This is a genomic window from Acinetobacter sp. Gutcm_16 (genome assembly GCF_028649355.1).
Classification (GTDB): Bacteria; Pseudomonadota; Gammaproteobacteria; order Pseudomonadales; family Moraxellaceae; genus Acinetobacter; species Acinetobacter johnsonii.
The window spans coordinates 199,641-257,311 of record NZ_JAQSUV010000036.1 but is presented as its reverse complement, the minus strand read 5'-3'; the positions used below and the strand labels follow the sequence as shown (position 1 = coordinate 257,311).

Here is a 57,671-nt window from a genome sequence, read left to right as displayed (position 1 = left end):
AAGATAAAAATAATAATAGTCGTCAAATGAATGCATGATGGGTTCAAGCCTGTATTGATTTTTGACCGAAGGCAGTCTGCGATGGATGATCTGATACTGTATCATCACTAACGATTGCGCACGACAAAAAAGCGACCCGAGGATCGCTTTTACTGAGGTCTGATTATTTCTGCGCTGTATTTTTGCTATAGCTTTGAATCAGGTTTTTATAGTCTGGAATATGCGCTGCAAAGAGTGAACCGAGGCCTTCAATATCATTACGCCAGTCGCGGTGTAATTCGCAAGCTGCACCAAACCATGACATTAGCTGTGCGCCTGCCTGAGACATGCGATCCCATGCTGCATCACGGGTGATGGGGTTAAAGGTTCCCGATGCATCGGTAATCACAAAGACATCAAACTCTTCTTCCAGTGCCGACAGTGCAGGGAAGGCCACACAGACTTCAGTTACTACACCCGCAATAATCAATTGTTTTTTACCTGTGGCTTTCACGGCTTGAACAAAGTCTTCATTGTCCCATGCATTGATTTGCCCTGGGCGTGCAATATAGGGTGCATTGGGGAACATTTCGACCAATTCAGGGACTAAAGGACCGTTTGGACCATCTTCAAAACTGGTGGTCAGAATGGTGGGAAGATTAAAATATTTCGCGGCAGCAGCCAGTGCCAGCACATTGTTTTTAAATTTGTCTGGGTCAATGTCACGGACCAATGAAAGGAGACCCGCTTGGTGGTCAACCAAAAGAACCGCTGCATTATCTTTGTCTAAACGAATATAAGGTTTCGCCATTTTTCTGTCCTCGTTGTGATTATCAGTCGAGTCTCAAGGCAATTAGTAAGAAGGTTAGTGCCTTGAGCTTGAACATCATCATAGGTAGGAAAATGAGACAATAAAATAAGCCAAACGAGATGCTTAATCTTAAAAATAGGAAAATTTGAGCAAAAATATGCCATAAAAATAAAGAATGGCTTTGTTTTTAAATTGGTTTTTATGCAGGTGAGATGATTTTAACGAGATTGTCCTATTCGTGTGATTGTGTGTACTAGCACAGTGCTATAAGAGGGCTGAGGAAAGGGGTAGTATAGATTGCATATTCATCCTATCGATATAGGAGTTCCAAGATGAAAAAAGTAATCGGTGTTTATCGTAATCAAGACATGCATTGGGTGGGTGATGGTTTTCCTGTCAAAAACCTCTTTTCATATGACCGCTTAGGACAAGCGATTAGTCCGTTTCTACTTTTGGACTATGCTGCACCTTACAAATTTGATCCAACCACATCGCAACGTGGTGTGGGTTCACACCCGCATCGTGGTTTTGAAACAGTCACCATCGCCTATAGTGGTGAAGTGACGCACAAAGACTCTAGCGGCGGCGGTGGTACCATCAATACTGGCGATGTACAGTGGATGACTGCAGGTTCAGGTGTGGTACATGAAGAGTTTCATTCTCCAGCCTTTGCTGAGCATGGTGGTCTGTTTGAAATGGTGCAACTTTGGGTGAATTTGCCAGCCAAAGACAAAATGACCACACCACGTTATCAAGCCTTGACTGTGGCGGATATCCCACGTATTGAAATGGATGATAATGCTGGACATCTCCGCGTGATTGCGGGGGAGTTTGGTGGTCATCATGGCCCTGCTCAAACGTATAGCCCCGTCAATGTTTGGGATGGTGAGTTAAAAGCAGAGTACGAAACTTTTATTCATGTGCCCGTCACGCATAACACAATTGTGGTGGTACTCAGTGGTGAAGTGCTGATTAATGGCACGCAAAAAGTGGTGGATAGTTCCATTGTGATGTTTGCTCAAGATGGCGAAGCTGCAATTCAACTACAAGCGCTGCAAGACACTAAGTTCTTGGTGTTGACTGGTGAACCACTAAATGAGCCAATTCAAGGTTATGGTCCATTTGTCATGAATAGCAAAGCGGAAATTGTGCAAGCCTTTGATGATTTTAATCGTGGCAAGTTTGGTGAAATCCCTGTTGCTGTAGTGGACTAAAATCTTGTCGCTAAAAAGAAGAAATCCCTACTCGGTCAAGGGTAGGGATTTTTTAGGCGCTGTAGTCTTCTTGTTTTGCATAGTTGGTCATGAATTATTATGTGATGTGGTTATCGTTTTTATGCGGGGCATATCTTAGCGCCTTTTCGCTGGTTTGTAAAACAGATGTTATAAAAATAGTTAATTTATATACTTTGTTTTTAAACAATTTATATTTTTATTTAAAATAAAATGTATAAAAAACGTGTGCTTATTTGAGTGCTTTTTTAGTGTAATGAAATGTAATTTAAGCAGATATCTTCCTATCGGTGCGGCACATGAAAAAATGTGATTCTGGTATTTTTTAATAGCCCTATTTTTTCGACATTAGGTCATAATTTCAGTCAATATAAGTCAGACTGACGGATCATAATTTTGGATATTGCAGTTATTGGTAGCGGCATGGCCGGTCTTGCTACCGCAAGAATTCTAAAGGATGCTGGGCATAATATTACTATTTTCGAAGCACTGACTGGGCGAGGAATGGATAGCCACAGTACAGAGTTTGAAGGTGGTCTGATTGATGCTCCGTTACGTGTCATGAACCCACACTTATGGAAAAATACCTTAAGTCTTGCGACTTATTTAGGCATCAAAACGTATCCAGTACGCACCTACATGGCATGTAGTTGGTTGTTTGAAGACCGTACAGAAACATGGTTAACCACTACCCGTAGCCGCATTGGTAATTTTCCGATTATCAATAACCGCAAAGGCCTGCAGCAGTATGGATGGCGCTTGGTTAAAGGTATGTTGCAGCTTAAAACCGCGATTGCTAAATTCTTCAAATCTAAAGATCAAGACATTACCTTGGCTGAATTTATCAACCAGCATGACATTGAAGAAGTGTTTTGGCATGGCGCAGTCATGCCTGTGCTCTACACCATCTGTACCTGTAATCCAAAAACCATCGGCGAATGGCCAGCGAAACCGCTGTTGATCTTTTTACGTCAGTTGACGGATGGTGATGCTTTATTGCGTATACAAGGGGGAACACCTGCCTTGGTCGATAAATTGATTGAAAACATCAATATCCAAAGCGGATCTGCTATTAGCAAAGTCACTGAACAAGGTGACAAAGTTTTGGTTGAAAATAATAAGGGCGAACAACAACTGTTTGACCGTGTGGTGGTGGCAACGCCAACCACAAAAATTGAAGAGTTTTTAGATCCTGTTCAGTTTGCAGATGATATTGCGCTGTTAAAACAGTTCCGTTTTGAGCAAGGTCAACTGGTGATCCATACTGATCCTTCCGTGATGCCGCCTAAGCGTAAAGACTGGTCGGTGCTGAGCTATATGATGGACCGTAAGTTTACCCGTCAACAGTTCACGGTTTGGCTCAATTCAGTCGAACCAAGTCTGGTCGGTAAAAACGCTGTGTTCCAAACGTGGCAGCCTGTGACCGAGATTGACCCGAAAAAAGTGATTTCAACTGTAACTTTGACCCGTGCGGTGGTGGACTCGCAAACTGTGGCTTTGAATAAAGAGTTACAACAACGCCATAAAAGTGCTAACCGAAAAGTCTTCTTCTGTGGTTCATGGTCGTGCGATGGTCTGCCTATTTTAGAGTCTGCCGTAACTTCAGCAATGCATATTGCAGAAATTTTCGGTGCACCATTGCCGTTTGTTGGATTAAAACCTAAAGTTGAGGTTGCCCCACAACTCGGCTACTAAAGCATGAAATGGCTCCAAACCTTACAGCGACATCTGCCCAAACATAAATATGCAATTGATGCAAAACAATTGGGAGATCATGCTGTATTGGCTTGGAGCAATCTTGGCTATTGGGATGATGCAAGGTCATCCTATCCTGAGGCTTGCCAAACACTGGCAACGCATCTTGCTGATCGATTACAGCTAAAATCAAATGACCGTGTTTTAGACTTGGGCTGTGGGCAGGGCGCGAGTCTATTGCTGTGGCAGCAGCATTACCATGTTCAGCAACTTTGTGCGGTTGAGTTACAAGCCGAATGTGTCCAACGCATACAGCACACTTTAAATTCAAAGATACACATCATTCAAACGTCATTTTTAAATTTAAATTCAAAGCTATTTTCAGCACCTTTTGATGTGGTGTTTTGCCTCGATGCCGCTTATCACAGTGATTTAAATTCATTTCTAAGATCAACCCATTCTGTTTTAAATTCAAAAGGGCGCATCGGTTTTCACTATCTGATGTTGAGTGATGCATTTTTGAATTTAAATCGTTTTGAGAAGCTTCAACTGAAAATGCTGTTAAAGGCAGCCGATGTTCATTTGGAACATCTTCAGTTAGACGAGAATTTGCAGCATTCGATAGAAGCGCAAGGATATCAGCAGGTTGCTATTGAAGATTTATCAGATGCAGTTTTGGCGGGGTTTTCTCGTTATTATCATGTGCATTTAGTCCAACAGGCCGCTCAAAATTTGGATTATTTCAAAATTAAAATGACGGCTAAGCTCTGCCAAAAATTATTTGAACAGGGCATCGTGCGCTATGTTCAAATTACAGCAGTTAAAGACATTTAAAATGAAATAAAAAACCAAAGGGCCAGAAACAACAAAGCCTCACTAAAAAGCGAGGCTAAGTATAAAATGGTGCCGGCACACGGATTCGAACTGTGGACCTACTGATTACAAGTCAGTTGCTCTACCAACTGAGCTATGCCGGCAACGTGGTGAGAATAATAGCGGATTTTCTTGAAAACGCAAGCCAAAAAGTGAGCGATTGAAATGCACATGATTGTTTGTGCAAACTTCACCCACCAAAGGGTGGGTGAAAGCTAAGAATAAAATTCGGGGCTGTGATGAAACTGTTTTTAAATAGGGTTAAGCGAAAACATGGAACTTATTTGCTCCTTAAAATTTGATCGAGGTCTTGGGCACATTCTTCCAACGTAAAAGCCATGTCGAGTTGCATTTGAGGTTTGAGTTCATTGGCCAGCGTTCTCCATTGTTCAATCAGACGAATTGCTTTTTGAATTTTATGTTTGTTGACATCCTTTGCAAGGGTTGGGGTATAACCGCCTCGTTTAGCGTTTTTAATTTGTTTGACATAATTGGTGCTGTTATTCATTCTGACTCCCGAATAGCAGTTTTATTGGTCAATTTAGTGTTTCGCTAGTTATATACCGCAAATGAATTGTGCTTCATAAACATTGCATCTAGATGATCGTTGATGATTTATTTTAACCTCCCTTAGAATTTGTTTTAGCTCAAGTTTGAATCAGGTTCAAGCGTTTATTTTTGAATAAATATTTCACTTTGTGGTGCAAATTATCCTGTTTTGTGAAGAGTCGTTTTTATGAAGCAGACTTTGTGCCAAGTCTAAATAAGAATGTTCAGCATAAAAAAAGACCTTAATCTTTCGATTAAGGTCTTTAAAATTTTGGCTGAAAGAGGGAGTCATATTTTTGTATTAAGCATATGATAATTAATTAAAATAAAAAATTATATTTTTATTTTACCCCCATTTTTACCCCCAATTAGATCGAGGTGGCGGTGTTCTTTTAAGTTCATGGAACCATAGAACAATTATAAGGTTATTTCACATACATTTTTCAAAATGACATGTTAATAGTAGTCCACTAAATGATTCTCAGATGAACTGTGTCGTTATACTGATAGGTGTTTGTGTTAGTGAGTTACTACAAGCACACTGGGAAGAATTTGATCTGGAATGGCGTAAGTAGGATATTCCTGAGGAGCGTATGAAGAACCGATTGCCACATCGTGTGCCATTGACGGACATGATGATTGAGGAGCTGCAGGCTTTAAGACTTACTTACAATCAGGAACTGCTTTTTCCACATCGTTTGGATAACAAAGAACCTATGCGTAGTGAGTCTATTTTGGCGGTGATCAAGCGTTCAGGCAATGCAGGAAGAATGACCACACATGGTTTTAGATCTCTATTCAGTACAGTCGTAAACGAATCAAATTTATTTAATCCCGATGCCATTGAAAGGCAGCTTGCTCATGTGCCTCAAAATAGAATTCGCTCGGCATATAACCGAGCGCAATATTAGGATGAGCGGGTGAGGTTGATGGAGTGGTATGGGGAGCAGGTGAAAAGGTGGATTACTCAGTAATTAGCCTTTCCTTTTTCATTACACATTTCCTTTTTATACGCCTCATTAATTAGTTTCTCTAGAACTTCGGTTTCAGAAATGTTTTTGAAATGTGCTAATTTTTCTAAAAACTTTTTCGATTCTTTCTTTAATGGTAAATGATAACTTTTTTTAGGGTTATCTTTATTTTTCCTTCTAAAAACATTTTGCTGCCAAGCTTTTTTAAGTTTATTTAAATCATTAATATATTTTTCTTCATTATAAATATATAAATCATCAAAATATGCATAAATATATTCTTGATGTAATTCATGGGTATCAATATGAATTTTAGGAAAAACTGAATATCTAAAATTTTTATCAATATAATTTACAGACCATTCAGTAAAATCTTTATTATTAATATATTTTTCTAAATTCTTTCTTTCATTCTTAATCTCTCTATAGTCGGCTATATATTTATTTAATACTAAGTCTATCTCGTCTACTCCCCCTAGTTTTTCTTTATATATAAAAATAATTACTAAGAAAAAAATATATGGATTGTGAATTTGTTTATATGTCCTTGAACCGGTGATTAAGGATATTCTGTGTTCGCTTGAAAATCTGTTAACTAGAAACCAGCATAATCTATGGCTAGTTTTTAATGAGTTAAGATCAGTTTTTAATAAGTACTTCTCCTTTTTATTATTATATTTATCTATAATTAAATTAAGGCTCTCTTCTTCAAATGTTAATAGAGTATTTTTTATATATTCATATAGAAGTTCAAAAGAAGAATATTTGTTGAAAAAATCTAATAAGTAACGCTGCGGGTGATTATCCTCATTATCTAAATTCCAAGCAATCCATACATAATCACACTTATTAAAACCTCTTAAAAAATTATTAATTAAAAAATCTTTCTCATTATGGGAATTTATAGATCTTAGAGCCATTTTTTAAAAGATATCCGTAGTATTTCTTGTAGTATTTATACTAGTATTTAAGCAAGTGTTTTTCAATACTAAAGTTATGGCAGATTCCTATAAATCATAGCCTATACGCATTTTTTACTAGTTATTATTAGAGTTAAGCTTAACTCTAGCTTTTTTGAGACTAGAGCCTGCATGAATTTAAGCGTAGAGCAGGGAGGAAATGTTTTTCATGTGGGGAAGGGATGCTGTACTACAGGAGGAATTTGGACTCCCTAGAGCTTTGGTTATTAATCTAATCGTTTATTAGGTAACACTTTATTGTGAAGTAAATGTATATATATACTGAATTCCCTATACCTATGTAACTATCACACACATAGGTTTAAACATGAGAGATTCAATTAATCAGGAAAAACTTACACTTCATATTGAGAAATTTTTAAAACGTTTAAAAAAAGAACGAACAAAATGGGATGGATTCTATTCACAGCTTATAGATCTATTATTTGACTTTAATGATATTTATGATCCTGATGATGAATACACAGGTTATCTTAAATTCTTTGTAATTCTGAGATATGACTTACAGAGAATAGACTCTGGTTATTTTGAACTTATGGACGAGTTAAAGATAATTGGGTACAGAGAGATAAGAAAATGGTTTTTAGATTTATTTGAGCTTTTCAAGAAAGATTATGAAACCATTGAAAAACAGAAAGATGAAAATAAAGTTGAAGTTCAGGAATATTGTAGATCAATACTTAATAAATGCAGTCGAATATTAGTTGCTCGTGTAGACTTGGGTTATTTGCAAGAATATTCTAGTCGAATTAGAGTTGAAGATATTTATAAGGACTTAGATATACTGCTTAACCGTATTCAAAATAAAGATGGCATATTTAAACATGTGGTCGGGTATATATGGGGAGTGGAGCAAGGCGGTAAAAGTAAAGGTTTTCACTGTCACTTAGCAATCATTTATGATAATGCCTATCGTGATGGAAGCGCAGCATATTGGGGGGATGAAATTATTGAGTTATGGAAGGATATTACTAGAGGTTATGGTCAAGGCTATAATTGCTGGAACCGGGAACGTGTAGCGAAACTTAGAAGAGAGAATAAGCTGGGGATCGGTGTGATCTATCGTCGTGATTCAACCCAAGTGACAAATTTCATTGAGGCAATGCAATACATTGCTGATCATCACAAACGTACTCTTCAATACTTACGTGTAAAGCCAAAAGGACGAAGAGTATTTGGTAAAGGTCAGTTAAGAGTGCCGTATGATCGACGCTAAATGAAAATAATCTCAGATACAGCAGGTAAATAGCCACCGATTTTATAGATACCTTTTAGTTAGATATGGACTGTCACTACTCTCCTAGACAAATTTAGTCTATTCTTTTTGCATAGGAGAGAATATTGTGAGTGGGCAACGATATACTCCAGAATTTAAAGATGAAGTTGTTAAATTGATTAATGAACGTGGATATTCTGTCACTGATGTAGCATAGCGTTTAGGTGTATCACAGCACAGCATTTATAAATGGCTAAAGGCGGTACAACCTTTACGTAACAACTCTGATGAACATGAACTACGCGAAGCAAAGAAAGAAATCCTACGTCTTAAAAGTCAGCTTAAACAGACTGAAGAGGAACGGGATATCTTAAAGTGAAAGCACTGCTTTCACGCCGCTTTGCAAGCCTGCCCGAGTGAAGTATCAGTTTATCCTGGAATACAGCCATCAATTTAAGATTAAAACGATGTGTCGGGTCGTTAAGATCGCTCGTGCTGGTTACTATGCCTGGTTGCATGAACCTGAATCAGGCAGGACGATTGAAGATAAGCGGTTATTACAGCTCATCCATTCTTCTTATGAGGCCAGTTATGGCATCTATGGTTATCGTCGCAGTACGCTGGATCGTAAGCGTCCGCTGAGTTATTTATGGGAGGATTATCATCCAAGCAGATAAAATTATAAAGCACTGATTTAATTGCATATAACAGAAAGAATATGAAATCTGTTTTAATCTCCATATATGATGAATATCATTTAAAGCATCGTAAAAATAGAGACTTTATTCAGCTCATTAAAAGGGTAATATAATTTAGTCCTCAGTAAAGCGAGAAGCATTGAAGTGTACTTAGCTGGAATTTATGCATCTTTATATGCTTACTAATGATGTTATCAAAATAAGCTAAACATTCGAGTAATGGAATCCTTGGCTTAAATAGGTTTCGGGTTATTTTTAGCAAGTAAATGAAAAAGTAGTTAAATGTCATCTTATTTAAATATCTGCGGCGTATGGTTCAGCCATCTTTAGATGGGTTGATGCCATGCTCGGTTCTCTTGAAAAATTCCAATTAAAAACAATCAGCGTGGTATGTATAAGTTTCAGCGCTTTATTGCTTACCGCTTGTCAAACTACTACGATAACGCGAAATCAACAAGCCAATACAGAGCAACAGCTCCAACAAGAAAAAGTCCAACAACCGAAACGTGTGGTCTTTTTTTTGGGTGATGGTATGGGCATCACCACGCTTACCGCTTCACGTATTTATGCTGTTGGTGAAGATGGTCAGTTGGCGATTGATCGGCTGCCTGAGTCTGCTTTTGTTCGTACCTTTTCTGAAGATGCGCAAGTCACGGACAGCGCACCTTCGATGGGCGCGTACATGACCGGTGTGAAGATGAAAAACGAGGTGATCTCGATGCAGACAGGGACGATTGCGGTTGAACCTGACTCAGTAGGGAATAACCAGTGCGTTAGTAACCCACAAAACAAAAATAAGCAAAACACACAGACTTTACTTGAATTAGCCAAAGCAAAGGGCTGGGGGACAGGGGTTGTGACCACAACGCGGATCACGCATGCCACACCAGCATCGACTTATGCGCATATATGCCACCGTGATGCTGAAAATGACATTGCATCACAGTTGGTCCCGAGCTCAAAAGGCGATGATTATCAACGCTATAACCTCAAACTCAAAGATGGAGTCGATGTGGTTTTAGGTGGAGGTAAGCGTCAATTTTTGCCTAAAGATGCAGGTGGAGAACGTACTGATGGGCGCAATCTAATTACCGAGATGCAAAAGGCAGGCTACCGCGTGGTTTTTGATGAAAACCAACTGTCCCAAGTGCAACTGGCGAAAAATGAAAAATTATTGGGTTTATTTAATCACAGCCATTTAAATTACGACTTGGATCGCACCAAGAAAAACTTGGCAGAGCCGAGTCTCAAGCAAATGACGCTGTCTGCTTTAGACATCCTGACGCAAAATAAAAAAGGTTTTTTCCTGATGGTGGAGGGCGGGCGTATAGATCATGCGCTGCATGACACCAATGCCAAACGTGCTTTACAAGACACGATTGCCTTAAATGATGCTTTAGAAGCAACCATTCAAAAGCTTAAACAAAGTGATCCTGAACTTAAAAATACACTGATTGTAATCACAGCCGACCATGATCACACCTTGGTTTTAAATGGTTATGCCAAGCGTACAGGAAAATACGTCGAAGGTAAGGAAACCAGTGTGCTTGGATTGGTAAAAAACTATGATCAAGCGGGCTTTGCTCAAGATATTCATGGTCAACCTTATCCGATTATCGGTTTTGGTACGGGCAAAAAACGCCCCACTCAAAACCGTATGGATGACTTGGTACTGAACTTAAAAGACACTGATGTCTGTCATCCTGTACAAGGGCCAAAGGCACCACAAGGTGAAAAATATAGTTTCACCTATCCTTTGGCTGAAACGGGTTGGTGTACGGGCACTGCTGCGGATGATTTCCAACAAGAAGCTGTGATTCAAACGGGCTATAAAGATAAAGAAACGCATGGCGGTGCAGATGTGTTTTTAGGTGCGATTGGTCAGGGAGCCGATCAGTTCTCAGGTAGCCTTGAAAATATTGAGGTCAATCACCTCATTCGTAAGATCACAGGCTTATAGCAGAGGGATATCACATGAAACATACTTTAAAAACCATCCCATACATGATGCTTCTGCTTACAGCGTCGATTTCTTCAAGTGCTTTGTATGCTGTGGACACCACAGTTACACCGACGAAAAGCGTTATATTCTTTTTAGGCGATGGCATGGGACCAACCACAGTGACGGCAAGTCGTATTTATGCTGTGGGGGAAAATGGCAAACTGGCCATGGACAGCATGAAGCACGCAGCAAGGATTAAAACCTATTCTGAGGATGGTCAAACCACAGATAGCGCTCCCTCTATGGGCGCCTATATGACTGGGCAGAAAAATAAAAATGAAGTGATTGCCATGACAACAGGAACGGTTGCGGTCGAACCTGAAGAAGGAAAATTGCCGAATGGCAAAAGCTTAGCGAAAGCCATCAACCGTTGTCCAGAACAGGGCAGTAGTATGGTCGCAGGGATGCCTGCGTTAAGTATTTTAGAACTGGCAAAAAAGCAGGGTAAAGCGGTTGGCGTAGTGACGACGACCGAACTCACCCATGCCACACCTGCGGCAACCTATGCACATATCTGTCACCGTGATGCGCAATACGATATCGCGCTTCAAGCTGTTCCAAAAGGTAAAGCTTATAATCCAAACTTATTGGATGGTATTAATGTCCTTATGGGAGGCGGCTTAAATCATTGGACGCCTTATGATGCAGTCTCTAACCCCAAAGGGCGCTTGGATGGTCGTGATTTATTGGCAGAGTTTAAACAGCAGGGTTATCAAATCGTTTTAAGCCAAAGTGATTTGGCACAGACGGTCAATACTCAGAAAATTTTCGGCGTATTCTCCACACAGTCACATTTAAATTTTGATTTGGATCGACTCAAGAAGAATATAGAGACTGAACCGAGTCTGGCGGCGATGACCAGTAAAGCGATTGATGCACTGCAAGCACAGAGTCATGGACAAGGCTATTTCTTGATGGTTGAGGGTGGGCGTATTGACCATGCGCTACATGCCAATAATGCCAAACGGGCATTGCAGGAAACCAAGGCATTTAATGATGCAATTCAAACTGCACTGGATAAAGTGGATTTGAGCAATACCTTGATTGTAGTGACGGCAGACCATGACCATGTGATGACCTTTAATGGTTATGCCGCACGAACGGGCCAAACGACGGAGACTAATCCAGGTATTTTGGGGCTGAGCTATGACTATAATATTGCAAAAGAGCAAAATGCTTACAGCAAAGTGCTGGCTGATGGCCAAGTACATAATCCATACCGCGATGTAAATGGGGCAACAGGAACGACGCTCGTTTTTGGAAATGGTACGGGCAAGCGTTTAGATATTCGTGACAGTATTAGCAACGAGCAAGCCTTTGCTGACGACTATAAACAAGAAGTCGGGGTACAACTGACGAAAAGCGAAACACATGGCGGCGGAGATGTGATGCTGTTTGCTGAAGGAAAGAATTCAAATCTATTCAAAGGCACACAAGAAAATACATGGGTATTTGAGCAATTGAAAAAGGCGTTTGGATTCTAATGGATACAAGATTTATACGGCCGTTCAAATTCAAAATGAAATTCTTAGCATTGTCTTTCAGTTTGCTCAGTCCATGGGTATGGTCGGCCGATGAATATCGTATTGATTATCAGATTGAACGGTTGGATGCCAATGGGGTCACGACCATTCAAAAATACAGTGAGAAAATAATTCGAGATGAGCAAAATATTTGGATTGAACGTTTAAACACACAAACGCATGCTGACGAAGCCCAGACACATAGCAACGCTCATGTGTCTGCCAAAACAGACACCCATGAGCATGTGAGTTTTGACAGTGCAATTCAGTGGATGCAGCGCAAAGATGTAGTCGGGCAAGCAAACGTAGAAAGTCCGTTTCAGCGTTTTTATATTTTGCCAGATGAAAAAATGCGGGTGCAATTGCAGGATGTCGATCAAGAAATGCTAGGGATGAAAAACTGTTGGCGCTGTGAATATAGTTTGATTCATCCTGACATTTTAAAGCGAGCACAATTGATTCAACGTGATCCGAAGTTAGCGCGTTATCAAATAAGCAGTGCTGGGCAAACGTTGAATATTATATGGAGTGAACAAGATCAACTGGTTCAAAAATATGAATTGCTCAAACCGACCTCAGGCTATGCCAAAACCTTTACCGTGCGCAAAATTGGCCAACATGTTGCTACACCTTGGACACAAACAGAAAAATACAGCGAACGTGACTATGCGGACTTTAGTGATTAGCCGATGAGTTTTTGACTTTTAATTTCGACGTTAAAATAGAAATACCTGTGATTTTTTTTTGGAAAAATAAGCGCTTAGGACTGTGCCGCTTGTACAGTTAAACCACTCCAACGCTTAAACGCACGTCGAAAATTGGTCGCATCGTTAATTTGTAAATACTGAGAAATCTGTTCAGTTTTAAAACCATGTACACGATATAAAATAATGGCAGTATGCAAACGACTTTGATCGAGTTGCGCCTGAAAATGTGTCTGATGCTTTTTCAGTTTACGTTTTAAGGTGGCAGAACTCATTTGAAAATAGTCAGCGGTTTGTTCAAGTTGAATATTATTTTGAATATTCTGCATTAAATATTGGTGCAAACTGAGCAAAAAACTCTGTTGAATATTTTGAGCTGTCATTTCTTTCAGCGCATATTGATAACTGATTGAAGCTAAGGTCGAAGAGGCATTGGGAAGTTTTTCATAAATCAAATCGCGAGGTAGGCTCATCATGTTGATCGGGCGATTAAACTCTAAAGCACTGCCTAAATGTGTCCAATATTGTTCAATATAATCCGGTTCAGAAAAATTAAACTCGAATTTCCACGCTAACTTGGTTTGATACAGTTGACGGCTAAACGCTTGTATTGCACTCATTGCGCTTTCGATTAAAAAGCGATTTTCAAGCTTGTTTTCATCTAACCAATAAATATGAATATGGTTTTGGCTGTACATGAGTCGAGGGCATAACCACGGTGAAACAGACGCGGAAAATGTTAAATAACGGCTAAGCGCTTCATCGAAGGTCGATGCATACAGCATGGATTTAATGGCGTCATTAAAGGGGGTGGTTAGGCTGCGTTGACCAAATAAAAAACTGATGTCCTGATTGCGAAAACACTGTTCAGCATTTGTTAAAACCTGTTGTAACTGTTGCTGGCTAATCAGCTTTTGCCCTGAAAAGATATCTTCCAAGAAAATACCGCTACCACTGAGTAGGACGTGATGTTCGACTTCATGGCTGACTGCTAAATCAATTAAAATAGACAATTGATGATGCGCAGGAATGTAGCTGTAGTCGCATTCAAAGCTCATACGGTGACTCGCTTTGGTGAGTAGTATTGCTTCACTTGGAGCAATTGCTGATTTAAGGCATTCAAAAGTTGCTGAGCAGTTTGGTATTGCCCGACTGAACAGCAGGTCGTGAGTGCTTTTAGAGGAATGTGCACGGACAGATCACGTTGATAATAAGCACTGACCATAAGCATGCGCTCAAGCTGAGCTGCCATTTTTTCAGCCTGTTGTAGCTTCGTCTCTGGTAACAGCATAATAAAACGATCTCCTGCGAAGCGACAGAGCAGGTCTTGTGGTCGTAAGTTTAAGCTAATCAATTGTGAAACATGCTGTAAAATAGATGTGCCTTCATCAAAGCCATGTGTTTGATTAATCTGATTAAAATTATGCATATCTAGCAGTATGACGGACATGTCGCTGGGTTCATGCAAGTTTTGCTCGATTGCGGCTTTGAGCTGTGTTTTAAAATAATGAGCATCGGCCAAAGGGGTGAGTGCATCGAATAAACGATGATCCCGATAAATGCGTTCTCGTTTTTGCATGTGTTTAGAAATTGCCTGTTCTTCTTGATGCCAAAAATAAATCCCGATGGTAAATAGATACAGTCCAATTGGAAAAGGAATGGACTCAAGCCATGCATCCCACATGATTTCTTTAGGCAGGCGAATAAACTCATCTAAGCTGTCCATCCACATGTGGAAAAAAATAAAACACAGTCCATAAAAGATATAGTTAGTTACACGGCCCAAAGGACGGCTTTTAATAATAAAGAAAATCCAAATACCAATAAAAACAGTTGCTCCCCCTTCACCTAAAATATCGACCCAGTTCCATTCAGCAAATGACTTGCTCTGCCCAAGTAAGATAAACAACCAAAGGGATAAGCTACAGGCAGTCGCTACACATAATAAAGGCCAGCGGTAGTAAGCAAAGTATTTAGGCATAGCATTTTTTGAAATGATTTATTTTCGCCCAAGCTAAACAGATTTAGATGACAGTTTGATGGCAATGGCTAGGGTCAAAATAGATCAGGGTATTTTTGATTTTTGAGAATAAAAATGCTGAAAAACCCTATCTTTGAGGTGAATATGTATCATTCTGTATGCTCAGTATTTTCTCTATAAAGATCAAATTAGCTCATTTTTTGCTGAAAAAGGCCAAAAACAAATAAAAAGGACAGATCGTAAAAGGCACTGTCACATCATGTTCACATTCAATTTCTATTGTGCGTTCAAACCATGCCACTTTGGCTTGAGGGGAAGAACATAATGCAAAATAATCAGAGCCGTTTCATGAAACATAAGCGTGCGGGTTTTCAGCTCAGCACACTGGTCCTGTCAATGCTGAGCATGACGCATCTACATGCCGAAGATAACACGGTGGAATATGTACAGGTCATTGGTCAAGCTGCAAGTATGGATAAAGCACTCAAAGAACAAAAACGTGCCGACCAAATCAGCAGTGTGGTACATGCCGATGGCATTGGACAATTACCCGATGACAATGCCGCAGAAGCGTTGCAACGGATACCAGGTGTATCTACAGAGCGTGACCAAGGCGAAGGACGTTTTGTTTCCGTTCGTGGTTTAGGCGCTGACTTAAATGCAGTAACCATCAATGGTACTTTGGTTCCCGCGCCTGAAAGCGATCGCCGTGGCGTAGCATTGGATGTCTTACCTTCAGAGCTAGTACAGTCATTGGCTGTGGTGAAAACGCTGACACCAGACATGGATGCCAACTCATTAGGTGGTACGGTGCAGGTTGAAAGTTTATCGGCTTTTGACCATGACGGTTTGTTTTATACGGGAACGATTGAAGGTGGTTATGATGAAAAACGGGAAAAATATAGACCTAAAGCATCTGGTGCTATCAGTAATCGTTTCAGTGTTGGTGAGGGGCAAGACAACCTTGGGGTGGCACTGGCACTGAGTTATCAAAACCGAAAATTTGGCTCGGACAATGTTGAAACGGGTGGGGCTTGGGATGGTGACGCACTTGAAGAAACCGCAATGCGTCAATATGACATCGAACGTGAGCGCATTGGTGCGGGTTTAAACTTTGATTACCGTCCGAATGACACAGGCGAATACTATTTAAGAACTTTATATAGTCGCTTTAAAGACACTGAATCACGTCAGGAAGTGGCGGCTGAATTTTCTGATCCACAACTTGCAGGCCAGCGTGGTGATGCAGAAGTGACTCGTTCACTGAAGAGCCGTGAAGAAACACAAGAAATACAGTCTTTTGTCCTCGGTGGTAAGCAAGGTTTTGGCACGTGGACGGTGGAAGGTCAGCTCGGTTATAGCGAAGCATCGGAGGAAAATCCAGGGGGAATTTCGGGGGCAAAATACCAAGGTGATTTTAGTAATGTTGGATTTAATAATACGCAAAAACCTGTAATTACGGCAGACCAAGATTTTTATGATGCGGCCAACTATGAGTTAGATTCGGTGTCGTGGGAAAAATCTAAAACCACCGATAAAGAATACAACGGTAAATTAGACTTTTTGAAAGACTATATGCTGGGGAATTATGCTGCTGCATTGAAGTTCGGCGGAAAAATCAGTCAACGTGAAAAAACCAACAATACCGATGAATGGAAATATGAAGATCTCAGTACGTCAAGTTCAGATTTCAATTCAAACAGCCATTATGAACTGGGTCAGTTTGGTCCAACCATTAATAAAAACGCTATTAAAGATAAAATCAGTGGATTAAATCCAAATGATTATGTGGTTGCTGACGGTTCAATCATTAATGACTTTAAGTCGAATGAAGACATACAAGCGGCTTATGTCATGAATACCGTTGATTTGGATCAACTGCGTGTGATTGCAGGCTTGCGTTATGAAAATACCAACTTTGAAGCACGTGGTTTTGAGTTCAATGATGATGTGATTACTGCGACTAAATATGAAAATGACTATGATCATTGGTTGCCGAGTTTACATTTGCGTTATCAATTGGCCGATAACGCATACCTCCGTGCCGCTTGGACCAATAGTGTGGTCCGTCCAAGCTTTGCGCAAAGTGCACCAGGTGTCTATATCGATGGTGATGAAGCTGAGTTTGGTAACCCAATGTTAAAGCCTTTAGAGTCTTCTAACTTTGATCTGGGTGTAGAAAAGTATTTTGGCAAAGCCAGTATGGTGGGTTTCTACGCATTTTATAAAGATATCGATAACTTTATTTATAACACCAATATTGCAGGAACAGGGCAATGGGCTGACTTTGATGAAGCTATTACCTATAAAAATGGTAATGAAGCAAAACTGTACGGGATGGAGTTTGCCTACTCACAAAAGTTTGACCATCTAGAAGCACCATGGAACGGGTTCTTGTTGGGTTTAAATACCACCTTTAGTAAGTCAGAGGCGGATATTGATTCGATGAAAGATGGCGAACTTCTGAGCCGTCGTATTCATTTACCAAACCAGTCGGATGTGGTCGGTAATGCCATGATTGGTTGGGAAAATGAGCGCTTTGGTGTACGACTTTCAGCAAATTATAAATCGAACTATTTGTATGCATTAGGTGATATCGACACGCCAGAAAAAGACATTTATACCGATGACCAAATCTTCCTTGATTTCAGTAGTCATGTGAATTTATCTAAAAACTTACAATTGACGTTTGATGTGCAAAACATCACCGATGAAACTTATTACAACTATGCAGGCTCTAAGGCTTATAACGCTCAATATGAAGAATATGGCCCAGCATACAAACTTGCACTGACCTACACCCATTTTTAAGTCGAATTAAATTTAGTTCTCAGGTTTGCTCAGTAAAAGCAGACCTGAGTTTCCTTGCCCAATTTTGAGTGTCTCTATGAAATTTTCATCTTTTAAATTGTCTGCTTTAAGCAGTTGCTTGCTGTTATTGAGCGCATGCAGTCAGCACAGCGTGCCCCAAGCTCCGCAAAATAGCCAGTCGTTAAGCTCGGCTGAAATACCAATAGATCAGCCTATGGCAGCGAAGTTGCAATTACGTGAAGTCGACATGAATGGGGCAAAAACTGAGGATGTGCAATGGTTAAGCTTGAGTGCATGGCCTGAAGTTGCCGCACTGTTGAGCAGTAAAAACAAAGGGCTACAAATCTTAGATGATCAACAAAATGTACTACATCAAATTCAAGGTCAGTTTGGGCGTTTTGATTATCGGATTGGTTCGGAGCGTTTATTGATTGCTGCGTCAAATGTGCAACAACAGCAAATTCAACTGATAAGCATGAACTTAAAAAATAAAGCATGGGACAAACCCAGCTTTATTCCAAAGCGTTCATTTAAGTCTGAAGATGTTTGCTTATATACCGATGCTCAAGGGCTGAGTTTTGCTTTTTTAGTAGGCGAAGAGGGGCTTGGTGAACAATGGTTGGTGGCTCAGCATGAGAAGGCTTTGAGTCAACCACAGTTGGTACGCCGTCTCAGTTTTCCACCTGCCAGCAGTGTATGCAAAGTGAATGATGCCACAGCAGAGCTGTTTATTAATGAAGCGAATGTTGGCGTTTGGGCATATCCAGCTCATTCCGAAGCAGACATGGTGCGTCAGGCGGTGGATCTCGTGCAACCCTTTGGTTCGATTCAAGGTTCACCTTCTGCAATTGCGATTGTAGATGATCATGTCGCTGTACTCGATGCGGAAAAACCTTTGCTTTATCGTTATCAAAAGCAAGATAAGCAATGGAAAGCACAGCCGCCTTTACAACTAGATACGGTGAAAGAAGCAGAGACTTTGAGTGTTCAAGGTAATTTAACAGATAAATCCTTGCTGATTTTAGATGATAAAACCGTGAAAGTGACAGATGTGGAATGGGAAACTCAAACCCAGACCAAAGCCCAAAATATCATCACTATTCCAGCAGAAGTGCAGACGGAGGGCGTGCCAAGTACAGGTGATGCGGCTGATGATCCTGCGATTTGGCATAACGCTGCACAGCCGAGTCAGTCCCGTATTTTAGCGACAGATAAACAAGGTGGTTTACAGGTTAACGACTTACAGGGCAAAACTGTGCAGTACTTGCCAGTAGGGCGATTGAATAATGTCGATGTACGCCACGGTTTTAAATGGGGCAATCAGACAGTCGATTTGGCGGTGGCATCGAACCGAGATCATAACAGCCTGCATCTCTTTGCGATTCAACCCAAAACGGGCAAGGTTTCTGTGCTTGGCGAGTTAACAACCACATTGGATGATATTTATGGCATTTGCATGTACCGCGACGCTCAAGGGGAAATTTATGCCATTCCCAACGATAAAAATGGGACTTTTGTTCAATACCACATCACGGCTGCACAGCAAAAATTACGGGCTGAAGAAGTACAACGTTTTTCAGTGAAAACTCAACCTGAAGGCTGTGTCGTAGACGATGCCACAGGGCGTATTTTCTTGGGTGAAGAAGATGTCGCGGTGTGGGTAAAAGATCTCAACCCAAAAACTCAGCTTCCTATGCAGCAGGTGATAGGTGTAGGAGAGGTGATGCATGATGACATTGAGGGGATGGGACTTTATCACGGCAAAAACCAAAGTTATTTGGTGGTTTCAAGCCAAGGCAATGACAGCTTTGTGGTGCTTGATGCTGCTGCACCTTACACGGTTCTTGGCGCGTTTCGTGTAGGCATCAATACCGACAAAGGCATTGACGCTGTGTCTGAAACAGATGGACTAGATGTGAGTTCCCTAAATTTTGGTGGCAAATGGAAGCGAGGCATGTTGGTGGTGCAAGACGGACGTAAACGTATGCCTGAAACCAATCAGAACTTTAAATATGTGCCTTGGGAAAAAATCGCCCAAGCGCTGCATTTGGACTAAATAACTCTTTAGTACTTTAGTACCTGAGTGAGTACATGGGCTGCTAAAGAATCACAGCCCATTTTAAAAATATATATGTACTGCACCATGCAGTAAAAAAATTGGAGTGCGTTATGCAAGCAACGATGGATCAAATGTCAGTTTGGATGTTGATTAGCCATGCCAGTGTGTTGGTGAAAGTAGTGATGTTGATTTTGGTTTTATCCTCAGTCGTAAGTTGGTATTTAATCGTGCGTCACGGCATGTTACTTCGTGGACAAGAGCAGCTTTGGAACCGTTTTTTAAAGAATTTTAGACAGCAAAAAGATCTCAATCTTTTACAGCAAGATTACCAACAGCCTGAACAACAAAAAGGCGTTGTCAGCATTTTTCAACATGGGGTGGATGAATACCATCAATTGATCAAAGATGAGCAACTCACTACAAGTGATGTGATTGATGGGGTAGAACGTCGTTTGCTCAGCAGCATCAGTGAAGAAGAAGAAAAGCTTCAGCAAAATCTGACCTTTCTTGCAACAGTCGGTTCAGTCAGCCCGTATATAGGCTTATTTGGAACGGTCTGGGGCATTATGAATGCGTTTATTGGACTGTCTGCCGTTGAACAGGCAACCCTCAATACAGTTGCACCAGGGATTGCAGAAGCGCTGATTGCGACAGCTATTGGTTTATTTGCCGCTATTCCTGCGGTCGTGGCGTATAACCGCTTTTCGGCACGTGCTGACAAGCTTTCCAGTCGTTATTACGGTTTTGCCAATGAGTTGCAAACGCGTATTTATCGTTTGTTGGGGCACACTGAGCGCACTTCGCGTTAAGGAGCAAGAACCATGATTAAGCGTCCTCAAAAATTAAAACCCAATGCTGAAATGAATGTGGTTCCTTATATTGATGTCATGTTGGTGTTGTTGGTAATTTTTATGGTGACTGCACCAATGTTGACGCAAGGCATTCAAATTGATTTGCCTAAAGTGGATGCCAATGTCATGCCCGCGTCACAACAGCAGCGTATTGTAACCTTATCTATTCAAGCCAATGGTCAGTATTACTGGAATATTGGATCAGAAGTGAATACCGAGAAAGTTACGGATCAGGCCATTGATTTAGCCACTATGCAACAAAAGCTCGTTCCGATTATTCAAAAAGATAAAAGCTTACAGTTTTATGTACGTGCCGATCAGGATGCTGATTATCAACTGGTTGCACAGGCCATAGCATCCTTGCAAAAAAGTGGGGTAACGAACTTGGGGCTAGTGACAGAGGAACCACAATCATGATGACAACCGTTTCCAAAATTAGGTTTCGTGATCAAGGCCTAGCACTTTCGGTCACGGCTGGATTGCATATTGCGCTAATTGCGTGGTTATGTACGGTTGAGATGCATGAAACATTGGCGGAACCCAAGCCGAAAACCATTCAATTACAATTTGTGCAAATACCCCCTCCAGCCAAACAACAACCTGAACCTAAAAAGCCTGAGCCGATAGTCGAAGAAAAACCCTTACATGAGCCTGTCAAGAAACAGCTTGAGAAACCTACTGAAGTCCAACCGAAAACCACCAAGAAGTTTGTAGAGTCACAGAGCAACAAAATTGTACCTACAGCGTCTAAACCGACACAGCAAGTCGTGACGGAAAAGCAAACGGCAGTAGCGGAATCTCAGAAAACAGTAGATACGCAGTCTCAAGCGGATATACCAACTCAGACGAAGACCCAGAAATCAGTAGAAACTAAAGCACAAACTCATCCTGAATCATTTGATGTTAAAAATTATCAACCTGTTACAAAAATAGCACCAGCTTATCCTGAACAAGCTTTGGATCGTAAGCTGGAGGGGGATTGTACGGTGGTGTATAGCGTGAACGAAAAAGGACGGGTAGAAAATCCAAAGGCACAAGGCGACTGCCATCCGATGTTTGTACGACCTTCGATTCAGGCTGCTCTCACTTTTAAATATCAGCCTCGTCTCGTCGATGGCAAACCGACCAGTGTGTCGAATGTTAAAAATACCTTCCAATATCGTATTGAAAGTTAATCTTATTCCGTGGGTGCCATAAATTCTCTTTTAAGCTCTTTTCATTTCTATATTTTTCAATTGCCCGTACTCTTCTTGCCGATAATATTTAGTAGTAAATTCAATATACTATACGATTACATGGTTATTACTGCTCAAAAAAACAGTAAAAATATCATAGAAGCTATCTTATGGAGGCTATGTACGGGTGCGACATGGCATGATATTCCTCAAGAGCTCTGTCCTTTGCAAACTGCTTACAATCGATTTCATCACAGGCAAGTTAAGATACTTTTTTAACTGTCATGATTCTGAGCAGATCCAAGAATACACGGAATTGGGTATTTTAGGTGTTGGTCGAATCTACAGAAATAATTCTAGTGAAGTAGAAAAAATGGTTAATGCTGTGCGCTATTTAGTACGGCCTGAAAAAGATGCGCAACATCTGCGTGTGAAATGCAAAGCCAAGATGCGTACATTTCAATGAGTTGAAAATAATCTCAGATATACATTATCTAGATGAAAACGAGGTTTTAAATACTTTGCAAGGCTTGCCAATCGGTGAGCCTTTGTCATTTCTAGAGGTATATATTATGAGTTTAAATTGTCCTTATTGTTTTTCGGATCAGGTTATTCAAGTGGTTAATCAGCAGGTGAGTGGGTCTGATTCTACAGGTCTAGCCGCATCTGCATCGTTCGCAACTATCGGTGCAACCATTTCAAAGGGTTTACCTTTGCCTGTATCACCACTGCTTGGCGGGCTTGCAGGTGCAGTCATTGGTGGCCTATTCAGTAGTGTGTTTGATGAGCCGAAAAAGCCGATCACCCTGACCTACTATCACTGCAATTACTGTCAGCAGAATTTTCGTTGAATCAGCATAGGAGATAAGAACGATGGCACATCAAATTGAACAAATCGCCTATGTAGGTGAAACCCCTTGGCATGGCTTAGGGAATCAACTCAGCCCAAATCAACCACTCGAAGTTTGGGCGCAGCAGGCAGGGATGGATTGGCGTATCGAATCATCTGATGTCAGTTATATGGCTCAGAATGAGCGTGGTCAAAGCATCATCATGCCATTTGAAGAACAGCGTGTACTGTATCGCTCAGATACCCATGCGCCGTTATCTGTGGTTAGTCAGCGTTATCAGGAAGTTCAACCCAAAGAGATTTTGGAGTTCTATCGTGATCTAACAGAACAATCAGGATTCGAGCTTGAAACAGCAGGTGTCTTAAAGGGCGGTAAGAAGTTCTGGGCATTGGCGCGTACAGGTCAAAGTACAGCATTGAAAGGCAAGGATGTCAGTAATGGTTATATCTTGCTGGCTACTGCATGTGATGGCACGTTGGCAACGACAGCACAATTCACAAGTATCCGAGTGGTCTGTAACAACACTTTAGCAATTGCTCTACGTGGACAAAGCAATAGTGCAGGTGTGGTGAAAGTTCCACATAGCACCAAGTTCGATGCAGAGAAAGTGAAACAGCAATTGGGTGTTTCAGTTCGTGCTTGGGATGAGCACATGTATGAGATGAAACAGCTCACACAGCGTAAGGTGAGTCAGCAGGAAGCCAAGGCCTACTTTGATGCCGTGTTCAATAACAGCACCATATCAATTTCTGATCCTGAAGAAAACATCATTCAGTTCTACCGCAATGTCGCGCAGCAGGCTCAGGAGAAAAAGCCTGAACCGAATGGTCGTGCCATGAATAAAGCTTTAGAGATGTTTAATGGTCAAGGTCGTGGTGCTGAATTGTCATCCGCCAAAGATACGGCTTATGGCTTACTGTGTTCGATCACGGAATTTGTGGATCATGAACGACGTGCCATGAGTACAGATCACCGTCTTGATTCAGCTTGGTTTGGTGCAGGCGCAGGTCTTAAGCAACGTGGACTGGAACAGGCTTTATCTTTGATAGCCTAAGCTCATGTAATCCATCCAACCTTAACCCCGCAAGTCTCAACAATCGCTGAGTACAGCACACACGTAACTCTCTCTACTTACTACTCACAATCAACAATCTGAATCAGCATGCATATCGCCATACCCGACCTCGTGTCGGGTATGGCTTTTTTATGCGTTTCTTTTTTACAAAAACTGAAAATTATAAGGATAGAACCATGAATCAAATCGCACCGATTTCAAATCAGACTGTACAGGCAGGTGTGCAAACGGCATTAAATCCATTAACTACACCTAAACGAGCTAGTTCTGCAAAACGCTTAGTCAATACCAAAGATATGGCGTATCAAGATTGGCTTGAAGTCCGTAAACAAGGTATCGGTAGCAGTGATGCCGCGACAGCCTGTGGTCTCAATCCTTATATGTCGATGCTTGAACTGTGGCTAATCAAAACGGGCCGTCAAGCTCAGTCTATTGAAGATGAAAGCTCAGGTGTAGCACCGCTGTATTGGGGCAAGCAGCTGGAACCTTTGGTGGCAGAGTTCTATAGCATGCGCACCCATAACAAGGTGCGACGGATCAATGCAGTACTTCAGCATCCTGATCCCGATAAATACTTTATGTTAGCCAATCTGGATTACAGCGTGGTCGGCAGCGATGAAGTCCAAATTTTGGAATGCAAAACAGCAGGTGAGCATGGAGCAAAATTGTGGCGTGATGGTGTGCCTTTATATGTGCTTTGTCAGGTACAACATCAACTGGCAGTAACAGGTAAACAGGCAGCACATGTTTGTGTCTTGATCTGTGGGCATGAAACCAAGATCTTCAAAGTGACACGATCAGAATCCGTGATTGAACATATTGTTCAAGCAGAACGATATTTCTGGGAATGCGTGGAAAAGGATACACCACCATCAGTCGATGCCAGTGAATCCGCAGCTAAAGCGATTCAACAACTCTATCCAGCGCATGTGCCTTTAACCGTAGAGGATCTCTCGCAAAATGAAAATGCCAATTTGATGTTCGACCAGCTCATCAAAATGAAGGAAGAGATTCAGCATCAGCAGGAACGCTTTGACCAGCTTAAACATGAAATCCAGATGATGATGCAAGACAAGGAAAGGGCAGTCTTTGCACATGGTTCAGTGGTCTGGAAGAAAGCCAAGGATTCTATCAGTCTCAATACCAAGGCATTGCTTCAGCACCAGCCTGAACTCATCGAGCTTTATCCACTTGAAAAGCAAGGCAGTCGTCGATTCAACATTTATACCGACTAAGCCCGATCCACAGCACCCAATCGAAAATTCACAAAAATCGCTCCCCGCTCTCTACCCTTCGGTAGAGAGCAAATCGGTCGCGATCTTTGTAGCACTTTATCTGGCTCTACATTCTTTGGGTAACTTATTTGGTCCTTGTTCCGACCTACATAGATAGACCCAAATTTGTAAGGTAATACATTAAGGAATATCAACATGATTAAAGGTTTAGCAATTACCCCTCCAATACTCGGACGGATCAGTATCGGTCGTATGATCGAAAAGAATGGCAAGCGCCTACCGGAAAAAGATGACCAGTTCACCATTACGTCCCAGATTCAAAGCAAAGAAGGCTGGGTTAAACATCCATTAGATGATCAGCTGCGAGCGAATGCTCCGAATCAGAAGCTACGTTCAATCCCTGTCAGAATGATCTTTAATGATCCCGATTTAAACCTGCGCGCAGAATACAGCCTGTTTGACCGACAGACTGGAAGACCTGTCTGTGTCGGTAATGGAGAAACCTGCCAACGTTTAACCAATCAAGGCGTGGAGCAACATCCCTGTCCATCCCCTGATTTATGTCCATTGGCTCAAGGAGGGAACTGCAAGCCCTATGGTCGTTTGCATGTGAACTTAGATGAATCGGATGAGTTTGGCACCTTCATCTTTAGAACTACAGGCTTTAACAGTATTCGGACTTTGGCTGCACGGCTGAGTTATTACCATGCGGCCTCAAATGGCTTGTTGTCATGTCTACCCTTGCAATTGATATTGCGGGGCAAGAGTACGACACAAAGTTATCGTCAGCCGGTGTATTACGTGGATCTAACTTTAAGGGAGGGGATTAGCTTGAATGAAGCCATTATGCAAGCGAAGCAAATGGATGAGCAGAGTAAGCAGGCGGGGTTTTATCAGGAGGCTGTGGACTTTACTGCCAGGAAGGGCTTTGGGAATGGAAGTATGGACGTAGACATGGAGGAAGGTTTGGATGTGATTGAGGAGTTTTATCAGCCTGTTGAAGGCCAGCAGATTGAGGAAACGCAGCCTGAATTTAATATTCAGCAGGGATTGAAAGGATCAGTGACGGCTTTAAATTAAATCGTACAGGGTAAAACCTTACGAGATTGCCGTATCTCATGAGCGAGTTGCTCGAAATCATGAGATAGGAGTAAACATCATGAATGCATTTGTTGGTCAAACTTTCCCGATGAATCAAATCATTAATATTAAAGAGGTAGTTCAATTTACAAGTATTAGTCGAGCTAAAATCTATGAAATGATCAATGAGAAATCAAAATACTACGATTCTACTTTTCCAAAGCCTGTGCGGCTAAGTGAATCTCGTATTGGCTGGTCAGCTTGGGAAATAAATCAATGGATTGAAGATAAGCTGGAAAATCGTGAATAAAAGTGGGGAGCTTCGGCTCCCTTATTTTTTGGTTTTCAGTAAACTATGGAAATGTTAAAAATCTAAAGAATAAAATGAATCAAGCCATTCACTACTACAATCAAAAGATGCTTTAAACGACATTTTCTGTCGCTGAGTGAAATCAATTCAGTGATTAATCACTATTTTTTTCCAAAAGTTCAACAAAATTTCAGTAAGATAAAGGTAAGCAAGTTTTCAGTTGATGCTACTGCGTCAAATAAGAACCAGGATTTTTCAGAACACTATGACCAACAATAACTTTTCACAAATCGCTTCTTTCATCTGGTCGGTTGCCGACCTGCTGCGTGGTGACTTCAAACAATCGCAATATGGCCGCATCATTCTGCCATTCACCTTGTTGCGTCGTCTGGAATGTGTACTGGAACAAAGCAAGGCTGCGGTACTGGCAGAACATGAAAAAGTCTCCAAGCTGAATCTGCCAGAAGAAGCTCAAGAAAAGTTATTGCTGCGAGCCACCAATGGTTTGGCCTTCTTTAACACTTCCCCAATGGATCTCAGCAAAATGGGACAAAGTGACATCAAGGCCAACTTAAGCACCTATGTACAAAGTTTCTCTAAAGATGCCCGTGAGATTTTTGAATACTTTAACTTCATCGAATTTGCGGGCCTCCTCGATGATGCCAACCTTTTGTATAAAGTCGTGCAAAAGTTTGCCACCACGGATCTGAGTCCAAAGAGCGTATCCAACCATGACATGGGTTTGGTGTTTGAAGAACTGATCCGTCGTTTTGCCGAAGGTTCTAATGAAACCGCAGGGGAACACTTTACCCCGCGTGACATCGTGCGTCTGACCACGGCACTGGTGTTTATGGAAGATGATGACGTCCTGACTAAAGACGGCATTATCCGTACCATTTATGACCCGACTGCGGGAACAGGCGGCTTCCTGTCTTCAGGGATGGAATATCTGCATGAGCTGAACCCAAATGCGGTGATGCGTGCGTTTGGTCAGGAACTCAATCCAGAATCCTACGCCATCTGTAAAGCTGATATGCTGATCAAAGGCCAGGACGTGAGCCGGATTAAACTCGGCAACACGCTGTCGAATGATCAACTCTCTGTCGATCAGTTTGATTACATGCTGTCGAATCCACCCTTTGGCGTAGACTGGAAAAAGATCGAACAGGACATCAAGGACGAGCATGAACAAAAAGGCTTTGATGGCCGTTTCGGTGCAGGCTTGCCACGGGTATCGGATGGTTCATTATTATTCCTGATGCACCTGATCAGCAAGATGCGTGATGCCAGTAGTACCGAGAGCGGTAGCCGCATCGGGATTATCCTGAATGGTTCACCATTGTTTACCGGTAGCGCAGGCAGTGGTGAAAGCGAGATCCGTCGCTATATTTTAGAAGCCGATTTGCTGGAAGCCATTATTGCCTTACCGAACGACATGTTCTACAACACCGGGATTGCCACCTATATCTGGGTACTCAGCAATAAAAAAGCCGCTGAACGTAAAGGCAAGGTACAGCTGATCAATGCCTCCAACCTCAGTACCAAAATGCGTAAGTCGCTGGGTTCAAAACGTAACTATCTGACTGAAGCTGAAATTGCCACCATTACCCAAAATTACGGTGACTTTGTGGCGGTAGACACCTTGGCGCAGGATGGCGAAACCGAACAGCAAAAACCATTCGCCAGTAAGATTTTTGACAGCCATGAATTCGGCTACCGTCGCGTGACCATTGAACGTCCATTGCGTTTATCGGCACAGATCACGGATAGTGCGATTGCTGCATTACGCTTTGCCCCGAAACCGTTTAATGCCGTGATGCAAAGTATCGATGCGCAATTGGGCACAGCCTTTGGTACAGCGTGGACAGCAGAAACTTATGGTCAGTTGCAGGACGTGGCGCTTGAGGTCCGTGCCATGATTAAAGCCGAGTTCCCTGAGCTAAAAGAAAAAGACATTAAAGAGGTATTGGACAGCAAAATCTGGCTATTCCAGAAAGCCTTGATGGAAAAAGCCCAAGCCTTACAGAATATGATTGGCACTGAGCAGTTTGATGACTTTAACCAGTTTGATGAAGTGCTGAAAAAAGCCCTCAAGCAGACCGACATCAAGCTGGATGCCAAAGAGAAGAAACAGCTGTTAGATGCCATTACCTGGAAGAATCCTGAAGCTGAACCAGTGATTAGCAAGGTCGTGAAACAGGCGGAAAATCCACTGTATGGCCAGTTTAGTTATCAGGGCAAGGTGGTGGAGTTTGTGCAGGATGGAGATTTGCGTGATGCGGAGAATATTGCACTGAATCCAAAGTTCAGTACCACCGAGCTGATTGAAGATTACTTTAAACGTGAAGTACAGCCACACGTGGCCGATGCCTGGATCAATGCGGACAAGCGCGATGAGAAAGATGGCGAGGTTGGGATTGTGGGTTATGAAATTCCGTTTAACCGCCATTTTTACGTGTATCAACCACCGCGTGACCTAGCTGAAATTGATGCGGATTTGGATGCGGTGAGCCGTGAAATTATGGCACTTCTGCAAGAGGTGCATTCTTAATGGCGAGTACAGTGGCGAAGTATCAGAAATATGCTGAGTATAAAGATTCAGGGGTTGAATGGTTTGTTGAATTGCCAATTGATTGGAAGGTCAGCAAGTTGAAACAAGTTGTAGATCAAAATCGGCAGATTACATATGGAATCGTACAAGCTGGTCCCAATGTTGAAAATGGTATTCCATATATTAGACCTGCGGATATGACTGATGAAAAAGGTATAAAAAGCTTTGATGAGTTATTACGAACATCTGAGCAAATTGCATTGTCATATGATCGTAGCAAAATAAAGACTGGTGATATTGTTATTTCAATTGGTCCAAGCTTCGGCAAAGTAATGATGACACCTGCCAATTTAGATGGTGCAAATTTGACGCAGGGTACAGCAAGGATTGCTATTTCTTTAGAACACAATTCTCGCTATTTTTTTTGGGTACTTCGCTCAACTATATCGTTTAGTCAATGGGAAAGTGTTATTGGTGGGGCTACATTTAGGGCACTTAATTTAGGACCATTAGCGGATACTTATGTTGGATTCCCTTCATATGATGAACAAGTAAAAATCGCCACTTTCCTCGACCACGAAACCACCAAAATCGATCACCTGATTGAAAAACAACAACAACTGATTGAACTGCTCAAAGAAAAACGTCAGGCGGTGATTAGCCATGCCGTGACCAAAGGTTTAAATCCTAATGTAAAAATGAAAGATTCAGGCATGGAATGGTTAGGGGAAGTGCCGGAGCATTGGACGGTAACTAGGGCAAAATTTGTATCTGATATTTTTGTTCCGCAACGAAATAAGCCTGAACTTAATGATATGGAAGGTTATTCTTGGGTAACAATGGATGATATGAAGAATAAGTATATTCAGAGTGTTAATCGCTATGTAACCAAAAATTCTGCGATGCTCGCTGGCTCTAAAATTTTAAAGAAAAGGGCAGTGATTGCGAGTTGTGTAGGTAATTTTGGAATAACGTCAATAAATAATATTGATGTAATTATTAACCAACAATTGCAAGCATTTATTCCTAGAAATATCAAAGCAGAGTATCTTCAAAATTTAGTATCTATTTCTAAAAAATACTTTGAGCTAATTGGGACAGCAGCTACGTTGGTATATGTGAATCAAGAAGGTTTTCAGAATCTTCCTGTTCTATTACCTCCTTATGATGAACAAGTTGCGATATGTGTCCAAATAGAAAATGATGAAAATAAATATGACCAATTAATTCATCTTGGTCTGAAACAAATTAAAATTCTTCAAGAACGCCGTACAGCCCTAATTTCCTCTGCGGTGACAGGCAAGATTGATTTACGTAACTGGCAATCGCCAACGGTTGCTGAGGCACAGACGGAGTTCAGCGCATGAGTCTAGACGCTACCCGTGAAAGCATTTTCCAGAACGACATCATTCAGCAGATGCTGGCTCAGGGCTGGCAACTCGGTACGCCACAAGGCTACAACCGTGAAACCGCCTTGTATGAACAGGACGTACTGGATTTTGTGCAACAGACCCAAGCACAAGACTGGCTGAAGTTTCAGCGCATCTTTCCGCAAGATACCGAACGGCATTTTCTAGAAGCCGTGGTTGCCCAGCTGAAGAAAGCCGACATCAATGCCACTGATGAACAGTCACGTAGCTATGGTACTTTAGGTGTGCTGCGTCACGGAGTGAAAACCCGCAGCGCACGTTTTTTCCTCTGTCAGTTTAAACCAGAACATGCGCTAAATCCCGATACCTTAGCCAACTACAATAAGAACATCTGCCGCATTGTACCGGAATTGGTCTATAGCCCGTATGCTACCGCTGCCGAGTTACAGGACATGGGCAAACAGGCCAAGAAATGGCGTATTGACTTAGTCCTGTTTATCAACGGCTTTCCGGTGGCAACACTGGAACTCAAGTCCGAGTTTAAACAGGCGGTGCAAAATGCCATGTTGCAGTACAAACGCACCCGCTTACCGAAAGACCCGGAAACTAACAAGCCTGAACCCTTGCTGACGTTTAAGCGTGGCGCATTGGTACATTTTGCCGTGAGTCAATACGAAGTCTATATGGCGACCCAACTGGCCGGAGAAGATACTTTCTTCCTGCCATTCAATAAAGGCACGCATGACGGTGGCGCAGGCAATGATGTGCCAGAAGACCAGAATCAGTACGCTACGGCCTATCTGTGGAACGAAGTTCTCACACCGGACAATTTGCTGAATATCATTGGACGTTTTGTCCATCTGCAAATTGAAGAAAAAGAAGACTGGGAAGGGCGCAAGTACAAAAAAGAACTGCTGATCTTCCCGCGTTACCACCAGTGGAATGTGGTCACCAAACTGATCAATGCCGCCTTAGAGGAGGGCACTGGACAGAAATATCTGATTCAGCACAGTGCAGGTTCAGGTAAGTCCAACTCGATTGCCTGGACAGCACATCAGCTGTCGACCCTGTACGATCAACACAATCAGAAACTGTTTGATTCGGTGATTGTGGTCACTGACCGTACCATTCTGGATGCCCAGCTACAGGACACCATCTACCAGTTTGAACATGCCGATGGCGTGGTCGGACGCATCAACAATAAAGAAGGTGATGGCTCCAAATCGGAAAAACTGGCCAAAGCACTGGAAACCTCACAGCCGATTATCATTGTGACCATCCAGACTTTCCCCTTTGTGTTGCGTGCGATTGAAAACAGTACCAATCTGAAACAGCGACGTTATGCGGTGATTGCCGATGAAGCGCATTCTTCACAAAGCGGCTCTACGGCACGACAACTCAAAGAAGTGTTGATGCTGGAAGAGCGCGAAGAGGATGCTGAATTGTCTTCGGAAGATATTCTGGATGCCGTGGTTGCAGCACGTAAGGGCAGTAATAACCTCAGTTACTATGCCTTTACCGCGACACCGAAAGACAAAACCCTGCAACTGTTTGGCCGTGTACCCAATCCTGAGCTACCGCCATCCAAGCAAAACAAGCCGGAAGCCTTCCATGTTTACTCCATGCGCCAAGCCATTGAAGAAGGCTTTATTCTGGATGTGCTGAAAAACTATACCAACTATAAAGTGGTATATAAACTCAAACAGAAAATTGAAGAAGCCGACAAACAGGTCGATGCCAAAAAAGCTAAGATCAAACTGAATCAGTGGGTGCGCCTGCATGACCACAACATTTCCCAGAAAGTGAAAGTCATTGTCGAGCATTTTAAAAATAACGTGATGGGCTTATTGGGTGGACAGGCCAAAGCCATGGTAGTGACCAGTTCACGTAAAGAAGCGGTGCGTTACAAGTTGGCCTTTGACAAATACGTGGCGGATCAGGGCTATAAGTCCATTCAGGCTATGGTCGCATTCTCGGGTGAGGTTGAGTTTAATGACAAGGATACCGACAGCAGTGGTTTAGTCGGGCAGACCTTTAATGAACGCAACATGAACCCGGGGCTAAAAGGGCGGGAAATGCGCAAGGCCTTTGATAGTGATGACTATCAGGTGATGCTGGTGGCCAACAAGTTCCAGACTGGCTTTGACCAACCGAAACTGTGTGCCATGTACGTGGACAAGAAACTTGGCGGTGTGGAATGCGTACAGACCTTATCACGCCTGAACCGCACCTATCCGGGCAAAGCGGAATCTGGCACCTTTGTCTTGGATTTCTTTAACGATCCTGAAGACATTCTTGGGGCCTTCCAGCCTTACTACCAAACCGCAGAATTAGCCGATGTCTCCAATCCGGATCAGATCTTTGACCTGTTTGAAAAGCTCAAAGCCACCAAGATCTTCCTCTGGACGGAAGTCGAGCAGTTTGTAGAAGCCTTCTTTACCAAGAACAAATCCAATGCTGCGATCAGTAATATCTGCAAACCGGCGGTTGAACGCTGGCAGAAACGTTATAGTCAGGCCATCGAAGCCTATAACACCACCCGAGACATGCTGGAACGCTGCAAGAAAACCAATGATGCGGTGCTGATTGCCAATGCCGACAATGCCTTTAAAGAGGCCAAGCTTGAAAAAGACAAGCTGGAAATCTTTAAAAAAGACTTGGGAAGCTTTACTCGTTTTTACGAGTTTATGTCGCAGATCGTGGACTACGATGACAAAGAACTGGAAAAACTTAGTCTGTATGCGCGTAACCTGCGTCCATTGCTGCGTGAAACCGCAACGAAAGATGATGAGGTGGACTTAAGTAATGTCAGCATGAGCCATTACCGCTTGTCCAAGATCCGTCAGCAGGACATCAAGCTGAAAGAAGATGCCGAAGATTTTAAGCTGGAACCGGGCAATGACCTCGGTGCAGCCAAGCCACGCGATAAGAAAGAAGAGTTCCTGTCACAGATCATTGAGCGTCTGAATGATGTCTTTATCACCGATAACCTGACTGATAAAGATATGCTCAACTATGCCTATACGGTACGTGACAAACTGGCTGAGAATGAAATTGTCATGAAGCAGATCGCCAACAATACCCGCGAACAGGCCATGCTGGGGGATTTTCCGAAAGCCATGGATGATGCCATTCTGGGTAGCAGTGCAGCACATCAGGAACAGATGATGCAGTTACTTTCTGATCCGGCGAAGGCCAGCATCTTTGCACGGGTGATCTTTGATATGTTGAGTAGTGGGTAATTTTAGAGAGAGGGGGAAAGAGTATGCAAATTGATGCCCAAGTAAAAAGTATTTCAGATATTAATCAATTCTTTATTGTTCCTGATTATCAAAGGGAATATGTATGGAAAGCTAATGATCAAGTAAAACAATTCATCACAGATATAGATAATGCTTTTGAAACTTCAAATAATGATTCGAGCTACTATCTAGGGTCTGTAATTATTGTTAAAAAACAGGATAATTATGATGTCATAGATGGTCAGCAACGTCTTACTACAATTGTACTAACTCTCTGTGCATTAAAAGATTTTTTAGAAAGTATTACCCGTACTGAATCTGCTGAAAACTTTTATAACGCGATTAAATCATGGTTATCGACTTTCAATATGAAAACGGCAACCCATCAAAACCGTGTAGAGTTGCAATACGAAGAAAGCCAAAATTATTTAGGCTATCTTATTCATAAAAAAGAATACAAAGGTAAAGTTACGCCATCTATTCAAAAAATGCAGGCTGCCTATGATGCGATGTATGAATATATTGCAAGTTTGAAGAATGAAGGACAAGATCATCTGGTTGATTTTATTACTTTCTTTTTTAATAAAATTGTCCTAGTTTTTATTGTTTCTGCGGACCTTCATGGCGCATTGAAAATATTTGAAACCAGTAATCAGCGTGGGGCAAGCCTGGATGCTATGGATTTGGTTAAAAATCTTATTTTTAGTGAAGCTAATGAAAAAGATTTTCCTGATATCAAATCTAAATGGAAAATGGTTGTTGGAAATATTCATGCATGTAAGGAAGGGGAGAACCCATTACGCTTCCTACGATATTTCTTAATGGCACGTTACTGTAATAATGGAATTCTACGTGAGGAAGATATTTATAAATGGATCATTTCTGAGGGTGAGCCATTAATCAACTATAAAAATAAACCAATCGAATTTGTAAATGCATTATTGAGTGCTTCAGAACGCTATTCAAAATTAGTTAATGCGACAAGTTTAGCTGACCATCATCAAGCTTACCCTGCTGTAGTTAATATAGGCTACATTAATAAATATATGTCCAGACAGCACTTATTACTGTTGTTGGCCCTAGATGTTAATTGTGAAGATGAAGTGATCAATTATCTTGCAAAACAATTAGAAACTTTGTTTTTTGTGAGTAATACATTAGGTATACAGGCAAAATATAACGAGAACAATTTTAGTATATGGGTGCAATATTTCCGTGGCTTAAAAACCATTGAACAGGTAAAAGTTGCTGTTGAAAAAACTATTGCAAAATATATAACTAAAAAGGCGGCAGAATTTAAACAAACCTTCTTAACGAAACGTCATGATGCTTTTAATCCGCTTTATCGTCTGCGTTATATTCTAGGTACATTGGAAAATAAAGCGGCTGAGCTTTGTAATATGCCACTCAAGGACCATGGATTTATCCAAAGTCTGCAAGTTGAACATATTTTACCTCAGACACCTAAGGCTGATGTAATTCCTGAAGAGTATGGGGTTGACTATTTAGAATATAGTGGCCAAGTTTATATGTTAGGTAATGTGACATTATTAGAAAGTCAGATTAATCAGGCGGTTAATAATTTTAATGACCTAAGTGCAGATTGGTTTAAACAAAAGCAATCTGAGTATAAAAATTCAGCATTAGTACTGAGTAAAATGCTAGATAATGAGTTTAGTATTGGTAAAAATACCTCAACGAATCAATTTATCCATGATTATAAGTATGCTTTTACTGAATGGAAAAAGGAGCAGATTCTACAGCGTCAGCAAGTTTTATTGAATTTAGCTCTTTTGGCTTGGACAATTAATGGACAAAGAATAGACCAATATAAATTTGCTGATGAAAATGAGCAACGTACAAACATAGATCAAGTTGTTACAGCTGTATTATAAGGAAACTGTAAGTCAAGGTAATCTTAGATCATTCTACATATTCAATATATTGTTTAATTATTTATTAAAATGACATTTAACTTTATTCCAGTAGCCACTTCGGTGGCTACTGGAATAAAAAGCCTACTATAGAAACTTTTAGAAGTTTTGAAGAGAAAAAATATCATGGTTGCAAAATAGCCCAAAAATTTAGCCTATTGCATAGACTATTTACCCTATCTTTTGCTTCGGAAAAGGCACTATTTTGTTTCTCAAACTATCAATAAAGTCTGACCATTCCTGCATCATCTTAGTTCTATATTCTAAATGTTGTGCATGGTTGTAGGCTTGAGAGACGGCATTTCCGACAGTATGTGCTAACTGTATTTCAATTGCATCATGCATATAGCCTTGCTCATGTAGTGTAGTAGATGCAAGTCCACGGAAGCCATGACCAGTCATTTTTCCCGTATATCCCATGGTGCGAATCGCACTTAACAGAGCATTGTTGCTCAGAGGCTTAGCTGTACTGTGGTTATAAAAAACAAATTGCTTATTACCAGTAATGGGCTGTAACCCTTTGAGTAATTCAATAGCCTGCCTAGATAAAGGAACAATATGTGGTAAAGCCATTTTCATCTTATAAGCTGGAATTCTCCATAAACAATTATCAAAATCAATCTCATTCCATTCCATGTTAATGAGCTCGGCAGTTCTTACAAATGTTAGAGTCATAACCTGTAATGCTGTTTTAACTAGGATATTGCCGTGATAACGATCCATCCGTTCTAAGAAAGGCGGAAACTCAGAAATATCTAGGCGAGCCATATGTTTTACCTTACGTGGCTTGAGAGCTTCATGAAGGTGGGGTGTAGGGTCGTTCTCAATAAGTCCTTTACGGATCGCATAACGAAAAATACGCCCAGCTAAAGGAATAGAGCGTTTAGCCATCTCCTGAGCACCACGTGCTTCAATTTGCTTAGCACAAGCAAGGACATCTTTTCCTTTAATCTGATCAATAGGTGTATTACCTAAAGCAGGGAAAAGGTCTTTTTCAAATACAGATAGGTCACGTAAATATGTACCTTCTTTAATGACAGCCTTACGATCCTCCATCCACTCCATAGCAAGCGCTTTGAAAAGAATGCTTTCATCGGCTTGTTGTTTCTTTTGCTTTTTCTCTTTATTGGGATTAATCCCATCTTTAAGCTTTAATCGTGCTTCATCTCTAGCACGACGAGCTTGTGCAAGCGTAGTTTCAGGGTATGTACCAATACTGAAGATATTCTCTTTTCCATTCAAACGGAACTTCATTCGCCAATGCATTCCTCCAGAAGGAGTGACCTCTAGATACATCCCTTTTTCATCAGAGTATTTGGTTTTCTTTTCTGAAGGTTTTATTTTTCTGACTTGAGCATCTGTAAGCATGGCAATAATTCCACAGAATTGGGGGTATAATTTTAGGGGTAAAATATTATACCCCTAGTTATACCCCCAACTGCATCAAGCTTGCAATAGATCAAGTAGATTGTATAAGACGTAAAAAAAGCTTAAACCCTTTAGATTTAAGCTTTTTTAGACCTTATGGGACTTCATAAGAGTTGAATTTGGCGGTGAAAGAGGGATTCGAACCCTCGAAACGCTATAAACGTTTACACACTTTCCAGGCGTGCTCCTTCAGCCACTCGGACACTTCACCATGGCGGAGGATAATATCGAAAAACATAGCCATCGACAAGGTGAAACAATTGAATTCGAGCAAAAGTTTTAGCTCAATGATATGATTCGCAAAAATAGTGTCGATAATTGAAGACAAGCTTATGCAAAGTACTGCAAAAAAAGCCGCCTTGCCTGCGATGACCTTGGCAGCATTAGGGGTCGTGTTTGGGGATATTGGAACCAGTCCACTCTATGCATTGAAAGAATCCTTCCACGCTGCACATGGCTTGGGCATCACCCCTGCAAACGTATTGGGTATTTTGTCCATTATCTTCTGGACTATGACCATGGTCATTACCATTAAATATTCTGCAATTGTCATGCGTGCAGATAACAATGGTGAAGGTGGGATTATGGCTTTGCTTGCACTCAATTTGCGCAATACCAATTTTAGCCATCGGAAAAAATTACTGTTAATTTCGATTGGCTTTATTGGGGCTTCACTATTTTTTGGGGATGGGATCATCACCCCAGCCATTTCAGTCTTATCTGCCGTAGAAGGCTTATCCATCGCAACCGATGCACTTGACCCTTATATTGTGCCGATTGCAATTAGTATCGTCACTGCTGTATTTGTCATGCAAAAGTATGGGACAGCCTTTGTCGGTAAGTTCTTTGGCCCACTGACCTTATTGTGGTTCTTCTCTCTCGGTCTTCTTGGGATCTCGAGCATTATTCAAACGCCTTTGGTTTTGGGCATGCTGAGCCCACATTGGGCATTTCAGTTTATCGTGACCAACCCTTTAATGGCCTTTTTCATTATGGGTGCGGTAGTGTTGACCGTCACAGGTGGCGAAGCCCTGTACGCAGATATGGGCCATTTTGGTCCTGTGCCGATTCGTTTGGCTTGGTTTATTGTGGTTTTGCCGTGTTTACTGCTTAATTATGCAGGACAAGGTGCATTGCTGCTGCGTGATCCGACTGCGATCGAAAATCCATTTTACCTGTTGGTGCCAGAGTGGGGCTTGTACCCAATGATCTTCTTGGCCACTATGGCCGCAGTTATTGCTTCACAGGCGGTAATTTCAGGCGTCTTCTCTTTAGCGCGTCAGGCCATTCAATTGGGTTATTTACCACGTTTAAATGTGAAGCATACTTCAGATTCGGAACAGGGGCAGATTTATGTACCTTTACTGAACTGGATATTGTTGGCATCGATTATTGTATTAATTTTAATCTTCCAAACCAGCTCACAGCTTTCGCATGCCTATGGTCTGGCGGTCACCATGACCATGCTATGTGACACCTTATTGATTGCGGTATTTATTCGTTATACATGGAAATGGAGCATGCCAAAATTGGTGTTGCTGATTATTCCATTCCTTGTTTTAGATTTGGTCTTGGTAAGTGCGACCTCACTTAAAGTGTTATCGGGCGGTTGGGTTCCATTGCTGATTGGCGGTATTGCATTCATGTTATTAATGACATGGAAACAAGGTCGCGAGTTAACTTTTGCCAAGCTTCAGCAAGATACATTGCCACTCGATTTATTTGTACAAAGTATTGGTGATCAAGCCAATTGGGTTGAAGGCGAGGCGGTCTTTTTAACTGGGACACCAACTGTTGTGCCACATGCCATGTTGCACAATATGAAGCACAATAAAGTACTGCATCAAAAGAACATTATTCTCACCGTTAAAATTCAAGATGTTCCTTATGTGGAAGAGTCCAATCGCTTCCATGTCGAAACCATGAATCAGCATTTTTATCGTCTTGAATTGTACTATGGCTTTAAAGATGAAATGAACATTCCACAAGCACTTGAAGCGGTGTATCAAGCGATTGATCTGGAATATAACTTAATGCAGATCAGCTTCTTTGTATCGCGTGAACGGATTATCAGTACCGTGGGCGATGGTATGGCGCCGTGGCGTGAAAAGCTCTTTATCTCGATGCAACGGAATACCAGTCCTGTGAGCGACTTCTATCAGATTCCACCTAACCGTGTGGTTGAGCTCGGTAGTCAGATCGAGATTTAAAACCTCAATAAAAAAACCAGCATATATGCTGGTTTTTTTGGAGGATAAATCAGCTGAAGTCTTAGTTCATTGGATCATTTACAGGTGCTTCAGGCATCGCTTGGACAGGCTGTTCTGCTGAAGCATTAGGAAGTGCCTGTGCAGGGGCATCAGGTGATGGCAGTGAATCAGGCTCAACCGCATTGACGGGTGCCTCTGCTGATGAATCTAATTGAGGTGCAGCAGCTGGGGCAGCATTCATGTCTGCATTTGCCGTGGGTGCGACAGCATCATTTAACGCCGCTTCAGCTTGTTGTGCTGAGAGTTCTGCATTTGGGACCAGCGGATGTTGCTCTGTTGGAGTCGCAGCGACGTCTTGTTGCGCTGTGGTATCAGGTGCGGCCTGTTGAACAGGAGCTTCACTCTGTGGTGCTGTTGGCATCACTGCTTGGTCATTGGGTGCATCTTGGCCCGCTGGGCTGATAGGTGCTGCATTTGGATCAAGCAATTTAATTTGCCCTGAGCTTACGAGTTCTTGAATTGAACCCGGTTGACCGTTAACAGTAGTCGTGACTTTGGCTTGAGAGAGACTTTCTAAGGTGTCACCCGGTTGGATAGGGGGCTCGGCAAAAGCTGAAGCACTTATCACTGTGCCGATTAAACCAAGAGAAGCTAAAATCTTAGAATGCATAAGAACTCCGTAAATTGCATGTATTATTTCGTTCGATTCATTTTTACCTTGGCATATTTTTTGAAGCGACAGCAATCAAAGATACGCAATCGCATCACGTTGCCGTAGAAAAACTCTACAAAAAAGACATTTTGTTACATGCAAAATCATCTAAATATGGCGTTTTGTTTAATTGTTATGCGAATAGAACTCGAGCGATATACTTCGTATACGCTGATTGTTAAGCTCGTGAAAAACCGATGTTTATTGTAGTTGTGATGGCGAAGAAGAAAAGTAGTTCAGGTAAGTCAGTCTTTAAGATGTTTAATCAAAATGGCCTGAAAGTGATTTTAGGATTGGTGGCAACGGGAAGTTTTGCGATTGCCTTTGGTCAAGAAAAAATTCAGCAATACGTGTCTTTAAGCCCAAGCTCAAATTCAGCCTGTTTAGAACAATTTTATCGGGAAATTCCGCCTTATTTACTCAAAGAAAGTTTAAGTAAACACAGCTATGCACTGTGCTTTAACGGTTTTAATGTGATGTATTCGGGCGTTTCGAAAACACCTCTCTGGGTTGCAGAGGCCCTGACGCCACAGCGCCTGAGCCAAAAAATTCCACGTGAAGATAGTTTTCACGAAGAAAATAATGTTGCAACCGAACATCGAGCGACATTGTCGGACTACCGTGGTTCAGGCTATGACCGTGGACATATGGCACCGAATGCTGATATGCCCAACAAAGCCGCACAATTCGACAGTTTTTCTTTGGCCAATATGGTGCCACAGGCCCCTAAAAATAATCAGCAAGTGTGGCGTGAATTGGAAGAAGCCACACGGGCGCTTGTGACCAAGCAAAAGCTGGATGTTTTTGTGGTAACTGGGCCTGTATTTCAGGGCAAAAAGCTCAAGACCATTGGTCAGGGAGTGATTGTTCCGAGTGCGGTGTACAAAGCGGTCTATATGCCAAAAACGGGTGCAATCGGCGCTTATTACGCACCGAATGATAATTCACAGCAGGTGAAAATTGTCAGTGTCTGCTATTTGGAAGAGCAGTTGGGTGTGAATTTATTTCCGCAACTGACAGAAGAGCAAAAACGTAATACCTATAAACTACCGTTGACAGCAACGGCGGTAAAAGCCAATAGTGCAATTCAATACTCGCATTGGGATGCGGAAAGTCAGTGTGCTGAAGAGGTTTCATCCGAGCAGCTCAAAGCCTTACAAAAAAACTTTAAATCGGGCTCTACTCAGTCGAGTAGTGGTAGCACAGTCACAAAGGGCACAGGTATTGATGCGGCGGATCAAGATGCGATTGTGAAACAATTGGTCGACGCCTTATTGCAATATATTTTGCAGCTGTTACGTTAAAGTTCTAGGCAGTTGGATGTATAGCATTCGACTGCAGTACCCAATGCCTGAAGAATAAACAAGAGTAAAAATAAAATGTTTAAACCTTTTGTACAAGGTAACGAGTCCCATGCTATTCATGATCTGACCCTTGAAAATGACACGGACTGCGTCAGTATTTATGGCAATTTACAACTCACCAAAGACCAAGCTGGCCTAGCTGCGGCCAAAGCATTGCAGGCGTATCTGAATGCCATTGTGCAACAGCTTGAAAGTGAAGCTCAGCTTCCTGAGAAAATTGAACATCCGCAGCCGGGTGAAATTGACAATCCATTTTTATAATATAGGCCTATCTATGTTCCATGTGGAACAATAAGAAAAGCCCACAGATTGTGGGCTTTTCTTATTAATGGATAGAGAAAAAATTAATCCTCTTTTTCTAAAATTTTATAAATAATAGCGCCGATAATGGCACCGACAATCGGAGCAACCCAGAACAACCAGAGTTGGCTTAACGCAGCTGTTTCAGCAAATATTGCAACACCTGTACTTCGTGCAGGGTTAACCGAGGTGTTGGTCACAGGAATACTGATCAGGTGAATCAAGGTTAGGGCTAAACCAATCGCAATCGGTGCGAAACCAGCAGGCGCACGTTTATCTGTGGCGCCCATAATCACGATCAAGAACATTGCGGTCAGTACAATTTCAATCATTAAAGCGGAGATTAAGGAGTATTTTCCTGGTGACAGTTCGGCATAACCATTGGTCGCAAAGCCTCCTGTACCGGCGAAACTCGCTTGTCCTTGGACAATCAGGTATAACACCCAAGCGGCTAAAACTGCACCGACCACTTGGGAGACCACATAGGGGATCAGATCTTTGGTATCAAAACGTCCACCGACCCATAAGCCGACACTGACTGCAGGGTTAAAGTGCCCGCCAGAGATATGTCCAAGTGCAAAGGCACCCGTTAAAACGGTTAAACCAAAGGCAAGAGCAACGCCAAGAAAGCCGATGCCTAACTCGGGAAAAGCTGCTGCAAAAATGGCACTGCCACAGCCTCCGAAGACCAACCAAAACGTTCCGATAAATTCAGCAAGATATTTATTCATAATGCGCCTTTTGTAGTTATTGATGTTTTATTCGCGTAGAACTTTATATTTAACGAGAAAGTGCTCGTTTTTCAATCAATTTAACAAAAAAAGCATGACATCCTGATGACGTGGATCAAACAGATCAGATTTTAGTGAAAATGCTGGATACGCCACTGCTGAGGTGTGACTTGGGTCCAGTGTTTAAAGGCACGTTGAAAAGCACTTTGTTCAGAGTAACTCAGCAACAGTGCAATTTCCTGCAAGCTGAGGTGTGGATCTTTTAAGTATTGCTCCGCCAAAATACGTCGGACTTCTTGCATCCGCTGTTGGTAGGTCGTGCCTTGTTGTTGTAAGTAACGTTGCAGTTGTCGGACTGAAAAATTCAGTTGCCGTGCAATATGTTCAATTTGGTATTGGTTTTTTTGTAGCCCCGTTAAAATCGCATGCTGTAAGCGCTGGTCGATGTGAGTAGAGTTGGGGAGTTTTTCCAGTAAGGCTTCGGCTTGTTGTAAGAGCAATTTTTGCAGGGTTTGATCACCTTGCTGAAAGGGCATGGATAATTCGCTGAGGGGAATCATCATCATCGGTCGGCTTTGAGAGAAGCGAACTTTACAATTAAAGTACTGCTCATACAGGGCCGTGTTTTTCGGTGCAGAGTGAGTAAAATGAACCTCGCTGAGCTGGATGTCATCATGGGCGACAAAGTGCTTCATAAATTGAATGATCAGCGCCATCGCCACTTCATTGCTGAGTTGTGTGGTCAGTTCAATTGGCATCTCCACCCAACCAAAGCATAGATTTTCACCTTCAACTGCAACATATAGAGAGCTGCCATCATAAATGAGACGGTGAAAGTCATGATAACGGGTGAGCGCCTCGCCTAAATTTTCGCAGGACAGCGCAATATAACCCAAAATGCCTAAATGCTTGGGCTGTACATACTTTGCAATCTCAAGTCCGAGCGCAGGGATGTGCAGGTGGCTGTCAAGATCATTCAGTAACTCTAACCACAGGGCATAATCAAAACGTTCTAAGTTCTGTGCTTTTCCAAGCTGTTCAGAAATTGGGTAGCCCACGGCTTGGCAATAGGCATAGAGTAAATGTCCCAGTCCACCGTAGACAGAACCTGTGTAATCTTTGAAATGTTGCATTTATTGGCTCTATTGTTCTTGTCGTAATTTGTCAATGAATTTGAATACTAGGGTCAATATTTAGCATAGTTTTCACATTATATTCAATCTGAATATAGGAGGAATTTGCCATGTGGAAGGGTTTTGTCGCAGGACTGGTGGTTGCCAATGCGTTTGAGTGGGTTGCACATAAATATATTTTGCATGGAACACACCGTGCTGGAAAGCCACGCTATAGCCCTGTGCCTGACAGCATGAAATCGCATTGGGAGCATCACCGAGAAGTGCGGAAAACTACATTTCATGATCATGGTTATGATGAAGGTTGGAGCAATTGGCGTACCAAAAATGAAATCGTGTCACTCGCAGTCGTGGCAGGTGTGTTTGGGACATTATTTTATCCTGTCTCCAAAGGCATGACTTTGTCTGTGTTGTACAGTGCAGGAAATTATTACTACATCCACCGCCGTGCGCACTTAGAGCCAGACTGGGCAATGCGTAAGATTCCTTGGCATTATGATCATCATATGAACTCCAATCAGGATGCCAACTGGTGTGTGACCAAGCCATGGTTTGATTATATTTTAGGAACGCGGGTCATTTCCTCATTGGATTTGCAAGAGCAAAATCCGTTGGGTATTGCTTTACCTCAAGTGGTGTCGAAAAAGCTCACCCAGTGGGTCAATCAGGTCTTCCCTGCAAAATGGGTTAAGGTACCTGAAGCGATTCCACTGAGCTCAGCGCAGACGACGGAAACGGTTGCAGGATAACTAAATAGGTATTCTTGTCGTGATTTGTCAATAATATTGGTATGTATTGTCAATATTTCGTCATTTGAACATTCTATAGTAAAGCTGTTGATGAGATGAAATCATCTCATGAGCACTAGTACGTCATTTTTCATTTTCCAGTTTAACAAGTCAATGTTGTAGTTATTCTAGGTTTATAGGGAGTCGCAAGACTCCCTTTTTTTATCTCAAAAATTGAGAACATAAGTTCGGTCGAGATCCAGCGAACATTTTAAGCTTTAACATTTGCTACATAATAGAGGCGATAGTACTGTCCGACTTAGCATTAGCTCAGCTGTGCCGAAGTACAGCATAACTGAGCCTTTTAATTCGTCTGTTTTTTAAAGTCGGTTAAAATATAGCGATCCATTTCATCGGTATAGTCCGGGGAAAACTGAAAGCAAACATGCTCATTGATGTTTAGGGTTTTGAGATCAGGGAAGCTTTGTCTGGCACGCGGACTATTGCTAAATAAAAAAGCTTGTCGATCACTCTGAAAGTAAAACACTTTTTCAGTGCTGATGTTGTGCCGTCGATAATGGGTGACTTCCGACCATTGTGTAAAAATACCACAAGCCCGAATTTGATCAGGTGCAATCAGCGCTTTTTCATAATACTGTTTAAACTGATATTTGCAGAAGCTGATATAGCTACACAGGCATAAACCGAGGAGTAGCAGTACAGCCAGCATACCGAAAGGGCGGTCAACATATTTCTTCATCAAAAGGATGAAAACAAAACAGATCAATAGACCACAAATAAATAAGATTAGTTCTAAGTGATACATTTTTTCTCATCTTTAAAATGATAAAAAGAGTACTCGAAAGTACTCTTTTCATAGGTTTTACGGTGATAGTCTGTTTATAGACGCATTTCAATGCCTTGCTCTGCAAGGTATTTTTTCGCTTCAGGAATGGTGTGTTGTCCAAAGTGGAAAATCGAAGCAGCCAGTACAGCGTCTGCGCCACCTTTTAAAATACCATCGGCCAAGTGTTGTAAGTTACCGACACCGCCCGAAGCAATGGTTGGAATGGTGACGCGGTCATTGATTTGACGCATCAGCTCAAGGTCATAACCTGCTTTGGTGCCATCGGCATCCATCGAAGTAATCAGCAGTTCACCTGCACCAAAGTCGGCCATTTTCACGGACCATTCAATTGCATCAATACCCGTTGGTTTACGGCCGCCATGGGTAAAAATTTCCCATTTATTTTCGCCCGTTTTTTTCGCGTCAATGGCAACCACAATACACTGTGCGCCAAAGCGTTGCGATGCTTCTTGTACAAATTCTGGGTTAAACACCGCTGCTGAGTTAATGCTCACTTTGTCCGCGCCAGCATTGAGTAAGAGGCGAATGTCTTCAACCTTGCGAACGCCACCACCGACCGTTAAGGGAACAAAAACCGTTTCAGCCATACGTTCAACCGTACGATAAGTCGTGTCGCGACCATTCGAAGTTGCGGTAATGTCTAAGAAGGTAATTTCATCAGCACCTTGTTCGTTATATCGACGTGCTACTTCTACTGGGTCACCTGCATCACGAATATCAAGGAATTGAACACCTTTCACTACACGACCGTTGTCCACGTCGAGGCAAGGAATAATACGTTTAGCTAGCATAATTTTTTCCAAAAATAACAGCCGATTATGAAACTTCGCGACTTAGATGCTACACCTTAATAGTCGGAGCGGGTATTCTATCAAACTTATGTAAGTTTTTTTGCAGGTTTTATATGTCGGTTTATACCACTTTGACTTTACAGGAAGTTCAGGCGTTTGCAGCACCTTATGGACTTGAGGTAATCGATCTGATCCCAATTCAAGGCGGTATTCAAAATACGAACTATTTTATTGTGTGTGAAAATGCTGTGCAGTATGTATTGACTGTATTTGAAGAAATGGATGAACAGGGTGCAGGCGAGTTGGTTCCTGTGCTTGAGCATTTAGGTCAGGCTGGTTTAGCGGTTCCTGTACCTTTAAGTCATTCAGGCAAAGCCATTCATAGTTTAAAAGCTAAACCCGCACAAATTGCCCCACGGATGATGGGCAAACACCCCATGCCTGCGACCCTTGAGCAAGCCGAGGCGATTGCGGTTGCACAAGCACAAATGCACGTCGCACTGCAAAATTTTCCACTGGAGCGTGCAGAATACCGTGACCATGACTACTGGCTCGCTGTAGCGTTACAGATGAAACCAACTTTAAGTGAAGCGGATCAGGCACTGCTCAGTAAGTTGTTGGGTTTATATGATGCATTATCGGCGGTTTATCCGAATCGTCCAAAGGGCTTTATCCACTCGGATTTATTCCGTGACAACACTTTGTTTGAGGGCAATCAGCTCAAAGGCATTTTAGACTTTTATGAACTGAATAAAGATGAGTTCTTGTTTGATATTGCGATTACGCTAAATGACTTCTGTACCGAATATCCAAGTGTGCACTTAAATGAAGACAAGGCCATCGCATTTTTAAACGCCTATGAAAGCATTCGTCCTTTAACGACTGATGAAAAATCTTGTCTAGAGCTGTATCTGGCGATGGCTGCTGCGCGTTTTTGGATGATGCGTTTACAAGTGGCACAAAAAAATGCAGAACAAGGTCGTACTGGGGATGACATTTTGCAGAAAAATCCTACCGAAATGCGTAATATGGTGATTGACCGCCTAAAATTTGTAACTGCTTAAATAGGAAAGAAAAATGCGTGACCAAGGACGACTCGTTGAATGGTTCGATGAAAAAGGCTATGGCTTTATTCAGCCCAACGATGACAGCAAAGATCGCGTGTTTTTACATATCAAGGACTTTGCACGGCAAGGTCCTCGTCCTATTTTAGGCTGTGCGTTGGAATACAACGTGATTGTGGATGCACAAGGGCGTTATCGTGCACAGCAAGTCAGTTATTTAAAAGCATCACAAACCCAAAAGAGTCGTACCCAAAAAGTCTCCCCGAAAAAGACCAAACAGGGTCAACGCTGGAGTCCAATGCAAATTGCGTCGGTGGCATACATCGTATTTTTGGCGCTATTGGTACTCCTAGGGCGTTTGAGTGGATTGGTGCTGCTGTTGATTAGTGTGATGAATGCGGCCAGTTATTGGTTCTATGCGCAAGATAAAGAAGCTGCGCAAAATGGACAGCGCCGTGTACCTGAAAATACATTACATCTCCTTTCATTTTTAGGGGGATGGCCTGCAGCATGGTTAGCGCAGCAAAAGCTACGACATAAAACACAAAAACAACCGTTTAGAAAGATTTACTTTTGTACAATTCTATTCAATATTCTTTTAATTTTATGGCTTATTTCTCCTTTCAATAGTTTGCCTATTTAAAGTTCAAGCCCACTTTATGAGGGACAATATGAATTATTCAGTCGATCAAGATCCGAATCGTAGTCTGACTTTTATTCTTTATATTTTGTATATCGTTGCGATTTTTTCCGCAGGGATTTTAGCCATCATTGCTTTAGTGATTAATTATGTGAAGCGTGGCTCTGTGCGTGGTTCCATTTTTGAGAGCCATTTTACTTGGCAGATTCGCACCTTTTGGTGGTATTTGATTTGGAACGTGATTGCCTTTGTGCCATTTATTTTCTTATTCTTTACGGGTGAAAATGCCACCGCTTTCGCAGGTATCGCACTCGGTGCTTCAACATTCTGCGTGTCTGTGATTGGGTTGTCATGGGTGTGGATTGTGTATCGTGCCATTAAAGGCATTATTCGTTTAAATGACAATCAACCGATGTATCAATAACAAGTGATGGGATTTAAAAAGGGCAGTGTGCCCTTTTTTTTATGACTTTATTTTTTCATAACAAGGTTTATGCACCGAGATGAACCAAGCTGATGCAGCAGAGTCTCTATTTTTGCGCAGGCTTTTAAAAAGCACCTAACTAAATTGAATTTCAATATTTACCTTTTTATATTAATAAATTTACTTTTTTAATATTTATAACTTACATTTTTGTTTATAAATAATTATTTTTTTAATAATTTTAATTTACATTTTTAATAAATTAACTTTACATTAATGTACAGTTATTTATATGAATTAATGCGTAGAGAATATTATAAAAAATAGTCCTTTTTTGACTAAGCGTAGAATCTTCCTCGACGACGTTTTAGCCCCAAAACATGGATGGCGCGAACCAAAACTGCATAAGAAACAGAATAGCCAAAGTGTTGTTCAAAAAGTGGAACTAAATCGCTAATATTTTGAAATTTTTTATTTTTAACAAAGGTTTGAAATGCACTCCAGTCTTTAATATGGCTGGGTGCTCCACGGCTGTTGGCTACTTTTGGAGACAAACCGCCTGTTTCCTCTTCGAGCTTAATCCATGCGTCTAAGGTCACACGAGAGATGTTAAATTCCTTGCAAACTGCAACCTTATAATCCGTAAGTTTATAGCGTTGAATCGCTGCTTTTCGGGTTTCTAAATCGTACTTTGGCATTTAATTCAATATTTTTAAAATAGCGAAGCTGTTATTATATGGCATAGTTGTTGCAAAAACCAAAATCACTAGATTAAAAAATGAAAGATGGTGATTTCGGTGAAAAATGCAGATTTTTCTTTAAAGAAAATGTCACTATGGCAAGTGGTCATTATTGGTGTGGCCTATATGACCCCGATGGTCGTGTTTGATACCTTTGGGATTGTGTCTGGGATCACCGATGGGCGTGTGCCATTGGCTTATATTTTGGCGTTGGTTGCAATGTTACTGACCGCATTTAGTTATGCACGTTTTAGCCGAATCAGTGGTGACTCAGGTTCTGCCTATAACTACACGGCACAGTCGTGTGGAGCCAAAGCAGGCTTTTTTGTCGGCTGGTGTTCACTGCTAGATTATATTTTGTTGCCCTTGGTGAATGCCTTACTGGCAAGTATTTACTTAGAAGCTGTGATCCCGAATGTGCCGTATTGGCTATGGGTGGTTGTATTCACGGGTTTGGTTACGCTGATTAACTGTTTCCGAATCAATATTTTGGCGAATTTAAGTCTGTTGTTTGTACTTTTACCCTTACTGCTGATGGTTTTATTTATCTATCTAGTCATTCAAGGCGTGGGTTCTGAACAAGGCTATGATCATGTACTGACTTTAGCCCCTCTGTTTAATGGAGACAGTTCTGTTTTGCCTTTGATTGCGGGTGCATCGATTTTATGTTTTTCATTTTTGGGTTTTGATGCGGTCACGACCATGTCCCATGAAACCAAAGATCCCCAAAAGAATATTCCACGTGCCGTGCTGCTTACCACGTTGCTCGGGGGCGGGATTTTTATTAGTGCCTCATGGTTTATCCAACTGTATTTTCCAAGCAATGTGCGTTTTAACAACCCTGACGAAGCCTTACCTGAAATTGTCCTCTATGTGGGGGGAGCACTTTTCCAAGCCGTATTTTTATGTGCCCAAATCATGAATACCTTCGCTTCAGGTTTAGCCACTCATGCCAGCGCTTCACGCTTAATTCATATTATGGCGAAGGATGGCATTTTCCCCAAAGCAACCTTTGGGCAGCTCCATGCAAAATTAGGTACGCCACTTTATGCCGTCTTAAGTATTGGCCTGATTTCGCTATCGGCCATTTTTCTAGATCTTGCGACGGTGGTCAGCATGATTAGCTTCGGTGCTTTGATTGCCTTTACTGCGGTGAATTTCTCGGTTTTTGTGAAGTTCTATCTGTTGGAAAAACAAACCCAAGGCATTAAAAACAAATGTCTCAATTTGATTCTGCCCTTGTTATCTGTATTGGTGATGCTTTGCCTTTGGGTCAATTTAGAACGAAATGCGCTAATTTTTGGTTGCTCTTGGCTGGTGATAGGCATTGGTCTATTTATTTATAAGAAATTGAAAAGACAAAACATTGTGATTGGAAATGCATATTAAACCCTGCATGAAAATGAGATAGATATTGAGTGTGAATGAAATGAAGATGAATAAACCGACATTTTTAGACGACGTGGAATACAAAGCCAGTTCTGCAACGCAAAGTGGTAAAGAGTGGAATTGGTTGAACCCGCAGTGTGCTGCGTTTAGTCATCCAGCCAATTACTACGAAAGCTCGTTACAAGTATGGCATGAGTTTGAGCCTTTAAATGCGGATATCGAATGTGACGTGGTCGTTATAGGCGGTGGCTTACTGGGAGCATCGGCTGCACTGCATTTGTCGGAGCAGGGTGTGGATACAGTCTTGGTTGAAAAAAACCGAGTGGGCAGTGCCGCCTCAGGGCGCAATGGTGGGCAACTCACACCGGGATTGGCACGTTGGGAAGCCGAAACCATGATTGAGCACTTCAGCTTTGAAGAGGCTAAAAAGTTATGGCACTTTACCTCAACGGAAGCGATGGCTTTGATTGATAGCATTACTGAAAAATATGGCTTAGATGTGCAACGTAAACGTGGACACTTGACGGCTGCGGTACACCCTGGACATTTAGATGCACTGCATGAAGGGATGAAAGCACGTCAGTATTTAGATGAAAAAAATACCTCAATGCTGCCCCAAGATGAATTACGTGAACATGTGCAATCCGACAACTATTATGGCGGTCAATTAGATCAGCTCGGGGGACATATTCATCCTTTAGCCCTGACGCGTGGTTTGGCTTATGGCTTTTGCCAAAACGGTGGCACGATTTATGAACAGACGGAAGTACAGTCAATCCAAGAACGTGCCGATGGTATTTATGTGACCACAGCCCAAGGCGTGATTAAAGCACGTAAAAGTGTGGTAATGGGTGTACATCATGCCTCATTTAAACTATTGGAAGAACGCAATCAAACCACCATTCCTTTTTATACTTATGTGTGTACCACTGCGCCTTTAGCATTAGATTTGAAAGAACTTTTGCCGACGGATCTGCCGGTATACGACACCCAGTTTCAAATTGATTACTACCGCGGGGTCTCGAAAAACCGATTGTTATTTGGCGGTGAAGGTACGGGTTCGTGTTGGAGTCCTGAACAAACGCATGACTATTTGCTAGGGCGTATTCAACACGTATTTCCTCAGTTAGAGCAGGTCCAGCTTGATTTTGTGTGGAGTGGTACGACAGATTTAACCGTTAATGGTGCCGCGGATAGTCGCAAATTTGGCAGCCAATACCCTATCTATGCTGTTCAGGGGTGGAGTGGACATGGTGTTGCGCAAACGGTGCGTATTGGTAAAGCCATTGCCGATGATTTCTGTGGTCAATGTGATGATTTTAATATGTTGACCCGTATTCAACATCAGAACATTCCTTTTGGTCGTGCACTGGCGCCGTTGGTCATTCCAATAGCCAAAAGCATGTATGGACTCGGAGCAATGATTAATCCGGGCAAGATGGTGTCATTCTAACCACCTGACTGAGCTGCTGAATCGATGGCCATTGATCACTCGATTCAGCAGTTTTTGCGTTTCGGAGATGGGCTAAAGTTGTTCGACGTTCTTTTTCGACGTCAGCAGTTTCGGTTTCCATTCACTGATCATAATGCCAAACACCACCAAAAGCCCACCTAACAAAGCCAGTGGTGCTAAGCGTTCTCCTGCAAGGCGTCCAAATAGTGCTGCCCATACAGGCTCTCCTGCATAAATAATTGCCGCTTGAGATGGATTGACTGAGCGCTGTGCCCAATTCATTACATATTGAATCACGGCACTGGCAAGCCCCAAGCCGAGTGCGATACTCAGTAAAGGCCATGAAAAGTCTGGAATGCGGTGTTCACCTGCCAATGGCATGGCTGCAAAGGCGAGCACAGAGGCAACTGCCAGTTGAATCACCGTCACTCGACCAATATCGACTGTTGGAGCAAAATAACCAATCAGGATAATTTCCATCGCTATAGCGATTGCACCGAGTAGGGTTAAGGTCTGGCCAAAATTCAGTGAAATTGAATTCAGGCTATTGCCTGTAAGTAAGACTAAGCCCATAAACGCACAGAGCGCACCAATCCAAATCATAAAATGGGGCACTTTACGAAAGATCAGCCACAATAATACAGGTACCAAAGGCACATACAATGCGGTTAAAAAGGCAGATTCACTGCTACTGACTGTTTGTAGTCCGACCGTTTGTGTGCCATAGCCAATAGTGACCATACAGCCAATGAGTGCACCTGCCCACAGGTCCTGTCGGGTGATGTGTTTTAAATGTTGATAGGAAAATAAGCCAATAATTGTAGCGGCGCAGGCGAAACGACAGCCCACAAAGAACATGGGGGAGCTGAAATTTAACGCATATTTCACGGCCAAGAAGGTACCGCCCCAAATAAAGGTAATTAGAATCAGTGCAATGACAGGCGCTTTAGAACCGAGCTGAGTATTCAACATAAAAGAACTGGTGTGCAATATATTGCACACAGCTTGTCATGCTTTGTTTTTGTGTGCAATATATTGCTCAATATTTTTTGATTTAACTTTATGAAGTCTTCTGCGGTACTACAACACGTCAGTCAAAATGTGCGTCATTATCGAGGCTTAAAAGGCCTGAGCCAGCAACAACTGGCGGATTTGGCTGGTTTAAGTCGTCGCATGGTGGCTGGGGTTGAATCAGGGCAGGACAATATTAGTTTGGCGAAACTCAGCTTGATTGCCGATGTACTTGAGGTCGATTTTGTACAGATCATTGCTGCGCCTGAACAGCAAGGGCAAGCGGTGGTCAATATTTTGGCTTGGCAGGGCACACAAGCACACAGTGAAGCAAAATTAATGGCCTCGGCGGCAGCAACACAAAAAGTTGAACTGTGGACATGGGTACTTGCCCCAAATGAGCACTATAGTGCAGAACCCGACCCAGTCGGTTGGCGTGAGATGCTCTATGTGATGGAGGGGGAGTTAACTTTGGATTTGGCGGGTGACATGAAAGTCTTAGGTGTAGGTGAGTCGATTGTGTTTTCGAGTGCCATCGAATACCAATATATCAACCGTGGAACTGTACCGTTAAAGTTTATTCGTAATGCGATTTATTAAATAAGATGCAGATTTTACATACTGATATTTAGCGCATAAAAAAGAGGTCAAAAGACCTCTTTTTTAAATTCTACAATTAGAACGATTGTTCATCTAACAGCAATTGTGCTTCACGTAGGTTTAAACTGCCTTCATAAATCGCACGACCGGTAATTGCACCCAAAATACCAGGTTGACCTTTGAGGTTACGTACGTCATCAAGGTTGGTCACACCACCTGACGCAATCACAGGTAGGCCAGAGTATTGTGCCAGTTGAACAGTTTGCTCAACGTTCACACCTTGCATCATCCCGTCACGTGCAATATCGGTATAGACAATGCTCGATACGCCCGCATCGGCAAAACGTTTGGCCAAATCGGTTGCTTTCACATCGGTCACATTGGCCCAGCCATCGGTGGCCACCATGCCATTCATGGCATCAATGCCGACAATGATATGACCTGCAAATTTCTTACATGCTTCTTCAACAAACTCAGGATCTTGAACTGCTTTGGTGCCAATAATGACAAAAGACACACCTGCTTCTAAGTAGTGTTCAATGGTTTCTAGTGAGCGAATACCGCCGCCAATTTGAATTGGCAGTTCAGGTTGTGCACGAGCAATGGCTTCAACCACAGGTTTATGAATTGGCGTACCAGCGAAAGCACCATTTAAATCGACCAAATGTAAGCGACGCGCGCCTTCATTTACCCAGTGCTGTGCAGTTGCAACAGGATCATCAGAAAAAACCGTATCGTCTTCCATACGACCTTGTTTTAAACGAACACATTTGCCATCTTTCAGGTCAATTGCAGGGATGATCAGCATGCTTTCGCTCCTAGCCAAATCTTAAATAAAATCAATGTCCGTCATCTTAGCAAAGTATTGGCAATTTTCTAAGCATCTGTTACAGCTTTTCATGACGACAAGGTTTTGTTGTTTTTTCTAATTCTTTGGAAATATCTTTTGGAAGTCGCTCTAAACGCCGCAATTCTTCAAAAACCAACAGCGCCGCATAGGCATCCGCAGCAGCATAGTCAACTTGTTCAGGCGTGAGCATTTTCCTTGCCCAATTTGAAGTGCTGACTTTTTTACTTTTCGGGAAGTTGAGCCGAAAGAGCAGGGCGATGGCATTTTTAATGCCGACAGGGTTGGATAAACCAAAGCTGGCAAAGCATTTTGACAGCTCAACCACACCCTTGAGCTCAAAACCTTTTTTACGGAACAGATGGGCATCATTTTTTAAACCAAAACCCACTTTGAGCTGGGCGGGATTCGCCAAAAATGGCGCAAGGAAGCTCCAAATGGGTGGGCTCATTTGAAACAAATAAGCACGCTCGACGCTGGCCAGTTGAATTAAATGCGGACCCGTGGAAACTTCTCCCACTTGAAAGGTCGGTTTGGACTCACTGTCAAAACCGAAGATGGAAACCTGTTCCAGTTCAGCGCGGATTGCTTCACACTGTTTTAAGTTTTGAATGACATGAATTGCTTGTTTTGGCAAATTTTGAAAACGAGGAAATTGTTGAATTTCGACTTTACTGGGAAGGATGTGTTGAAAAGAAGAATCCATCATGCTTTGACTATGCCATTGTTGCTTAAGCCTAAAGCTTTTGTGTTGATTTAGCAAAACAGCCGACCTAGGTAGGCTGTTTTGCACGGGTGATTTTAGGACATAAAACCAGCCGCAATACCGCCGATAATTGCTAAAACGAAAATCACGATGTAAATCCATGCCAAAACAGCTTCCCAGCCTGCGGTTGGACGTGGTGAGCCATAGCTGTTGCTGCGATCATCACCCGGTGCGAAAATCAGGTATAGCATTAAGATCACATTGGCAAGAGGCACCAGCATCAACAGTGATAACCAGCCCGTATGGTTGCGGTCATGCAGACGACGAATAGTAAATACAAAAGTGAAGTACATGAGCGCAACATAGATCAGGGCGATAAAAATCATGCCGCCACCGAAGTTGCCTGTTTCCAAGTTCACGAATGTATTAGGAAAGATTGCGATGAAAATACCTAGAATAATTGACGCTACAATGGCAAGTAGACAGTTCCATGCTAGGTATGAAAAACGTCCGAAACGACCTGCGGCATTTAGCGCAGATTCTTGTGCATATTGAGTCATAGTGACTTACCTTATCGTTGTAAATTAAGTTTTTTATAAATAAAAATGTCTAAAAAGCAGGCAAATCATAATCAAATTTGGTGACAATGAAAAGGCATCGTAGTCATCTTGAGTATACTAGTCTGATGTAAAGCAAAGATTTTATATATTGAAAGGTATAGGAGTGAAATCACACGCATCATTTACTTAAGCTGTTTCTGATTTATTTTTAGTCTAGATGCATCAATTTTGGATAAACAAAAGCCCAACCGAAGTTGAGCTTTTTCAATCAAACAGAAGCTGGAATGAATTAAATTTTCCATTCCACAAAGTTTTTTAGCAGTTGCAAACCTGCGGTATGACTTTTTTCAGGGTGGAACTGGGTCGCAAACAAATTTTCTTGATGAATGGCTGTGCAGAACTCTAAACCGTAGTCACAGGTCGCCGCCACAATGCCAGAGTTCTTCGGTTCGACATAGAAGCTGTGCACGAAGTAGAAACGTGCATCTTGCTCAATGTCTTTCCACATTGGATGACTCGGATCAGCCTGATGAACTTGGTTCCAACCCATATGGGGTACTTTCAAGCCGTCTACATCAGGAAAGCGTTTCACACTGCCTTCAAAAATACCGAGAGCATCGACTCCGCCATTTTCTTCAGAGCGTTGCATGAGCGCTTGCATACCTACACAAATCGCTAATACAGGCTTATTAAATGCCGCATGGCGAACGACTTCATCAATCCCTGCTTCATGCATGCCTTGCATACAGTCACGCATAGCACCTACGCCGGGGAACACAATTTTATCAGCTTGAGCCACTAACTTGGGATCATTGGTTACATCGACTGTTGCACCAACATGCTCAAGCGCTTTTGCTGCTGAGTGTAGGTTACCCATACCATAGTCAAGAAGGGCAATACGGGTCATTACAAACTACCTTTAGTTGAAGCAATGGTGTTGGTTGCACGTGGGTCAATTTCACAGGCCATACGAAGTGCACGCGCAAACGCTTTGAACACACTTTCAATTTGGTGGTGGCTATTTTTACCTTTGAGGTTATCAATGTGTACTGTCATGAGCGCATGGTTCACAAAGCCTTGGAAAAACTCAGAGAATAGATCCACATCAAAACGACCAATCATGGCACGGGTAAATGGAATATCCATAAATAAACCTGGACGGCCAGATAAGTCCACCACAGCACGGCTTAAAGATTCATCTAACGGTGCATAAAAATGACCATAACGACGTAAACCTTTTTTGTCACCTAAAGCTTTGGCAAAAGCCTGTCCAAGCGTGATACCACAGTCTTCAACCGTGTGGTGATCATCAATTTCCAAGTCGCCATCACATTCAATATCAATATCAAATAAGCCATGTCGCTTGATTTGATCAACCATATGATCTAAAAAGGGAATACCTGTGTTGAGCGTGCCTTGACCCGTACCATCGAGGTTTACACGAACTCGAATTTTGGTTTCGTTGGTATTTCTTACCACTTCACTGATACGTTCTGTCATAGACACGTTCCTCAAAGACGTCAAATAATTGATGTAAAATGTTTCGCCGTAACGAAGTCACCGCATATTAGATTGCTCAGGAGGGTTTATCAATGCCTATTACCGTACACGCTTATACTTCACTGGAAAAAGAAGAGTTGCGCAGCCAGCTAGAGCGACTGTACGACACCAGTCCTGAATTTGGCGATGGGCATGATGCCGTAGAACAACTTGAGCAAAATCTAGCTCAGTATACCTTACTTTACACCGCAGAATTTAATACTAAAGTCATTGGCGCCATTTGGTGTAGTGGGCAGGGTGAAAATAAAACCTTAGAATACATCGTAGTACATCCTGCTAACCGTGGACGAGGGGTTGCGGAGCGGTTGGTTGAAGAAGTCTGTCGTATGGAAGAAGCCAAAGGTGTGAAAGTGTTCGAGCCGGGCTGTGGTGCGATTCATCGTTGCTTAGAGCACATTGGTAAAATTTAAGCTTTTTTAAAGCAGTCTTTGGGCTGCTTTTTTCATGAATAGTGATGGTGACGTGCTTTAAGTGCAAAGAATGACTCAAAAAATGTACGAAGGGTGCTGGGTTTGCTGTAAAAGTAAACACTCAACTGATTTTTTTGAAAACGGACTTGACGCTGCTTCGCTTAAACTGTTTAATACGCGACATCGGCGTGATAGCTCAGTAGGTAGAGCAACGGATTGAAAATCCGTGTGTCCCCAGTTCGAT

At 42.0% G+C, this 57,671-nt stretch carries 52 protein-coding genes, 2 tRNA genes and 3 pseudogenes (1 of these 57 only partly in view); 36 read left to right on the top strand and 21 right to left on the bottom strand.

Features of this window, described 5'->3' with window-relative positions; translation table 11 throughout:
• Positions 1-36 carry the start of a LysR substrate-binding domain-containing protein gene (locus tag PTT44_RS14825; RefSeq protein WP_168158701.1) on the bottom strand. 888 nt of this gene lie to the left of the window's left edge, so only the first 36 of its 924 coding nucleotides appear in the window; the start codon lies at positions 34-36; its stop codon lies off the left edge, out of view.
• A gap of 127 nt (positions 37-163) precedes the next feature.
• Entirely contained in the window at positions 164-790 is a 627-nt protein-coding gene (gene ycaC, locus PTT44_RS14820; protein WP_087526726.1) for an isochorismate family cysteine hydrolase YcaC, read from the bottom strand.
• A gap of 332 nt (positions 791-1,122) precedes the next feature.
• Between ycaC and PTT44_RS14815 the strand changes: the two genes are divergently transcribed.
• The 3 genes from PTT44_RS14815 (at position 1,123) to PTT44_RS14805 (ending at position 4,551) form a co-directional block, all read left to right on the top strand.
• Positions 1,123-2,004, top strand: coding sequence for a pirin family protein (locus tag PTT44_RS14815; RefSeq protein ID WP_004978180.1), 882 nt, complete (start codon positions 1,123-1,125; stop codon positions 2,002-2,004).
• A gap of 414 nt (positions 2,005-2,418) precedes the next feature.
• The gene (locus PTT44_RS14810) at positions 2,419-3,717 is read left to right on the top strand and encodes an FAD-dependent oxidoreductase (RefSeq protein ID WP_004978178.1); all 1,299 of its coding nucleotides are present in this window, start codon (positions 2,419-2,421) and stop codon (positions 3,715-3,717) included.
• A gap of 3 nt (positions 3,718-3,720) precedes the next feature.
• Complete coding sequence (locus PTT44_RS14805) at positions 3,721-4,551, top strand: SAM-dependent methyltransferase (protein WP_168158699.1); 831 nt, start codon at positions 3,721-3,723, stop codon at positions 4,549-4,551.
• Between the two features lie 67 nt (positions 4,552-4,618).
• Here PTT44_RS14805 and PTT44_RS14800 read toward each other — a convergent pair.
• Both PTT44_RS14800 and PTT44_RS14795 read right to left on the bottom strand, forming a co-directional pair.
• Positions 4,619-4,694, bottom strand: a tRNA-Thr gene (locus PTT44_RS14800).
• 176 nt (positions 4,695-4,870) lie between these two features.
• Complete coding sequence (locus PTT44_RS14795; protein WP_004691623.1) at positions 4,871-5,098, bottom strand: hypothetical protein; 228 nt, start codon at positions 5,096-5,098, stop codon at positions 4,871-4,873.
• Positions 5,099-5,636: 538 nt separating this feature from the next.
• Between PTT44_RS14795 and PTT44_RS14790 the strand changes: the two are divergent.
• Positions 5,637-6,113 (top strand): annotated as a pseudogene (locus tag PTT44_RS14790) (tyrosine-type recombinase/integrase); the annotation flags it as partial.
• Here PTT44_RS14790 and PTT44_RS14785 read toward each other — a convergent pair.
• On the bottom strand, positions 6,107-7,030 hold the full coding sequence (locus PTT44_RS14785) for a hypothetical protein (RefSeq protein ID WP_168378966.1): 924 nt from the start codon (positions 7,028-7,030) through the stop codon (positions 6,107-6,109). The pseudogene PTT44_RS14790 and the gene PTT44_RS14785 sit on opposite strands and share 7 nt — an antisense overlap.
• A 367-nt stretch (positions 7,031-7,397) precedes the next feature.
• On the opposite strand from PTT44_RS14785, the gene PTT44_RS14780 reads away from it, so the two are divergent.
• From PTT44_RS14780 to PTT44_RS14755, 6 genes and pseudogenes are all read left to right on the top strand, one after another.
• Positions 7,398-8,306, top strand: coding sequence for a YagK/YfjJ domain-containing protein (locus PTT44_RS14780; protein WP_168378967.1), 909 nt, complete (start codon positions 7,398-7,400; stop codon positions 8,304-8,306).
• A 127-nt stretch (positions 8,307-8,433) separates the two neighbouring features.
• Positions 8,434-8,938: pseudogene (locus PTT44_RS16610) on the top strand (transposase); the annotation flags it as partial.
• Positions 8,939-8,997: 59 nt separating this feature from the next.
• Positions 8,998-9,190: pseudogene (locus PTT44_RS14770) on the top strand (IS982 family transposase); the annotation flags it as partial.
• Between the two features lie 157 nt (positions 9,191-9,347).
• Positions 9,348-10,964 (top strand): alkaline phosphatase, encoded by a 1,617-nt coding sequence (locus tag PTT44_RS14765; RefSeq protein WP_131273880.1) that lies wholly within the window; start codon positions 9,348-9,350, stop codon positions 10,962-10,964.
• Positions 10,965-10,978: 14 nt separating this feature from the next.
• The gene (locus PTT44_RS14760) at positions 10,979-12,490 is read left to right on the top strand and encodes an alkaline phosphatase (protein ID WP_168378968.1); all 1,512 of its coding nucleotides are present in this window, start codon (positions 10,979-10,981) and stop codon (positions 12,488-12,490) included.
• Positions 12,491-12,525: 35 nt separating this feature from the next.
• The gene (locus tag PTT44_RS14755) at positions 12,526-13,215 is read left to right on the top strand and encodes a hypothetical protein (protein ID WP_252725842.1); all 690 of its coding nucleotides are present in this window, start codon (positions 12,526-12,528) and stop codon (positions 13,213-13,215) included.
• 74 nt (positions 13,216-13,289) lie between these two features.
• Here the strand turns inward: PTT44_RS14755 and PTT44_RS14750 are convergent, their stop codons facing one another.
• A complete protein-coding gene (locus PTT44_RS14750) occupies positions 13,290-14,291 on the bottom strand; it encodes a helix-turn-helix transcriptional regulator (RefSeq protein WP_168378970.1) in 1,002 nt (333 codons plus the stop codon).
• Entirely contained in the window at positions 14,288-15,214 is a 927-nt protein-coding gene (locus PTT44_RS14745) for a diguanylate cyclase domain-containing protein (RefSeq protein ID WP_168378971.1), read from the bottom strand. Before PTT44_RS14745 ends, PTT44_RS14750 begins: the two co-directional genes overlap by 4 nt.
• A 324-nt stretch (positions 15,215-15,538) precedes the next feature.
• Here PTT44_RS14745 and PTT44_RS14740 point away from each other — a divergent pair, with 324 nt between their 5' ends.
• From PTT44_RS14740 to PTT44_RS14675, 15 genes are all read left to right on the top strand, one after another.
• Positions 15,539-18,025, top strand: a complete 2,487-nt coding sequence (locus tag PTT44_RS14740) for a TonB-dependent receptor (protein ID WP_273795690.1) — start codon at positions 15,539-15,541, stop codon at positions 18,023-18,025.
• 76 nt (positions 18,026-18,101) lie between these two features.
• Complete coding sequence (locus PTT44_RS14735; protein WP_273795689.1) at positions 18,102-20,081, top strand: phytase; 1,980 nt, start codon at positions 18,102-18,104, stop codon at positions 20,079-20,081.
• Positions 20,082-20,194: 113 nt separating this feature from the next.
• The gene (gene tolQ, locus PTT44_RS14730) at positions 20,195-20,893 is read left to right on the top strand and encodes a protein TolQ (protein ID WP_049590884.1); all 699 of its coding nucleotides are present in this window, start codon (positions 20,195-20,197) and stop codon (positions 20,891-20,893) included.
• Between the two features lie 12 nt (positions 20,894-20,905).
• Positions 20,906-21,352, top strand: coding sequence for a protein TolR (gene tolR, locus PTT44_RS14725; protein ID WP_086208627.1), 447 nt, complete (start codon positions 20,906-20,908; stop codon positions 21,350-21,352).
• A complete protein-coding gene (locus PTT44_RS14720; protein ID WP_171525920.1) occupies positions 21,349-22,110 on the top strand; it encodes an energy transducer TonB in 762 nt (253 codons plus the stop codon). Before tolR ends, PTT44_RS14720 begins: the two co-directional genes overlap by 4 nt.
• A gap of 120 nt (positions 22,111-22,230) precedes the next feature.
• The gene (locus PTT44_RS16605) at positions 22,231-22,389 is read left to right on the top strand and encodes a transposase (RefSeq protein WP_163170403.1); all 159 of its coding nucleotides are present in this window, start codon (positions 22,231-22,233) and stop codon (positions 22,387-22,389) included.
• A 293-nt stretch (positions 22,390-22,682) separates the two neighbouring features.
• On the top strand, positions 22,683-22,961 hold the full coding sequence (locus PTT44_RS14715) for a hypothetical protein (protein WP_273795688.1): 279 nt from the start codon (positions 22,683-22,685) through the stop codon (positions 22,959-22,961).
• A gap of 22 nt (positions 22,962-22,983) precedes the next feature.
• Positions 22,984-24,015: a DUF932 domain-containing protein gene (locus tag PTT44_RS14710; protein ID WP_273795687.1), complete on the top strand. Its 1,032-nt coding sequence runs from the start codon at positions 22,984-22,986 to the stop codon at positions 24,013-24,015.
• Positions 24,016-24,212: 197 nt separating this feature from the next.
• Entirely contained in the window at positions 24,213-25,271 is a 1,059-nt protein-coding gene (locus tag PTT44_RS14705) for a YqaJ viral recombinase family nuclease (RefSeq protein WP_273795686.1), read from the top strand.
• 195 nt (positions 25,272-25,466) lie between these two features.
• Positions 25,467-26,351, top strand: coding sequence for a recombination directionality factor (locus PTT44_RS14700; RefSeq protein ID WP_120366299.1), 885 nt, complete (start codon positions 25,467-25,469; stop codon positions 26,349-26,351).
• 79 nt (positions 26,352-26,430) lie between these two features.
• Positions 26,431-26,661 (top strand): helix-turn-helix transcriptional regulator, encoded by a 231-nt coding sequence (locus PTT44_RS14695; protein ID WP_005180632.1) that lies wholly within the window; start codon positions 26,431-26,433, stop codon positions 26,659-26,661.
• Positions 26,662-26,926: 265 nt separating this feature from the next.
• Entirely contained in the window at positions 26,927-29,212 is a 2,286-nt protein-coding gene (locus PTT44_RS14690) for a type I restriction-modification system subunit M (protein ID WP_273795685.1), read from the top strand.
• Positions 29,212-30,579: a restriction endonuclease subunit S gene (locus PTT44_RS14685; protein ID WP_273795684.1), complete on the top strand. Its 1,368-nt coding sequence runs from the start codon at positions 29,212-29,214 to the stop codon at positions 30,577-30,579. The genes PTT44_RS14690 and PTT44_RS14685 overlap by 1 nt, the downstream gene beginning before the upstream one ends.
• Entirely contained in the window at positions 30,576-33,824 is a 3,249-nt protein-coding gene (locus PTT44_RS14680; RefSeq protein ID WP_273795683.1) for a type I restriction endonuclease subunit R, read from the top strand. The genes PTT44_RS14685 and PTT44_RS14680 overlap by 4 nt, the downstream gene beginning before the upstream one ends.
• Before the next feature lie 23 nt (positions 33,825-33,847).
• On the top strand, positions 33,848-35,719 hold the full coding sequence (locus PTT44_RS14675; protein WP_273795682.1) for a DUF262 domain-containing protein: 1,872 nt from the start codon (positions 33,848-33,850) through the stop codon (positions 35,717-35,719).
• A 210-nt stretch (positions 35,720-35,929) separates the two neighbouring features.
• Here the strand turns inward: PTT44_RS14675 and PTT44_RS14670 are convergent, their stop codons facing one another.
• Both PTT44_RS14670 and PTT44_RS14665 read right to left on the bottom strand, forming a co-directional pair.
• Positions 35,930-37,126, bottom strand: a complete 1,197-nt coding sequence (locus PTT44_RS14670; protein WP_273795681.1) for a tyrosine-type recombinase/integrase — start codon at positions 37,124-37,126, stop codon at positions 35,930-35,932.
• A gap of 180 nt (positions 37,127-37,306) precedes the next feature.
• Positions 37,307-37,397, bottom strand: a tRNA-Ser gene (locus PTT44_RS14665).
• Positions 37,398-37,518: 121 nt separating this feature from the next.
• Between PTT44_RS14665 and PTT44_RS14660 the strand changes: the two genes are divergently transcribed.
• A complete protein-coding gene (locus PTT44_RS14660) occupies positions 37,519-39,396 on the top strand; it encodes a potassium transporter Kup (protein WP_168158698.1) in 1,878 nt (625 codons plus the stop codon).
• Positions 39,397-39,457: 61 nt separating this feature from the next.
• Here the strand turns inward: PTT44_RS14660 and PTT44_RS14655 are convergent, their stop codons facing one another.
• Positions 39,458-40,066 (bottom strand): hypothetical protein, encoded by a 609-nt coding sequence (locus PTT44_RS14655; protein WP_168158697.1) that lies wholly within the window; start codon positions 40,064-40,066, stop codon positions 39,458-39,460.
• Positions 40,067-40,323: 257 nt separating this feature from the next.
• Between PTT44_RS14655 and PTT44_RS14650 the strand changes: the two genes are divergently transcribed.
• Positions 40,324-41,412 carry a DNA/RNA non-specific endonuclease gene (locus PTT44_RS14650; protein ID WP_168158791.1) on the top strand — a complete coding sequence of 363 codons (1,089 nt, stop codon included), beginning with the start codon at positions 40,324-40,326 and terminating at the stop codon, positions 41,410-41,412.
• 75 nt (positions 41,413-41,487) lie between these two features.
• Positions 41,488-41,733: a hypothetical protein gene (locus PTT44_RS14645; RefSeq protein ID WP_126034999.1), complete on the top strand. Its 246-nt coding sequence runs from the start codon at positions 41,488-41,490 to the stop codon at positions 41,731-41,733.
• Between the two features lie 83 nt (positions 41,734-41,816).
• Here the strand turns inward: PTT44_RS14645 and aqpZ are convergent, their stop codons facing one another.
• Together aqpZ and PTT44_RS14635 are read right to left on the bottom strand one after the other, a co-directional pair.
• Entirely contained in the window at positions 41,817-42,503 is a 687-nt protein-coding gene (aqpZ, locus tag PTT44_RS14640) for an aquaporin Z (RefSeq protein ID WP_168158696.1), read from the bottom strand.
• 131 nt (positions 42,504-42,634) lie between these two features.
• Entirely contained in the window at positions 42,635-43,636 is a 1,002-nt protein-coding gene (locus PTT44_RS14635; RefSeq protein ID WP_168158695.1) for an AraC family transcriptional regulator, read from the bottom strand.
• A 110-nt stretch (positions 43,637-43,746) separates the two neighbouring features.
• Between PTT44_RS14635 and PTT44_RS14630 the strand changes: the two genes are divergently transcribed.
• Positions 43,747-44,385 carry a hypothetical protein gene (locus tag PTT44_RS14630; protein ID WP_168158694.1) on the top strand — a complete coding sequence of 213 codons (639 nt, stop codon included), beginning with the start codon at positions 43,747-43,749 and terminating at the stop codon, positions 44,383-44,385.
• Between the two features lie 343 nt (positions 44,386-44,728).
• On the opposite strand, the gene PTT44_RS14625 is transcribed toward PTT44_RS14630, so the two are convergent.
• Together PTT44_RS14625 and hisF are read right to left on the bottom strand one after the other, a co-directional pair.
• Positions 44,729-45,190 (bottom strand): hypothetical protein, encoded by a 462-nt coding sequence (locus PTT44_RS14625; protein WP_168158693.1) that lies wholly within the window; start codon positions 45,188-45,190, stop codon positions 44,729-44,731.
• Between the two features lie 74 nt (positions 45,191-45,264).
• A complete protein-coding gene (hisF, locus tag PTT44_RS14620; RefSeq protein ID WP_004691571.1) occupies positions 45,265-46,023 on the bottom strand; it encodes an imidazole glycerol phosphate synthase subunit HisF in 759 nt (252 codons plus the stop codon).
• 113 nt (positions 46,024-46,136) lie between these two features.
• On the opposite strand from hisF, the gene PTT44_RS14615 reads away from it, so the two are divergent.
• Genes PTT44_RS14615 through PTT44_RS14605 form a run of 3 tightly spaced genes read left to right on the top strand, consistent with a single transcriptional unit; the run spans position 46,137 to position 48,151 of the window.
• Positions 46,137-47,087, top strand: coding sequence for a homoserine kinase (locus PTT44_RS14615; RefSeq protein ID WP_168158692.1), 951 nt, complete (start codon positions 46,137-46,139; stop codon positions 47,085-47,087).
• A 13-nt stretch (positions 47,088-47,100) separates the two neighbouring features.
• Complete coding sequence (locus tag PTT44_RS14610) at positions 47,101-47,730, top strand: DUF1294 domain-containing protein (RefSeq protein ID WP_168158691.1); 630 nt, start codon at positions 47,101-47,103, stop codon at positions 47,728-47,730.
• Between the two features lie 28 nt (positions 47,731-47,758).
• Positions 47,759-48,151 carry a DUF4870 family protein gene (locus PTT44_RS14605; protein WP_168158690.1) on the top strand — a complete coding sequence of 131 codons (393 nt, stop codon included), beginning with the start codon at positions 47,759-47,761 and terminating at the stop codon, positions 48,149-48,151.
• 338 nt (positions 48,152-48,489) lie between these two features.
• Here the strand turns inward: PTT44_RS14605 and PTT44_RS14600 are convergent, their stop codons facing one another.
• Positions 48,490-48,849: a transposase gene (locus tag PTT44_RS14600; protein ID WP_168158689.1), complete on the bottom strand. Its 360-nt coding sequence runs from the start codon at positions 48,847-48,849 to the stop codon at positions 48,490-48,492.
• A 129-nt stretch (positions 48,850-48,978) separates the two neighbouring features.
• On the opposite strand from PTT44_RS14600, the gene PTT44_RS14595 reads away from it, so the two are divergent.
• Both PTT44_RS14595 and PTT44_RS14590 read left to right on the top strand, forming a co-directional pair.
• Positions 48,979-50,280 carry an APC family permease gene (locus PTT44_RS14595; RefSeq protein ID WP_252726125.1) on the top strand — a complete coding sequence of 434 codons (1,302 nt, stop codon included), beginning with the start codon at positions 48,979-48,981 and terminating at the stop codon, positions 50,278-50,280.
• Positions 50,281-50,320: 40 nt separating this feature from the next.
• Positions 50,321-51,733, top strand: coding sequence for an NAD(P)/FAD-dependent oxidoreductase (locus PTT44_RS14590; RefSeq protein ID WP_168158687.1), 1,413 nt, complete (start codon positions 50,321-50,323; stop codon positions 51,731-51,733).
• 72 nt (positions 51,734-51,805) lie between these two features.
• Here PTT44_RS14590 and PTT44_RS14585 read toward each other — a convergent pair whose 3' ends face one another.
• Entirely contained in the window at positions 51,806-52,705 is a 900-nt protein-coding gene (locus PTT44_RS14585) for a DMT family transporter (protein ID WP_168158686.1), read from the bottom strand.
• A 90-nt stretch (positions 52,706-52,795) separates the two neighbouring features.
• Here PTT44_RS14585 and PTT44_RS14580 point away from each other — a divergent pair, with 90 nt between their 5' ends.
• Positions 52,796-53,344: a helix-turn-helix domain-containing protein gene (locus PTT44_RS14580; protein WP_168158685.1), complete on the top strand. Its 549-nt coding sequence runs from the start codon at positions 52,796-52,798 to the stop codon at positions 53,342-53,344.
• A 76-nt stretch (positions 53,345-53,420) separates the two neighbouring features.
• Here the strand turns inward: PTT44_RS14580 and hisA are convergent, their stop codons facing one another.
• The 5 genes from hisA to hisB form a co-directional block, all read right to left on the bottom strand.
• Positions 53,421-54,152: a 1-(5-phosphoribosyl)-5-[(5-phosphoribosylamino)methylideneamino]imidazole-4-carboxamide isomerase gene (gene hisA, locus PTT44_RS14575; RefSeq protein WP_159152670.1), complete on the bottom strand. Its 732-nt coding sequence runs from the start codon at positions 54,150-54,152 to the stop codon at positions 53,421-53,423.
• Between the two features lie 79 nt (positions 54,153-54,231).
• Positions 54,232-54,897, bottom strand: a complete 666-nt coding sequence (locus PTT44_RS14570) for a 3'-5' exonuclease (RefSeq protein ID WP_168158790.1) — start codon at positions 54,895-54,897, stop codon at positions 54,232-54,234.
• A 95-nt stretch (positions 54,898-54,992) separates the two neighbouring features.
• On the bottom strand, positions 54,993-55,457 hold the full coding sequence (locus tag PTT44_RS14565) for a DUF805 domain-containing protein (protein ID WP_159128582.1): 465 nt from the start codon (positions 55,455-55,457) through the stop codon (positions 54,993-54,995).
• 289 nt (positions 55,458-55,746) lie between these two features.
• A complete protein-coding gene (hisH, locus tag PTT44_RS14560; protein ID WP_004691555.1) occupies positions 55,747-56,364 on the bottom strand; it encodes an imidazole glycerol phosphate synthase subunit HisH in 618 nt (205 codons plus the stop codon).
• The gene (gene hisB / locus PTT44_RS14555; protein WP_058951612.1) at positions 56,364-56,957 is read right to left on the bottom strand and encodes an imidazoleglycerol-phosphate dehydratase HisB; all 594 of its coding nucleotides are present in this window, start codon (positions 56,955-56,957) and stop codon (positions 56,364-56,366) included. The genes hisH and hisB overlap by 1 nt, the downstream gene beginning before the upstream one ends.
• A gap of 92 nt (positions 56,958-57,049) precedes the next feature.
• Here hisB and PTT44_RS14550 point away from each other — a divergent pair, with 92 nt between their 5' ends.
• Positions 57,050-57,427: a GNAT family N-acetyltransferase gene (locus PTT44_RS14550; RefSeq protein WP_004691552.1), complete on the top strand. Its 378-nt coding sequence runs from the start codon at positions 57,050-57,052 to the stop codon at positions 57,425-57,427.
• The last annotated feature ends 244 nt before the right edge of the window (positions 57,428-57,671 follow it).

Bases quoted from the DNA above. Each gene is read 5' to 3' on its own strand.
- ycaC (WP_087526726.1), bottom strand. From the start codon at position 790: ATGGCGAAACCTTATATTCGTTTAGACAAAGATAATGCAGCGGTTCTT.
- PTT44_RS14815 (WP_004978180.1), top strand. From the start codon at position 1,123: ATGAAAAAAGTAATCGGTGTTTATCGTAATCAAGACATGCATTGGGTG.
- PTT44_RS14805 (WP_168158699.1), top strand. From the start codon at position 3,721: ATGAAATGGCTCCAAACCTTACAGCGACATCTGCCCAAACATAAATAT.
- PTT44_RS14795 (WP_004691623.1), bottom strand. From the start codon at position 5,098: ATGAATAACAGCACCAATTATGTCAAACAAATTAAAAACGCTAAACGA.
- PTT44_RS14785 (WP_168378966.1), bottom strand. From the start codon at position 7,030: ATGGCTCTAAGATCTATAAATTCCCATAATGAGAAAGATTTTTTAATT.
- PTT44_RS14780 (WP_168378967.1), top strand. From the start codon at position 7,398: ATGAGAGATTCAATTAATCAGGAAAAACTTACACTTCATATTGAGAAA.
- PTT44_RS14765 (WP_131273880.1), top strand. From the start codon at position 9,348: ATGCTCGGTTCTCTTGAAAAATTCCAATTAAAAACAATCAGCGTGGTA.
- PTT44_RS14760 (WP_168378968.1), top strand. From the start codon at position 10,979: ATGAAACATACTTTAAAAACCATCCCATACATGATGCTTCTGCTTACA.
- PTT44_RS14755 (WP_252725842.1), top strand. From the start codon at position 12,526: ATGAAATTCTTAGCATTGTCTTTCAGTTTGCTCAGTCCATGGGTATGG.
- PTT44_RS14750 (WP_168378970.1), bottom strand. From the start codon at position 14,291: ATGAGCTTTGAATGCGACTACAGCTACATTCCTGCGCATCATCAATTG.
- PTT44_RS14745 (WP_168378971.1), bottom strand. From the start codon at position 15,214: ATGCCTAAATACTTTGCTTACTACCGCTGGCCTTTATTATGTGTAGCG.
- PTT44_RS14740 (WP_273795690.1), top strand. From the start codon at position 15,539: ATGCAAAATAATCAGAGCCGTTTCATGAAACATAAGCGTGCGGGTTTT.
- PTT44_RS14735 (WP_273795689.1), top strand. From the start codon at position 18,102: ATGAAATTTTCATCTTTTAAATTGTCTGCTTTAAGCAGTTGCTTGCTG.
- tolQ (WP_049590884.1), top strand. From the start codon at position 20,195: ATGCAAGCAACGATGGATCAAATGTCAGTTTGGATGTTGATTAGCCAT.
- tolR (WP_086208627.1), top strand. From the start codon at position 20,906: ATGATTAAGCGTCCTCAAAAATTAAAACCCAATGCTGAAATGAATGTG.
- PTT44_RS14720 (WP_171525920.1), top strand. From the start codon at position 21,349: ATGATGACAACCGTTTCCAAAATTAGGTTTCGTGATCAAGGCCTAGCA.
- PTT44_RS16605 (WP_163170403.1), top strand. From the start codon at position 22,231: ATGGTTATTACTGCTCAAAAAAACAGTAAAAATATCATAGAAGCTATC.
- PTT44_RS14715 (WP_273795688.1), top strand. From the start codon at position 22,683: ATGAGTTTAAATTGTCCTTATTGTTTTTCGGATCAGGTTATTCAAGTG.
- PTT44_RS14710 (WP_273795687.1), top strand. From the start codon at position 22,984: ATGGCACATCAAATTGAACAAATCGCCTATGTAGGTGAAACCCCTTGG.
- PTT44_RS14705 (WP_273795686.1), top strand. From the start codon at position 24,213: ATGAATCAAATCGCACCGATTTCAAATCAGACTGTACAGGCAGGTGTG.
- PTT44_RS14700 (WP_120366299.1), top strand. From the start codon at position 25,467: ATGATTAAAGGTTTAGCAATTACCCCTCCAATACTCGGACGGATCAGT.
- PTT44_RS14695 (WP_005180632.1), top strand. From the start codon at position 26,431: ATGAATGCATTTGTTGGTCAAACTTTCCCGATGAATCAAATCATTAAT.
- PTT44_RS14690 (WP_273795685.1), top strand. From the start codon at position 26,927: ATGACCAACAATAACTTTTCACAAATCGCTTCTTTCATCTGGTCGGTT.
- PTT44_RS14685 (WP_273795684.1), top strand. From the start codon at position 29,212: ATGGCGAGTACAGTGGCGAAGTATCAGAAATATGCTGAGTATAAAGAT.
- PTT44_RS14680 (WP_273795683.1), top strand. From the start codon at position 30,576: ATGAGTCTAGACGCTACCCGTGAAAGCATTTTCCAGAACGACATCATT.
- PTT44_RS14675 (WP_273795682.1), top strand. From the start codon at position 33,848: ATGCAAATTGATGCCCAAGTAAAAAGTATTTCAGATATTAATCAATTC.
- PTT44_RS14670 (WP_273795681.1), bottom strand. From the start codon at position 37,126: ATGCTTACAGATGCTCAAGTCAGAAAAATAAAACCTTCAGAAAAGAAA.
- PTT44_RS14660 (WP_168158698.1), top strand. From the start codon at position 37,519: ATGCAAAGTACTGCAAAAAAAGCCGCCTTGCCTGCGATGACCTTGGCA.
- PTT44_RS14655 (WP_168158697.1), bottom strand. From the start codon at position 40,066: ATGCATTCTAAGATTTTAGCTTCTCTTGGTTTAATCGGCACAGTGATA.
- PTT44_RS14650 (WP_168158791.1), top strand. From the start codon at position 40,324: ATGGCGAAGAAGAAAAGTAGTTCAGGTAAGTCAGTCTTTAAGATGTTT.
- PTT44_RS14645 (WP_126034999.1), top strand. From the start codon at position 41,488: ATGTTTAAACCTTTTGTACAAGGTAACGAGTCCCATGCTATTCATGAT.
- aqpZ (WP_168158696.1), bottom strand. From the start codon at position 42,503: ATGAATAAATATCTTGCTGAATTTATCGGAACGTTTTGGTTGGTCTTC.
- PTT44_RS14635 (WP_168158695.1), bottom strand. From the start codon at position 43,636: ATGCAACATTTCAAAGATTACACAGGTTCTGTCTACGGTGGACTGGGA.
- PTT44_RS14630 (WP_168158694.1), top strand. From the start codon at position 43,747: ATGTGGAAGGGTTTTGTCGCAGGACTGGTGGTTGCCAATGCGTTTGAG.
- PTT44_RS14625 (WP_168158693.1), bottom strand. From the start codon at position 45,190: ATGTATCACTTAGAACTAATCTTATTTATTTGTGGTCTATTGATCTGT.
- hisF (WP_004691571.1), bottom strand. From the start codon at position 46,023: ATGCTAGCTAAACGTATTATTCCTTGCCTCGACGTGGACAACGGTCGT.
- PTT44_RS14615 (WP_168158692.1), top strand. From the start codon at position 46,137: ATGTCGGTTTATACCACTTTGACTTTACAGGAAGTTCAGGCGTTTGCA.
- PTT44_RS14610 (WP_168158691.1), top strand. From the start codon at position 47,101: ATGCGTGACCAAGGACGACTCGTTGAATGGTTCGATGAAAAAGGCTAT.
- PTT44_RS14605 (WP_168158690.1), top strand. From the start codon at position 47,759: ATGAATTATTCAGTCGATCAAGATCCGAATCGTAGTCTGACTTTTATT.
- PTT44_RS14600 (WP_168158689.1), bottom strand. From the start codon at position 48,849: ATGCCAAAGTACGATTTAGAAACCCGAAAAGCAGCGATTCAACGCTAT.
- PTT44_RS14595 (WP_252726125.1), top strand. From the start codon at position 48,979: ATGTCACTATGGCAAGTGGTCATTATTGGTGTGGCCTATATGACCCCG.
- PTT44_RS14590 (WP_168158687.1), top strand. From the start codon at position 50,321: ATGAAGATGAATAAACCGACATTTTTAGACGACGTGGAATACAAAGCC.
- PTT44_RS14585 (WP_168158686.1), bottom strand. From the start codon at position 52,705: ATGTTGAATACTCAGCTCGGTTCTAAAGCGCCTGTCATTGCACTGATT.
- PTT44_RS14580 (WP_168158685.1), top strand. From the start codon at position 52,796: ATGAAGTCTTCTGCGGTACTACAACACGTCAGTCAAAATGTGCGTCAT.
- hisA (WP_159152670.1), bottom strand. From the start codon at position 54,152: ATGCTGATCATCCCTGCAATTGACCTGAAAGATGGCAAATGTGTTCGT.
- PTT44_RS14570 (WP_168158790.1), bottom strand. From the start codon at position 54,897: ATGGATTCTTCTTTTCAACACATCCTTCCCAGTAAAGTCGAAATTCAA.
- PTT44_RS14565 (WP_159128582.1), bottom strand. From the start codon at position 55,457: ATGACTCAATATGCACAAGAATCTGCGCTAAATGCCGCAGGTCGTTTC.
- hisH (WP_004691555.1), bottom strand. From the start codon at position 56,364: ATGACCCGTATTGCCCTTCTTGACTATGGTATGGGTAACCTACACTCA.
- hisB (WP_058951612.1), bottom strand. From the start codon at position 56,957: ATGACAGAACGTATCAGTGAAGTGGTAAGAAATACCAACGAAACCAAA.
- PTT44_RS14550 (WP_004691552.1), top strand. From the start codon at position 57,050: ATGCCTATTACCGTACACGCTTATACTTCACTGGAAAAAGAAGAGTTG.